This is a genomic window from Bradyrhizobium sp. HKCCYLRH3059 (assembly GCF_051168035.1).
Classification (GTDB): domain Bacteria; phylum Pseudomonadota; class Alphaproteobacteria; order Rhizobiales; family Xanthobacteraceae; genus Bradyrhizobium.
Window position 1 is genome coordinate 398,716 of the sequence record NZ_JBNPUF010000007.1, and the last position, 54,605, is coordinate 453,320.

At 65.3% G+C, this 54,605-nt stretch carries 57 protein-coding genes and 1 pseudogene (2 of these 58 only partly in view); 31 read left to right on the forward strand and 27 right to left on the reverse strand.

Translation table 11 applies throughout. From position 1 onward, the window contains the following. Positions 1-446, forward strand: partial view of a response regulator transcription factor gene (locus tag ACQR13_RS23505; protein ID WP_315713180.1) — the 3' portion only. It extends 175 nt beyond the left edge of the window; only the last 446 of its 621 coding nucleotides appear in the window; the start codon falls outside the window, past its left edge; it ends in the stop codon at positions 444-446. A gap of 85 nt (positions 447-531) precedes the next feature. Continuing rightward, the gene (fghA, locus tag ACQR13_RS23510) at positions 532-1,377 is read left to right on the forward strand and encodes an S-formylglutathione hydrolase (RefSeq protein WP_315752820.1); all 846 of its coding nucleotides are present in this window, start codon (positions 532-534) and stop codon (positions 1,375-1,377) included. A 649-nt stretch (positions 1,378-2,026) separates the two neighbouring features. Here the strand turns inward: fghA and ACQR13_RS23515 are convergent. Further along, positions 2,027-2,506, reverse strand: a complete 480-nt coding sequence (locus ACQR13_RS23515; protein WP_315752900.1) for a DUF3280 domain-containing protein — start codon at positions 2,504-2,506, stop codon at positions 2,027-2,029. Positions 2,507-2,648: 142 nt separating this feature from the next. On the opposite strand from ACQR13_RS23515, the gene ACQR13_RS23520 reads away from it, so the two are divergent. From ACQR13_RS23520 to ACQR13_RS23540, 5 genes are all read left to right on the forward strand, one after another. Next, the gene (locus ACQR13_RS23520; RefSeq protein ID WP_315752819.1) at positions 2,649-3,857 is read left to right on the forward strand and encodes an ABC transporter substrate-binding protein; all 1,209 of its coding nucleotides are present in this window, start codon (positions 2,649-2,651) and stop codon (positions 3,855-3,857) included. A 158-nt stretch (positions 3,858-4,015) separates the two neighbouring features. After that, on the forward strand, positions 4,016-4,948 hold the full coding sequence (locus ACQR13_RS23525) for a YVTN family beta-propeller repeat protein (protein WP_315752818.1): 933 nt from the start codon (positions 4,016-4,018) through the stop codon (positions 4,946-4,948). After that, positions 4,945-5,760, forward strand: a complete 816-nt coding sequence (locus tag ACQR13_RS23530) for an ABC transporter ATP-binding protein (protein WP_315752817.1) — start codon at positions 4,945-4,947, stop codon at positions 5,758-5,760. Before ACQR13_RS23525 ends, ACQR13_RS23530 begins: the two co-directional genes overlap by 4 nt. After that, positions 5,757-6,611 carry an ABC transporter permease gene (locus tag ACQR13_RS23535; RefSeq protein WP_315825186.1) on the forward strand — a complete coding sequence of 285 codons (855 nt, stop codon included), beginning with the start codon at positions 5,757-5,759 and terminating at the stop codon, positions 6,609-6,611. Before ACQR13_RS23530 ends, ACQR13_RS23535 begins: the two co-directional genes overlap by 4 nt. Continuing rightward, complete coding sequence (locus ACQR13_RS23540; RefSeq protein ID WP_315752815.1) at positions 6,608-7,219, forward strand: hypothetical protein; 612 nt, start codon at positions 6,608-6,610, stop codon at positions 7,217-7,219. The genes ACQR13_RS23535 and ACQR13_RS23540 overlap by 4 nt, the downstream gene beginning before the upstream one ends. Before the next feature lie 32 nt (positions 7,220-7,251). Here ACQR13_RS23540 and ACQR13_RS23545 read toward each other — a convergent pair whose 3' ends face one another. Next, positions 7,252-7,812: a PQQ-dependent catabolism-associated CXXCW motif protein gene (locus tag ACQR13_RS23545; protein WP_315752814.1), complete on the reverse strand. Its 561-nt coding sequence runs from the start codon at positions 7,810-7,812 to the stop codon at positions 7,252-7,254. Further along, the gene (locus ACQR13_RS23550) at positions 7,809-8,684 is read right to left on the reverse strand and encodes a substrate-binding domain-containing protein (protein WP_315713192.1); all 876 of its coding nucleotides are present in this window, start codon (positions 8,682-8,684) and stop codon (positions 7,809-7,811) included. The genes ACQR13_RS23545 and ACQR13_RS23550 overlap by 4 nt, the downstream gene beginning before the upstream one ends. A 161-nt stretch (positions 8,685-8,845) precedes the next feature. Here ACQR13_RS23550 and ACQR13_RS23555 point away from each other — a divergent pair, with 161 nt between their 5' ends. Together ACQR13_RS23555 and ACQR13_RS23560 are read left to right on the forward strand one after the other, a co-directional pair. Beyond that, positions 8,846-9,772, forward strand: a complete 927-nt coding sequence (locus tag ACQR13_RS23555; protein ID WP_434863279.1) for a quinoprotein relay system zinc metallohydrolase 2 — start codon at positions 8,846-8,848, stop codon at positions 9,770-9,772. Between the two features lie 56 nt (positions 9,773-9,828). Next, entirely contained in the window at positions 9,829-10,650 is an 822-nt protein-coding gene (locus ACQR13_RS23560; RefSeq protein WP_316166054.1) for a quinoprotein dehydrogenase-associated SoxYZ-like carrier, read from the forward strand. A 20-nt stretch (positions 10,651-10,670) separates the two neighbouring features. Here ACQR13_RS23560 and ACQR13_RS23565 read toward each other — a convergent pair whose 3' ends face one another. Then, on the reverse strand, positions 10,671-11,030 hold the full coding sequence (locus ACQR13_RS23565) for a hypothetical protein (RefSeq protein WP_315713197.1): 360 nt from the start codon (positions 11,028-11,030) through the stop codon (positions 10,671-10,673). Positions 11,031-11,116: 86 nt separating this feature from the next. Here ACQR13_RS23565 and ACQR13_RS23570 point away from each other — a divergent pair, with 86 nt between their 5' ends. From ACQR13_RS23570 to ACQR13_RS23585, 4 genes are read left to right on the forward strand one after another with little or no spacing between them, the layout of a single operon-like run. Then, positions 11,117-12,097, forward strand: a complete 981-nt coding sequence (locus tag ACQR13_RS23570; protein ID WP_316166053.1) for an ABC transporter substrate-binding protein — start codon at positions 11,117-11,119, stop codon at positions 12,095-12,097. Then, positions 12,097-12,834 (forward strand): ABC transporter permease, encoded by a 738-nt coding sequence (locus ACQR13_RS23575; RefSeq protein WP_315810548.1) that lies wholly within the window; start codon positions 12,097-12,099, stop codon positions 12,832-12,834. Before ACQR13_RS23570 ends, ACQR13_RS23575 begins: the two co-directional genes overlap by 1 nt. Continuing rightward, the gene (locus tag ACQR13_RS23580; RefSeq protein WP_316166051.1) at positions 12,824-13,534 is read left to right on the forward strand and encodes an ABC transporter ATP-binding protein; all 711 of its coding nucleotides are present in this window, start codon (positions 12,824-12,826) and stop codon (positions 13,532-13,534) included. The genes ACQR13_RS23575 and ACQR13_RS23580 overlap by 11 nt, the downstream gene beginning before the upstream one ends. Before the next feature lie 36 nt (positions 13,535-13,570). Then, positions 13,571-13,918 carry a hypothetical protein gene (locus ACQR13_RS23585; protein ID WP_434863280.1) on the forward strand — a complete coding sequence of 116 codons (348 nt, stop codon included), beginning with the start codon at positions 13,571-13,573 and terminating at the stop codon, positions 13,916-13,918. A gap of 30 nt (positions 13,919-13,948) precedes the next feature. On the opposite strand, the gene ACQR13_RS23590 is transcribed toward ACQR13_RS23585, so the two are convergent. Continuing rightward, a complete protein-coding gene (locus tag ACQR13_RS23590; protein WP_315713207.1) occupies positions 13,949-14,161 on the reverse strand; it encodes a hypothetical protein in 213 nt (70 codons plus the stop codon). Positions 14,162-14,375: 214 nt separating this feature from the next. On the opposite strand from ACQR13_RS23590, the gene ACQR13_RS23595 reads away from it, so the two are divergent. Further along, a complete protein-coding gene (locus tag ACQR13_RS23595; protein WP_315713209.1) occupies positions 14,376-14,684 on the forward strand; it encodes an EthD family reductase in 309 nt (102 codons plus the stop codon). Between the two features lie 149 nt (positions 14,685-14,833). Here ACQR13_RS23595 and pqqA read toward each other — a convergent pair whose 3' ends face one another. Together pqqA and ACQR13_RS23605 are read right to left on the reverse strand one after the other, a co-directional pair. Further along, positions 14,834-14,914 (reverse strand): pyrroloquinoline quinone precursor peptide PqqA, encoded by an 81-nt coding sequence (pqqA, locus tag ACQR13_RS23600; protein ID WP_009031067.1) that lies wholly within the window; start codon positions 14,912-14,914, stop codon positions 14,834-14,836. Between the two features lie 217 nt (positions 14,915-15,131). Further along, positions 15,132-15,404, reverse strand: coding sequence for a hypothetical protein (locus ACQR13_RS23605; RefSeq protein WP_315752808.1), 273 nt, complete (start codon positions 15,402-15,404; stop codon positions 15,132-15,134). A gap of 384 nt (positions 15,405-15,788) precedes the next feature. Here ACQR13_RS23605 and ACQR13_RS23610 point away from each other — a divergent pair, with 384 nt between their 5' ends. The 3 genes from ACQR13_RS23610 to ACQR13_RS23620 are packed head-to-tail and all read left to right on the forward strand — an operon-like array spanning position 15,789 to position 18,755. Next, positions 15,789-17,453 (forward strand): methanol/ethanol family PQQ-dependent dehydrogenase, encoded by a 1,665-nt coding sequence (locus ACQR13_RS23610; RefSeq protein WP_315752807.1) that lies wholly within the window; start codon positions 15,789-15,791, stop codon positions 17,451-17,453. A gap of 25 nt (positions 17,454-17,478) precedes the next feature. Next, on the forward strand, positions 17,479-17,820 hold the full coding sequence (locus ACQR13_RS23615) for a c-type cytochrome (protein ID WP_434863281.1): 342 nt from the start codon (positions 17,479-17,481) through the stop codon (positions 17,818-17,820). Next, positions 17,820-18,755: a substrate-binding periplasmic protein gene (locus ACQR13_RS23620; RefSeq protein ID WP_315825463.1), complete on the forward strand. Its 936-nt coding sequence runs from the start codon at positions 17,820-17,822 to the stop codon at positions 18,753-18,755. Before ACQR13_RS23615 ends, ACQR13_RS23620 begins: the two co-directional genes overlap by 1 nt. A 20-nt stretch (positions 18,756-18,775) precedes the next feature. Here the strand turns inward: ACQR13_RS23620 and ACQR13_RS23625 are convergent, their stop codons facing one another. Continuing rightward, positions 18,776-19,723: a helix-turn-helix domain-containing protein gene (locus tag ACQR13_RS23625; protein ID WP_315713217.1), complete on the reverse strand. Its 948-nt coding sequence runs from the start codon at positions 19,721-19,723 to the stop codon at positions 18,776-18,778. A gap of 406 nt (positions 19,724-20,129) precedes the next feature. On the opposite strand from ACQR13_RS23625, the gene xoxF5 reads away from it, so the two are divergent. The 7 genes and pseudogenes from xoxF5 to ACQR13_RS23660 all read left to right on the forward strand — a co-directional run. Next, a complete protein-coding gene (gene xoxF5, locus ACQR13_RS23630; protein ID WP_316192880.1) occupies positions 20,130-21,932 on the forward strand; it encodes a lanthanide-dependent methanol dehydrogenase XoxF5 in 1,803 nt (600 codons plus the stop codon). A 132-nt stretch (positions 21,933-22,064) separates the two neighbouring features. Continuing rightward, positions 22,065-22,544: a c-type cytochrome, methanol metabolism-related gene (locus tag ACQR13_RS23635; RefSeq protein WP_315713645.1), complete on the forward strand. Its 480-nt coding sequence runs from the start codon at positions 22,065-22,067 to the stop codon at positions 22,542-22,544. Positions 22,545-22,622: 78 nt separating this feature from the next. After that, entirely contained in the window at positions 22,623-23,732 is a 1,110-nt protein-coding gene (locus ACQR13_RS23640; RefSeq protein ID WP_315752806.1) for an S-(hydroxymethyl)glutathione dehydrogenase/class III alcohol dehydrogenase, read from the forward strand. A 33-nt stretch (positions 23,733-23,765) separates the two neighbouring features. Continuing rightward, positions 23,766-24,329 carry an S-(hydroxymethyl)glutathione synthase gene (gene gfa, locus ACQR13_RS23645; RefSeq protein ID WP_315713222.1) on the forward strand — a complete coding sequence of 188 codons (564 nt, stop codon included), beginning with the start codon at positions 23,766-23,768 and terminating at the stop codon, positions 24,327-24,329. Between the two features lie 360 nt (positions 24,330-24,689). After that, entirely contained in the window at positions 24,690-25,142 is a 453-nt protein-coding gene (locus ACQR13_RS23650) for a (2Fe-2S)-binding protein (RefSeq protein WP_315741262.1), read from the forward strand. Positions 25,143-25,144: 2 nt separating this feature from the next. Further along, positions 25,145-27,478, forward strand: coding sequence for a molybdopterin cofactor-binding domain-containing protein (locus ACQR13_RS23655; RefSeq protein WP_434841399.1), 2,334 nt, complete (start codon positions 25,145-25,147; stop codon positions 27,476-27,478). Between the two features lie 105 nt (positions 27,479-27,583). Then, a pseudogene (locus tag ACQR13_RS23660) lies at positions 27,584-27,907 on the forward strand (acetamidase/formamidase family protein); the annotation flags it as partial. A gap of 8 nt (positions 27,908-27,915) precedes the next feature. Here ACQR13_RS23660 and ccoG read toward each other — a convergent pair. Together ccoG and ACQR13_RS23670 are read right to left on the reverse strand one after the other, a co-directional pair. Next, positions 27,916-29,397, reverse strand: a complete 1,482-nt coding sequence (ccoG, locus tag ACQR13_RS23665; protein ID WP_434863282.1) for a cytochrome c oxidase accessory protein CcoG — start codon at positions 29,395-29,397, stop codon at positions 27,916-27,918. A gap of 355 nt (positions 29,398-29,752) precedes the next feature. After that, a complete protein-coding gene (locus tag ACQR13_RS23670) occupies positions 29,753-30,547 on the reverse strand; it encodes a fumarylacetoacetate hydrolase family protein (protein ID WP_315752802.1) in 795 nt (264 codons plus the stop codon). A 961-nt stretch (positions 30,548-31,508) separates the two neighbouring features. On the opposite strand from ACQR13_RS23670, the gene ACQR13_RS23675 reads away from it, so the two are divergent. Continuing rightward, positions 31,509-32,123 carry an SOUL family heme-binding protein gene (locus tag ACQR13_RS23675; RefSeq protein WP_434841401.1) on the forward strand — a complete coding sequence of 205 codons (615 nt, stop codon included), beginning with the start codon at positions 31,509-31,511 and terminating at the stop codon, positions 32,121-32,123. A gap of 270 nt (positions 32,124-32,393) precedes the next feature. Here ACQR13_RS23675 and ACQR13_RS23680 read toward each other — a convergent pair whose 3' ends face one another. Together ACQR13_RS23680 and ACQR13_RS23685 are read right to left on the reverse strand one after the other, a co-directional pair. Next, the gene (locus ACQR13_RS23680; protein ID WP_315756273.1) at positions 32,394-33,170 is read right to left on the reverse strand and encodes a cyclase family protein; all 777 of its coding nucleotides are present in this window, start codon (positions 33,168-33,170) and stop codon (positions 32,394-32,396) included. Between the two features lie 50 nt (positions 33,171-33,220). Beyond that, positions 33,221-34,210, reverse strand: coding sequence for a fumarylacetoacetate hydrolase family protein (locus ACQR13_RS23685; RefSeq protein ID WP_434841402.1), 990 nt, complete (start codon positions 34,208-34,210; stop codon positions 33,221-33,223). A gap of 100 nt (positions 34,211-34,310) precedes the next feature. On the opposite strand from ACQR13_RS23685, the gene ACQR13_RS23690 reads away from it, so the two are divergent. From ACQR13_RS23690 to ACQR13_RS23710, 5 genes are read left to right on the forward strand one after another with little or no spacing between them, the layout of a single operon-like run. After that, the gene (locus ACQR13_RS23690; RefSeq protein ID WP_434863283.1) at positions 34,311-35,246 is read left to right on the forward strand and encodes an ABC transporter substrate-binding protein; all 936 of its coding nucleotides are present in this window, start codon (positions 34,311-34,313) and stop codon (positions 35,244-35,246) included. Next, the gene (locus tag ACQR13_RS23695) at positions 35,246-35,944 is read left to right on the forward strand and encodes a GntR family transcriptional regulator (RefSeq protein WP_316187018.1); all 699 of its coding nucleotides are present in this window, start codon (positions 35,246-35,248) and stop codon (positions 35,942-35,944) included. The genes ACQR13_RS23690 and ACQR13_RS23695 overlap by 1 nt, the downstream gene beginning before the upstream one ends. A 1-nt stretch (position 35,945) precedes the next feature. After that, positions 35,946-36,749 (forward strand): ABC transporter ATP-binding protein, encoded by an 804-nt coding sequence (locus ACQR13_RS23700; RefSeq protein ID WP_315752797.1) that lies wholly within the window; start codon positions 35,946-35,948, stop codon positions 36,747-36,749. Beyond that, positions 36,746-37,513, forward strand: a complete 768-nt coding sequence (locus ACQR13_RS23705) for an ABC transporter permease (protein WP_315752796.1) — start codon at positions 36,746-36,748, stop codon at positions 37,511-37,513. Before ACQR13_RS23700 ends, ACQR13_RS23705 begins: the two co-directional genes overlap by 4 nt. Then, positions 37,510-38,277 (forward strand): ABC transporter permease, encoded by a 768-nt coding sequence (locus ACQR13_RS23710; RefSeq protein ID WP_315752795.1) that lies wholly within the window; start codon positions 37,510-37,512, stop codon positions 38,275-38,277. Before ACQR13_RS23705 ends, ACQR13_RS23710 begins: the two co-directional genes overlap by 4 nt. Before the next feature lie 495 nt (positions 38,278-38,772). Here the strand turns inward: ACQR13_RS23710 and ACQR13_RS23715 are convergent, their stop codons facing one another. The 11 genes from ACQR13_RS23715 to ACQR13_RS23765 form a co-directional block, all read right to left on the reverse strand. Then, the gene (locus ACQR13_RS23715; RefSeq protein ID WP_316174186.1) at positions 38,773-38,952 is read right to left on the reverse strand and encodes a hypothetical protein; all 180 of its coding nucleotides are present in this window, start codon (positions 38,950-38,952) and stop codon (positions 38,773-38,775) included. A 347-nt stretch (positions 38,953-39,299) separates the two neighbouring features. Beyond that, positions 39,300-40,691 carry a M20/M25/M40 family metallo-hydrolase gene (locus tag ACQR13_RS23720; RefSeq protein ID WP_434863284.1) on the reverse strand — a complete coding sequence of 464 codons (1,392 nt, stop codon included), beginning with the start codon at positions 40,689-40,691 and terminating at the stop codon, positions 39,300-39,302. A gap of 126 nt (positions 40,692-40,817) precedes the next feature. After that, complete coding sequence (locus ACQR13_RS23725; RefSeq protein WP_434863285.1) at positions 40,818-41,165, reverse strand: RidA family protein; 348 nt, start codon at positions 41,163-41,165, stop codon at positions 40,818-40,820. A gap of 7 nt (positions 41,166-41,172) precedes the next feature. After that, positions 41,173-42,306, reverse strand: coding sequence for an NAD(P)/FAD-dependent oxidoreductase (locus ACQR13_RS23730; RefSeq protein WP_434863286.1), 1,134 nt, complete (start codon positions 42,304-42,306; stop codon positions 41,173-41,175). Beyond that, complete coding sequence (locus ACQR13_RS23735) at positions 42,303-43,709, reverse strand: FAD-dependent oxidoreductase (protein ID WP_434863287.1); 1,407 nt, start codon at positions 43,707-43,709, stop codon at positions 42,303-42,305. The genes ACQR13_RS23730 and ACQR13_RS23735 overlap by 4 nt, the downstream gene beginning before the upstream one ends. Beyond that, positions 43,706-44,002 carry a (2Fe-2S)-binding protein gene (locus ACQR13_RS23740; RefSeq protein ID WP_315752789.1) on the reverse strand — a complete coding sequence of 99 codons (297 nt, stop codon included), beginning with the start codon at positions 44,000-44,002 and terminating at the stop codon, positions 43,706-43,708. Before ACQR13_RS23740 ends, ACQR13_RS23735 begins: the two co-directional genes overlap by 4 nt. 33 nt (positions 44,003-44,035) lie before the next feature. After that, complete coding sequence (locus tag ACQR13_RS23745) at positions 44,036-45,172, reverse strand: NAD(P)/FAD-dependent oxidoreductase (protein ID WP_434863288.1); 1,137 nt, start codon at positions 45,170-45,172, stop codon at positions 44,036-44,038. An 11-nt stretch (positions 45,173-45,183) separates the two neighbouring features. Beyond that, the gene (locus ACQR13_RS23750; RefSeq protein WP_434863289.1) at positions 45,184-45,993 is read right to left on the reverse strand and encodes an ABC transporter permease; all 810 of its coding nucleotides are present in this window, start codon (positions 45,991-45,993) and stop codon (positions 45,184-45,186) included. After that, a complete protein-coding gene (locus tag ACQR13_RS23755; protein WP_315752784.1) occupies positions 45,990-46,871 on the reverse strand; it encodes an ABC transporter permease in 882 nt (293 codons plus the stop codon). Before ACQR13_RS23755 ends, ACQR13_RS23750 begins: the two co-directional genes overlap by 4 nt. After that, positions 46,868-47,911 carry an ABC transporter ATP-binding protein gene (locus tag ACQR13_RS23760; protein WP_434863290.1) on the reverse strand — a complete coding sequence of 348 codons (1,044 nt, stop codon included), beginning with the start codon at positions 47,909-47,911 and terminating at the stop codon, positions 46,868-46,870. The genes ACQR13_RS23755 and ACQR13_RS23760 overlap by 4 nt, the downstream gene beginning before the upstream one ends. Before the next feature lie 116 nt (positions 47,912-48,027). Next, a complete protein-coding gene (locus ACQR13_RS23765; protein ID WP_434863291.1) occupies positions 48,028-49,059 on the reverse strand; it encodes an ABC transporter substrate-binding protein in 1,032 nt (343 codons plus the stop codon). Positions 49,060-49,278: 219 nt separating this feature from the next. Here ACQR13_RS23765 and ACQR13_RS23770 point away from each other — a divergent pair, with 219 nt between their 5' ends. Continuing rightward, positions 49,279-50,208 carry a LysR substrate-binding domain-containing protein gene (locus ACQR13_RS23770; RefSeq protein ID WP_315752780.1) on the forward strand — a complete coding sequence of 310 codons (930 nt, stop codon included), beginning with the start codon at positions 49,279-49,281 and terminating at the stop codon, positions 50,206-50,208. Positions 50,209-50,332: 124 nt separating this feature from the next. On the opposite strand, the gene ACQR13_RS23775 is transcribed toward ACQR13_RS23770, so the two are convergent. The 4 genes from ACQR13_RS23775 to ACQR13_RS23790 form a co-directional block, all read right to left on the reverse strand. Further along, positions 50,333-51,319, reverse strand: coding sequence for an FAD:protein FMN transferase (locus ACQR13_RS23775; protein ID WP_316166020.1), 987 nt, complete (start codon positions 51,317-51,319; stop codon positions 50,333-50,335). Continuing rightward, positions 51,300-53,504 carry a PepSY domain-containing protein gene (locus tag ACQR13_RS23780; protein ID WP_434863292.1) on the reverse strand — a complete coding sequence of 735 codons (2,205 nt, stop codon included), beginning with the start codon at positions 53,502-53,504 and terminating at the stop codon, positions 51,300-51,302. The genes ACQR13_RS23775 and ACQR13_RS23780 overlap by 20 nt, the downstream gene beginning before the upstream one ends. A 16-nt stretch (positions 53,505-53,520) precedes the next feature. After that, positions 53,521-53,991, reverse strand: a complete 471-nt coding sequence (locus tag ACQR13_RS23785; protein WP_315752777.1) for a DUF2271 domain-containing protein — start codon at positions 53,989-53,991, stop codon at positions 53,521-53,523. A 238-nt stretch (positions 53,992-54,229) separates the two neighbouring features. Beyond that, positions 54,230-54,605 carry the 3' portion of a PepSY domain-containing protein gene (locus ACQR13_RS23790; RefSeq protein WP_315752776.1) on the reverse strand. The gene runs 62 nt beyond the window's last position, so only the last 376 of its 438 coding nucleotides appear in the window; its start codon lies beyond the right edge, outside the window — the gene reads right to left on this strand; its stop codon occupies positions 54,230-54,232.

The following is a 54,605-nucleotide window of genomic DNA, read 5'->3' on the forward strand; positions in this document are numbered from 1 at the left end:
CCGGCTTCGAGCTCGCGCGGCGCATCCTCGCCCACGATGCCAATGCCCGGCTGATCATGTTCAGCATGAACGACGATCCGGTGTTCGCCGCGCGCGCCATCGACATCGGCGCCAAGGGCTACGTCTCGAAGAGCGGCGATCCGAACGATCTCGCCGAGGCGATCCGCGAGGTCGCCCGCGGCGGCAGCTATCTGCCGCCTGCGATCGCGCGCAGCATCGCCTTCGCGGGCGCCGCGGTCGCGCAGAGCCCGCTGGCGAAACTGACCTCGCGGGAGCTCGAGATCCTTCGCCTGCTCAGCGCCGGCAAGAGCCTGTCGGAGATTGCCTGGCTGATCCACTCGTCCTACAAGACCGTCGCCAACACCTCCTCGATCATCCGCCAGAAGCTCGGCGTGCGAACATCCGGCGAGTTGGTGCGTTTGGCGATCGAGAACGGCGTCGCTTGACTCGTCCCGATTGAACGACGCAGCCTGACACGCGTTGGCGGCACGCGCGCCAGCGGCCCGACATCATTGCCGAACAGGTGATCCCATGACCCTCACGACCGTCTCCCAGAACAAGTCCCATGGCGGCGTCCAGGGCGTCTACCGCCACGCCAGCCAGGAGACCAAGACCGAGATGACGTTCTCGGTGTTCGTGCCGCCGCATGCCGACGGCGCGAAGCTGCCGGTCGTCTGGTATCTCTCCGGCCTGACCTGCACCCACGCCAACGTCACCGAGAAGGGCGAGTTTCGTGCCGCCTGCGCCGAGCTCGGCCTGGTCTTCGTGGCGCCCGACACCTCGCCGCGCGGCGACGGCGTGCCGGGCGATCCCAACAATGCCTATGATTTCGGCCTCGGCGCCGGCTTCTATGTCGACGCGACCGAGGCGCCGTTCGCGAAGAACTACCGGATGTGGAGCTACGTCACCGAGGAGCTGCCGAGCGTGGTCGCGGCGAACTTCCCGGTCGATCCGCGCCGCCAGTCGGTGATGGGCCACTCGATGGGCGGCCATGGCGCGCTCACGGTGGCGCTGCGCAACCCGGACCGCTACCGCGCGGCCAGCGCGTTCTCGCCGATCGTCGCGCCCTCGCAGGTGCCGTGGGGCGAGAAGGCCCTGGGCGGCTATCTCGGCGCCGACAAGGCGGCGTGGCGCAAGCACGATGCGGTGGCGCTGATCGAGGACGGCGCGCGCGTCTCCGACCTGCTGGTCGATGTCGGCACCGCCGATCAGTTCCTGACGCAGCAGTTGCGCCCGGAGCTGCTCAAGGCGGCCTGCGACAAGGCCCACATCCCGCTGCTGCTGCGCAAGCAGGAGGGCTACGACCACAGCTACTACTTCATCTCGACCTATATGGCCGATCATCTGCGCTGGCACGCGGCGCGGCTCGCACGCTGATATCAGCCGCGGACGTGATTTGCCCGACGGGTGCGATGACGCGCCCGTCGAGGCGATCTTGTCGTGCCCGGCGCCCGGATTCCACGTGCGCGACGACGGGGATTTCGCTCGGCGCCACAAGGCGATCCCAGTGTCCAGCCCGGCGGCGACAAAAATTTTACTTTCGTTTTTCCGGAAATCATGATTGTTTAGCCCTATCCCGCCTCGTCGAGAGGGCGTATCGCGGTCGTCACGAACGTGGAGGTGGGATGCGGTGGACGCCGGCGGCGCGCAGCATGCTCAGGGCATCACATGCCCCGTGAGAGCGTGCGGACGAACGCGTCACGGCGTACGGCCAAGTCGCGTGGTCCTGGCATCCCGATGCCGATGCCTCCGCGGCGGCGCGCTCACAGCGCGTCGTCGCGCACGGTGACCAGAACGCCCGGCGCACCGGGGAGAACGCGAAGCAACCGTTAAGACCATCCGCGCAGGGAGGGCCGGGATGTCCCAGCCGAACCTGTGGTACCTGCCGCCTGCATTTCTTGTCGCAGGCGGGCCATGGGGGCGGCAGGCTCCCGGCCTTCCCTGCGCCTCTTGTTTTCCAAGGGGCGACCGGCACGCAAAGCTCGGGCGTCATTCGCCGCGAGAATGCACCGTCATATCTCGTCAGCTACTGCGCCTGCGGCGCGCCGTAGTTCGGCGCCAGCAGGCGGTTGCGGACGAGCCAAGCCATGGTGCGCGTCCAGGATTCGTCGGTGTTGCCGCGCATATCCGCAGTCATCGCCGCGACCGGCTTGCCGGTATGAACGTCGCGCAGATAGATGTTCATGTTGAGGATGAGATTGGAGACCTTCTGCACCGTCCCGGTGATGGCGAGATCGGCGCCGATGTCGCCCGCGAGCTTGACGTCGCAGCCGCCGCAAGCCTGCAGATTGCTGTGGTGCGCCGCATCGTTGACGGGAGCGATGTCGAGCACGCGAAAACGTCCGGAGTCCTGCAGCGCCGCGCGCAGTTGCTCGGCCGCATGCGCCAGCCTGTTCTGCTCGTCCTGGCGCGGGCCCTGCACCTCGCCCTGCAGGCTGGTGTCGATCAGCTCGAAGTCGAACACCGCCACCTTGGTCGGCTCGGCATGCACTGATGTCGCAGACATCAGGATCAGGAACGCGGGGAGAACGGCAGGTTTCAAGGTCGTGATCCGAAATGACCCGACAGCGGCCAAAAGTGGGGTTGAAAGCTAGGCCAATTCGTTCATCTTGCAAGGCGAAACCTCGCCGGACAAGGACGAGGGAACAATGGGAGGACGTGTGGTCCTGGGAGTTCTGGCCCGATCTCTGATGGGCGCGATCGGCCTCATCGCCGCCGCAACCGCCGCCAGCGCGGCGGATCCGGTCGACATCGCGATCGGCTATCTCGGCCGCGCGAGCTTGCCGCAGACCTTGTCGCCGCTCGACCAGCCTGCGGCCGATGATGGCGTGGCCGGCGCGAAGCTCGCGATCGAGGACAACAACACCACCGGCAAGTTCCTCAACCAGCGCTTCACTTTGATCGACCGCCGCGTCAAGGATGACGAGGACGCCGCGCAGGCCGCCAATGAGCTCGCCGGCAAGACGGGATTCGTCCTCGTGGACCTGCCGGCGGATGCGGTGCTGAAGGCCGCAGATGCGTTGCGGGGCCGCGGCGTCACCTTGCTCAATGTCGGCGCCACCGACGACCGCCTGCGTGAGCAGGACTGCCGCGCCAACGTCATCCATGTCGCACCGACGCGCTCGATGCTGGCCGACGGCCTGGCGCAATATCTGGTCTGGAAGCAGTGGAAGCGCTGGCTGCTCGTCACCGGCTCGCACGACAGCGACAGACTGTTCGCCGACGCGCTGCGCCGCGCCGCCACCCGCTTCGGCGCCAAGATCGTCGAGGAGCGGACCTTCGAGGACACCGGCGGCGCGCGCCGCACCGACAGCGGCGTGACCTTGATCCAGCGCCAGATGCCGGTGTTCACGCAGAAGGCGCCGGCCTATGACGTGCTGGTCACCGCCGACGAGAGCGAGGTGTTCGCCAACTATCTGCCCTACCGCACCTGGGATCCGCGCCCCGTCGCGGGCTCCGCCGGCCTGCGGCCGACGAGCTGGGATCCGGCGCAGGACCAGTGGGGGGCGACGCAGTTGCAGAACCGCTTCATGAAGCTCGCCTCGCGCCGCATGGACGCCTTGGACATGCAGGCCTGGATGGCCGTGCGCATGGTCGGCGAGGCCGCCTCGCGCACCAACTCCGGCGACGCCAAGACGATGGCCGACTACCTCAAGGGCCCGAACTTCACCATCGCCGCCTTCAAGGGCACCCGCCTCTCCCTGCGCGACTGGAACCTGCAATTGCGCCAGCCGATCCTTCTGGCCGACGGCCGCATGATCGTCTCGGTCTCGCCGCAGGAGGGCTTTCTGCACCAGGTCTCCGAACTCGACACGCTCGGCGTCGACCGCCCCGAAACCAAGTGCAAGCTGCAATGATGTCGGATCGAACCATGCTGATGAGAATGCCTAGTCCGATATGCCGGGCCGACATGCGTGCTGGTGTGGAGCCTTCCGCACACGCGCGTCCCGAAGGGCGATCGCAGCTTTGCAAGCGCTTCGGCACAGCAGTCAGCCTGCTCATCGCCGCACTCGTCATGGCCCATGCAGCCTCCGCCTCCGCCTACGTCGCCTTCGTCTCCAACGAGAAGGGCAACACCGTCTCCGTCATCGACACCGACACCTGGACGGTCACCAAGACCATCAAGGTCGGCCAGCGGCCGCGCGGGATCGCGTTCACGCGCGACGGCAAGTTCGTGATGGTGGCAGTCGGCGACGACGACACCATCCAGGTGATCGATGCCAAGAAGATGGAGGTGGTGGATACCCTGCCCTCCGGCCCCGATCCCGAATTGTTCGCGCAGGACGCCGCCGGCAAGACGCTCTATGTCGCCAACGAGAACGACAACACGGTCACGGTGCTCGACCTCGAGAAGCGCGTCCGCATCGGCGACGTCCAGGTCGGCGTCGAGCCGGAGGGCATGATGCTCAGTCCGGACGGCAAGATCCTGATCTGCACCTCCGAAACCACCAACATGGCGCATTTCATCGACACGGCGACCCGCAAGATCGTCGCCAACGTGCTGGTCGATGCGCGGCCGCGCTTTGCCGAGTTCAAGAGCGACGGCTCGGAGCTGTGGGTCTCGGCCGAGATTGGCGGCACCGTCTCGATCATCGACCCCGCCAAGCGCGAGGTCACCGGCAAGATCAAGTTCGCCGTGCCCGGCCTGCGCAGCGAGGCGATCCAGCCGGTCGGAATCGCCCTGACCAAGGACGGCAAGACCGGCTTCGTCGCGCTCGGCCCCGCCAATCGCGTCGCCATCGTCGACGGCACCACCCACGAGGTGAAGAAATATCTCCTGGTCGGCCAGCGCGTCTGGCACATGGAGTTCACGCCGGATGAGAAATATCTTCTGGTCACCAACGGCGTCTCCAACGATGTCTCGGTGATCGATGTCGCCGCGCAGAAGGTGATCAAGACCATCCAGGTCGGCGAGCTGCCCTGGGGCATCACGATTGCACAGCCATGACGACGCAGAACGCACCCGCTCTCGACGCCACAGGCGCCACCCCGCAGCCGGCCTCCGACCAGGTGCCGGCGCTGTCGGTCGCCGGCGTCAGCCATTCCTACGGTGCACGCAAGGCGCTCAACGACGTCAGCTTCGCCGTCCAGCCTGCGAGCTTCACCGCCCTGCTCGGTCTCAACGGCGCCGGCAAGAGCACGCTGTTCTCGCTCATCACCCGGCTGTTCGCAGTGCAGACCGGCCAGATCGGCATTTTCGGCCATGACATCGGCCGCACGCCGGGCGAGGCGCTGCGGCTGCTCGGCGTCGTGTTCCAGCCGCGCACGCTCGACCTCGATCTGTCGCTGACGCAGAACCTGCTCTACCACGCCGCGCTGCACGGCATCTCGCGCCGCGAGGCCCGCGCGCGCAGCGAGGAGCTGCTGGCGCGCATCGGCCTCGCCGACCGCGCCGGCAGCAAGGTGCGCGACCTCTCCGGCGGCCAGATGCGCCGGCTGGAGATTGCTCGCGCCCTGCTGCACCGGCCGCGCCTCCTGCTGCTCGACGAGGCCACCGTCGGCCTCGACGTCAAGGCCCGCGCCGACATCGTCGGCCATGTCCGTCAGCTCGTCGCCGAGCAGGGCATCGGCGTGCTCTGGGCGACGCATCTGTTCGACGAGATCGCCGCGACCGATGATCTCGTCGTGCTGCATCAGGGCCGCGTGCTGGCGCGCGGGCCCGTCCCGCAGGTCATCGCCGAGGCCGGTGCGACCGACGTCAACGCGGCGTTCGCGCGGCTGACGACCCAGGCCAGTCCGGCGCGGAGCTCCGAGCCATGACCGTCACCACCGTGCACGCGCCCACACCCACACGCAGCGGCTTTTCGGCCGGCGAATACATCACCTGCCTCACCGGCATCGTCTGGCGCGAGGGCCTGCGCTTCCTGCATCAGCGCGAGCGCTTCGTCTCGGCGCTGGTACGGCCGCTGGTCTGGCTGTTCATCTTCGCCGCCGGCTTCCGCCAGGTGCTGGGCATCTCGATCATCCCGCCCTACGAGACCTATATCCCCTACGAGGTCTATATCGCGCCCGGCCTGATGGCGATGATCCAGTTGTTCAACGGCATGCAGTCGTCGCTGTCGATGGTCTACGACCGCGAGATGGGCAACATGCGCACCTTGCTGGTGAGCCCGCTGCCGCGCGGCTATCTGCTGTTCTGCAAGCTGCTCGCCGGCACCGCCGTCTCGGTGCTGCAGGTCTATGCGTTTCTCGCCATCGCCTGGTTCTGGGACATCACCCCGCCGCCGATGGGCTATCTGACGGTGCTGCCGGCGCTGATCCTGTCCGGCCTGATGCTCGGCGCGCTGGGCATGCTGATCTCCTCCGGCATCAAGCAGCTCGAGAATTTCGCCGGCGTCATGAACTTCGTGATCTTTCCGATGTTCTTCGCCTCATCGGCGCTCTACCCGCTCTGGCGGGTCGAGGAAGGCAGTCCCTGGCTGGCTTATCTCTGCGAAGCCAATCCCTTCACCCACGCGGTCGAGCTCATCCGCTTCGCGCTATATGGCAAGCTGAACTGGGTTTCGCTCGCGGTGGTCGGCGGCTGCACCGCCGTCTTCATGATCGGCGCGATCCTGGCCTACGATCCGTCGCGGGGGTTTGTCAGGCGCGGTCCCGGAGGCGAGGCATGAGGTTCAGAACGACACTGGCGGCCGTCGCCATCGCTGCGTCGGCAGGTGCTGCGCAGGCCGCCGATCCGCGCTATCCGGATTGGCCCTGCCCGCAGGCCAAGGTGCCGGAGATCTCGATCGCCGCCGTGTGGTCCGGCCCGCCGATCGACGATGTCGGCGCGAGCTGGAAGGACGATGCGAAGGTGGCCGAGCTCGTCGCCAAGCTTGCCGCGCGCCGTATCCCGCTGGAGCAGGCCCAGAAGGACGTCGCCGATTTCCTCACCGGTACGGCCGAGGAGAAGATACGCAAGGGCAAGCTGCTGTTCGCCGGGCTGTTCGACACGCTGAACGCGCAGCGGACATCGGTGATGAACGGCCTCGAGCGCGTCATGCGCAAGCAGCGCGAGGCCGTCGACAAGGTGCGCGGCGACACCATCGCGCTGCAGGAGATGCACAGCGGCCCCAACCCGGATCAGGCCAAGGTCGAGGAGATGACCAACCAGTTGAACTGGGAGACGCGCATCTTCGAGGACCGGCGTCGCGTGATGAAGTTCGTCTGCGAGGTCCCGACCGCGATCGACCAGCGCCTGTTCGCCCTAGCGCGCGAGATCCAGCAGGACATGGAGTAGCTGATTTGATGCGCTACCGCCGCCCTCTCCGCTCACTCCTCAGGCCGCGGCTCGGGCTGCGTCTGCTGCAGCGGCAGGTCGGCGCGGCTCCAGGCGTCGGTCCCGTCCGGATACCACGCGACGTTGCGGTAGCCATAGGTCAGCGCGCGCTTGGCGGCATTCCACGACATCCAGCAATCCTCGAGGCAGTAGAACACGAGCAGACGACTCAAATCGCCCTCGGAAGCGCGGGCAAGGCCGCGCTTCAGATAGTCCTCGGTCTGGGGCGCCAGCACCCCGTAGCCGGTGTCGGGCAGCCAGATGCTGCCGGGAATGTCCAGGCGCGGCTGCTCGCGCCACACCGTCCCGGCCGGCAGGTTCTTCGGCTTGGGCGGCCGCGGCAACACATCGACGAAGACGGCGGACTTCGCGCGCCAGATCGCCTCGGTCTCCCGCGTCGACAGCACGCGCGCTCCGCTCAGGGTCGTCGGCACCGGCGCGCGATAGTTCTCGGTGCGATAGCTGTCCGGCTCCGGCACGAGATCATCGGCCCGCACCGCCGCGGCGATCAGCAGCACGCCTGCCAATGCCGCAGCGCTGAGCCGACCGATCATGGCTTCGCCGCAGCCTCGGCGGTGATCAGATGATTGCTCTCGTCCAGCAGCGGCACCCCGAAATCGAGCAGGATCTTGTTGATCTCCCCCTGGTTCTCCTGGATCAGCTTGTTGAGCTGACGGCGCCAGTTCTGGTCCGCGCCACGGACACCCATGGCGATGCGATAGATCAGCTTCGGCCCGCTGGTCTCCTTCACCAGCGGCGTGACATGCAGTTGCGGGCTCGCCTGCTTGGCATAGTAGCCGGCCATCGGCCCCCACAGCACGCCGGCATCGATCTCGCCGGACTTCAGATCGTTGATCATCGCCTCTGCCGAGGAATCGACGCGGGTGTCGATCATCAGCGGATAGGGCTTTGCGGTCGGCATCAGCCCGGCCAGCGCCATATTGGTTGCCGGCGGCGTGCCCGCCACGATGCCGATGTGCTTGCCCTTGAGCTTGGCATCCTCCAGCGTCGTCACATCGGCAAGATCGGAGCCCGGCTTGGTCACGATCGCATAGGCCGTCCGGTAATAGGGACTGGTGCTCTGCACCAGGTCGTCCCCTTGGGGAAAGCCCATGATCACGTCGCAACGGTGCGAGCCGAGCGTCATGCGCACGAATCCGGTGGCCTGCGGGAAGAACGTGTAGTCCACCTTCTTCTGCAGCTTGGCGGCAAAGAGCTCGGCCAGCTTGTTCTCGAAGCCGTCGCCCTTCTCGTTCGAGAACGGCAGGTTGCGCGGATCGGCGCAGACCCTGAGCACCTTGGGATCGACCAGCTCGATCGACAGGTCCAGGCCATCATTGCTCTGCGCGAAAGCGGCGGCCGGCCCGAGCAGAGTGAGCCCCGCGGCAACGGCCAGCGAGCAGGCAAGGTTGTGACGCTTCGTCATCCGTATTTCCATCCCTATCGAACGCATCGTGGTATTTTTGAAAATGCTAGGCCGCCGGCCGCTCCGGTGCAACAGCCGGCGTCATCGCGAAGAGTTGACCCATTGCTGCACCGCAACGTCCATCGCCTGACGCACACCTCTCACGCGAGCAAGGCAAGCCGATGGTGAGACAACTGATCATCGCGATCACCGCCTGGGGGGCGCTGGCGCTCGGCAGCGCCGCTCTTGCCATGCCGCCGGAACTCGAGGTCAGCGAGATCGCGCCCGGCGTGTTCGTTCACATCGGCCAGACCGCGCTGATGAACGCGGCGAACGAGGGCGCCATCGCCAATGTCGGTTTCATCGTCGGCAACGACGCGGTCGCCGTGATCGACACCGGCGGCAGCGTCCGCGAAGGCCGCGCGCTGCTGGCAGCGGTCCGCGCCCGTACCGCCAAGCCCGTGCGCTACGTCATCAACACCCACGCCCATCCGGATCACGCATTCGGCAACGCGGCATTCGAGGGCGACGGCACGCGCTTCGTCGGCGCCAAGAACCTGCCGCGCGCGCTTGCATTGCGCGGACCGCACTACATCGAGGCGTTCCGGCGCCTGATGGGCGCCGAGCTGATCGACGAGGTCCGTCTCGTCGCCCCGTCGATCCTGGTGGACGACGAGATGATGCTCGACCTCGGCGGCCGTACCCTCACGCTCAAGGCCTGGAGCACCGCGCATAGCGACTGCGACCTGTCCGTCTATGATGACCGGAGCCGGACCTTGTTCGCCGGTGATCTCGTATTCCTGCGTCACATCCCGGTGATGGATGGCAGCCTGCGCGGCTGGATCGCCGACATGGCCGCGCTCGCGACCATCCCGGCCGAGCGCGTCGTTCCCGGCCATGGCCCTGTCAGCCCGTGGCCACTGGCGCTCAGTGACGAGCGTCGCTACCTCGACACATTGGCCCACGACGTTCGCGGGCTGATCAAGGCAGGCAGGCCGATCGCGGACGCCGCTGGGGCGGCAGGATCGGAACGCGGCAAATGGGAGCTGTTCGACGACTACAATGCCCGCAACGCAACGGCGGCGTTCTCGGAAATGGAATGGGAATGAGGGCGGCGACGCGCTATGATCGTTAATTCACCCGACTGCCCGAGGAGGATTGCGCCATGATCCGGCTCCACCTGCCGTCCACCCTGCTTCTCGGGGCATGCCTCGCGCTTGCGTTCGCACCTGCGAAGGCCGCTGATGGTTACGATCCCTGGCCGGGACTGGTCCAGGACATCTTCAACAACAAGGCGATGCAGGACGGCACCAATGTGCTGTCGATCGAGATGCCGACGCGCGCCGAGGATGCCTCGGTCGTTCCGGTCACCCTGCGCAGCAAGCTGTCGCCCGCCGACGAGCGCCGTATCAAGACCATCACGCTGGTGATCGACCAGAATCCCGCGCCGATGGCGGCCAAGTTCACGCTCGGCGCGGACGCCAATGTGACCGCGATCTCGACGCGGGTCCGCGTCAACAACTACACGGATGTGCATGCCGTGGCCGAGCTGACGGATGGTCAGCTCTATGTGGTCAAGACCTTCGTCAAGGCGTCCGGAGGCTGCTCGGCGCCGGCGGCGAAGAATCCGGACGAGGCCAAGGCGCGCATCGGCCAGATGCGCTACCGGCAGTTCACGCAAAGCAGCGACGGCGCCACGAGCGGCATCCGCGAAGCGCAGGTCATGGTCGGGCATCCCAACAATTCCGGGCTCCAGATGGATCAGGTGACGCAGCTCTACATTCCGGCCTTCTTCATCGACCGGCTTACGCTGTCGCAGGACGGCAGTCTGGTGCTGTCGGTCGAAGGCGGCATCTCGATCTCGGAGGATCCCAACATCCGCTTCACCTACGTGTCGAACGGCGCCAAGCAATTCCATGCGGAGGCGAAGGATACGCAGGGCCACGTGTTCGAGCACGATTGGCCGGCCGACGGTTCAGGAACTTGATGCGGCAGAGCGGCAGCGCTTCAGAAGCATCTCACTTCGGCTTCGGCCTGCGCCCGGCGGAGATCGTTCAGCGCGTTGGCCGCCTGCTCGGACGTGCGGAACTGGGTGCCGAGATTGCTGTGCACCTGGGACATGCTGAGGACGGTCTCGGCCGTGACGTAGCGCTCATAGGGAATGATCGAAGCGATCACGTCGATCGAGCAGGAGCACTGCGCGATCGCCTCCCTGGTCTCGCCATTCGCCTTCATGCAGCCGAACACATATTCGGCCCGCGCCGAGGTCGGATAGTCGTTGAGCTCCTCGGCACGAGCCGGCCCGCACAGCGCAATCGTGGCAATGAGGGTGGCGACAATCGGTCCTACCGGAACAGCACTACGCATCACAGTCCTCCGCGGCATCGCAGCCGAAGCTATGCTAAGGGAATGAGGCTGAAAAGAACACATCTCGAGGAAATGCAGACGGGCTCATGACGCAGATCGGTCGTTTGTTGATGGCGATTGTCGCCTGCGCCCTGCTGCCGGTCACGGCATGCTGCGCCGCCGAGGCCGTCAAGGTTGCGGTGCAAAAGACCGGCACCTTCGCCTGGGAGCTGGCCGTGATCCGCGCCCGCCAGCTCGACAAGCAGGCGGATATCGCGATCGAGGCGATCGAGCTCGCGAGCCCGGAGGCCGGCAAGATCGCGCTGCGGGCCGGCAACGCCGACATCATGGTGTCGGACTGGCTGTGGGTGTCGCGCGAGCGTGCGCTCGGCGCCAAGCTCACCTTCTATCCCTATTCGAGCGCGCTCGGCGCCGTGATGGTGCCGGCGACCTCACCGATCAAGACGCTTGCCGATCTGAAGGGACGCAAGCTCGCGGTGGCCGGCGGCCCGCTCGACAAGAGCTGGCTGCTGCTGCAGGCCACGCTCAAGCGCGACGGCGTCGATCTGAAATCGCAGGCGACGATCACCTACGGCGCGCCGCCGCTGCTGGCCGCCAAGCTGGCCGACGGCGAGATGGATGCGGGCTTGAACTACTGGAATTTCTGCGCAGCGCTGGAGGCCAAGGGCTTCCGCCGGCTTGCCGGCGTCGAGGACCTGCTGCCGCCGTTCGGCGCCAAGGGCCGCACCGCGATGATCGGCTACGTCTTCGACGAGGACTGGGCCGCCAAGCATCGCGATCTCGTGACACGGTTCCTGTCCGTCACGGCCAAGGCCAAGGAGATCCTGGCGACGTCGGATGCCGACTGGCAGACGATCGCGCCGCTGACCGGCGCGCCTGATGAGGCGACGTTGCGCGCCTATCGCGACCGCTATCGCGAGGGCATTCCGCACCGGCCGATCGCCGAGGAAGAGGCCGACGCCCGCATCCTCTACAGCGTGCTGGCTTCGATCGGCGGCCGCGATCTGGTCGGCCCATCTCCAGAGCTCAGTCCCGGCACCTACTACAGGGCGGATGCGAGGGATTAGTGCTGCGCTTGTTGTCCTTTGCGCTTCTGCTCGCCACCTGGTGGATTGCCGCGGCTGTCGCCGGCAGCGCCAAGCTGCCATTGCCATCGGCCGTGCTTGCGGTTGCGGTGACGGAAGCGCGGTCCGGCGCGCTGTTTCTGCATCTCGGCGCAACGCTCGCCCGCGTCGCCCTCGCTTTCACTCTGTCAATGGCACTCGGCTCGGCAATCGGCTTTTTGATGGGGCGCAGCCAGCTCGCCAACCGCCTTGGCGATCCCTGGCTGATCCTGCTGCTCAATCTGCCCGCGCTGGTGGTGATCGTGCTCGCCTATATCTGGGCCGGTCTCACCGAGGTCGCTGCGATCACGGCGATCGCGATCAACAAGCTGCCGACCGCCGTCGTCACCTTGCGCGAAGGCGCCCGCGCGCTCGATCCATCGCTCGACGAGATGGCCAAGGTGTTTGCCTTTTCGCGCGGACGCATCCTCCGCCATGTCCTGCTGCCGCAGCTTGCACCTTATATTGCGGCGGCCGCGCGCTCCGGCCTTTCATTGGTCTGGAAGATCGTGCTGGTCGCCGAACTGCTCGGACGGCCCAACGGCATCGGCTTCGAGATCGGCGTCGCCTTCCAGCTGTTCGACATTCCGCTGCTGCTCGCCTACTCGCTCAGCTTTGCCGCCGTGGTGCTGGTGATCGAGGCCGTTATCGTCCAGCCGTTCGAGCAGCGTGCATCGAGGTGGCGGCTCCGTGCGGCTTGAGGTCGATATCAGGTCGAAGAGCTACACCAGCGCCAATGGCAAGCGCCAGGAGGTGATCGCGGGCATTGCCTTTGCGCTGCAGCGGGGCGAGGTCGGCGTCGTCGTCGGCCCCTCCGGCTGCGGCAAGAGCACGATGCTGCGGATCCTCGCCGGTCTGGACAGCGACTATCAGGGCCATGTATCGCGGCCCGAGGGAGCCCGGCTGGCGATGGTGTTCCAGGAGCCGCGGCTGCTGCCGTGGCGATCCGTCGAGGCCAACGTCCGGCTGGCAGCGCCCGATGTCGCGGAGGACAGGCTGGCCGCCATCTTCGGCGTGCTCGAGCTCGAGGGACATCGCAGCCATTTTCCAGGCGAGTTGTCGCTCGGCCTCGCCCGCCGTGTCGCGCTGGCGCGCGCCTTTGCGGTCGAGCCGGATTTCCTGATTCTCGACGAGCCGCTGGCTTCGCTCGACGACGCGCTCGCCGCGCGGCTGCGCGAGGAGATCGCGACGCTCGTGGCCTCGCGCCCCATGATCACGCTGCTAGTCACGCACAGCATGGACGACGCGGCACGGCTCGGCGACCGGATCTTCCTGCTGTCCTCACGCCCTGCCCGCCTGCTTCATTCAGTCCCGATCGACCTGCCGCGCGCGCAGCGCAACAACGACGTGGTCGCGACAATCAAGGCCGATGTGGCGCGACTGGATTTTTCCGTGTCATAGTCATGGCAACGGACATCGGACCCCAGGGAAAACGCCATGAGACGCGCATTCGCCGTGACGGCGATCATTCTGTTCGGCACCCCGCTCGCGGCCGCCGCACAAAGCAAGGGCATTCGGCTCTGGAATCTGACCACCGCAACGATGACCGGCTTTCAGCTCTCCCCGGCTGGCCAGAACAATTGGGGACCGAATCAGACGCTGAACGACAAGGACAAGGAGCTCGATCACGACGAACGGCTGAAGCTCACCGGAGTCGAGCCTGGGCGGTACGACGCCAAGGTGAGCTATGCCGGCGAGCGGCAGTGCATTGTTCGCGGCCTCGAGATCAAGGCCGACGCCGTGGTTTCGGTCGCCGACAAGGACCTCGAGGAGTGCACGAAGTAAGCAGCCAGCGTGCCGACGGCCAAGCCGGCCTCAGGCCTTGTCGTTGCTGTGGGGATATTCGCAGCGCCATCGCACTGCAGTCCATTTCGGGTGCTCGCCGATCCACTGGGCGATGTAGGGCGGCGCCTTCATCGCGCATTGCTGCAGCGAGGCGCCGCCATCCGCGAAAACGAGATGCTGCTCCTCGCAGGTGGCCGGAGACAGGACTGCGCAAACGGTGATGACGAGATCGATGGAGCTCATGGCTCGTTGTCCTTCGATAAGCCTGAAACAGCTTATCTGAAACTACGACATCCGGCTGCATCAGTTTCTCCTCGCGCAACAAATTATGCAGCGGAACCAAGGCTGGAACGACTATCCCTGGGCGAAGCCGCCCCTGACGCTTGATCCGAACCGGCAGATCGGCTGCAATGGAAGCGGTCGATCGACCTCAAAAGAGCGAATGCGGAGGAAGCAGATGCCCAAGGTTCTCGTACTCTACAAGACCCCCAAGAGCGCCGAGGCGTTCGACAAACACTATATGAACGTCCATGTGCCGCTGGCGAAGAAGATTCCCGGTCTGAAGAGCTACGATATCAGCCGGGGCCCGGTGAATGGGCCGGCGGGAGCCACCAACATCCACCTCGTTGCCACCCTGATATTCGATTCGATGCAGGCGCTGCAGGCGGGAATGGGCTCTGCCGAAGGCAAGGCGGCGGCGGGCGATCTGCCCAACTTCGCCGATGGCGGCGTCGACCTGTATATCTTCGACACGCAGGACGTTTGATCGTCACCAACGTTCGGCGGTGTGCCCGTCATACCCGATCGGCCGAGAGGCCGGTCGCCGGGACGATCTCGCGGACCGTCCATCGAATGGATCCGCCAAGCCAGTCAGAAGCGAATTGCGCTCCTCGTGGCTTGGCAGATCGCTACGCGTTACTTGCGCGCAGCACAGGCGTACATGTTGATTTCCATGCCAACCGGCACTTCGACGATCTTCGGTGTCTTCCAGGCCATTTCAAGCTCCCAAGTTCGACTATCATTGACTGACGCATTGCTCGCGCCAACATCGAAGCTAGGACCGCATCGGGGGGAACGCAAGGCTCCACAACCGTGGAGCATTTCCCCAGCGGTTGTCGATCGATTGAATGAAACAAAATCCAGCCGCCTGGCTGGACGCCGTTCCGCCTCAATCCTCGTAGGACGTTGCCCCTGAGCGGGACGGCATCTTCCCTCACGCACCGCCCGGCTGCACGTAGCAGAACACATACCGATTGCGGCTCAGGAAGATGATGCCGTGCCCCGTCGGATTTCCCCTGTCCCACTTCAGCTTGTGATCGGGGACCTCGATCTCGGTACCGACATCGATATGCGGGCGGCCACGCGGCTCATCGGGACGGTCATCGGTAATGATGACATAGGTCTTGCCGTCGCGGACATGGATCTCATCGGCAAAGTAGGCGTCGGCCTCACCGCAGCACGATGCCGTCGGCACGTCAGGCTGCATCAGCGCCTCGTACCATTGACGCAATGCAGGATCGACCGCTCCCCACTGACCGAGATCACGCGCACTCGCACTCACCCAAAGGCAACAAAGCATGCCGAGCCAAAGGATGGTTCGTCTCATCCGCCTACTCCTCTGTTATCCCGGCATGATGCGGCGAAGCAATGTTTGTGCCGCAACGCAACATCGGAGCGGTGCGATCATGCCGACCCAGATCCGCGAGCAGAGACAACGGGGATCGGCTGCTCTGTCCCGATCGAACGAGGACGGCTTCCCGATGCGCAGAGGGCGGTTGCCACCTTTTCGTATTGACGGTTCCCGATTTCGAGCGGAGTGTTGTGCCCGCAGCGTCAGGATAGGCGCGCATAAAAATCTCGGAGGAAATGAATGAAGCGGATCGCGCTGGCCGCAGGCCTCGCTATTTTTGCATCACATGGTGCAAGCGCGCAGAGCGCCGATCAGTTGGTCAAGGGTGCAACTGATACGGCGAACGTTCTCAACTACGGCATGGGCTACAATCTGCAGCGGTTCAGCCCGCTCACCCAGATCAACAAGGACAACGCCAAGAACCTGGTGCCGGTCTGGAACTACAGTTTCGCCGATGACCGCAGTGAGGAGTCGCAGCCGCTGGTGTACCAGGGCGTGCTCTACGTCACGACCCACAATGCGACGATGGCCGTCGACGCCAAGACCGGCAAGCAGATCTGGAAAAGCAAGATCGACTATCCCGCCGAGACGCCGCGCGTGGTCTGTTGCGGCATCATCAATCGCGGCGCCGCGCTGTACGACGGCAAGGTGTTCCGGACCACGCTCGATGCCAACGTGATTGCGCTCGATGCCAAGACCGGCAAGGAGCTGTGGCGTCAGAAGGCCGCTGACATCAAGGAAGGCTACTCGATGACCGTCGCGCCGCTGGTCGCCGACGGCGTCGTACTGACTGGCATCTCCGGCGCCGAGTTCGGCACCCGCGGCTTCATCGATGGTTGGGATCCGGCGACGGGCAAGCATTTGTGGCGCACACACACGGTCCCAAGCCCGGATGAACCCGGCGGCGACACCTGGAAGGGCGACACCTGGAAGCTGGGCGGCGGCTCGACCTGGATCACCGGCTCCTACGATCCCGAGCAGAACACCGTGTTCTGGGGCGTCGGTAATCCCGGACCGTTCAACGCGGCGGTGCGCCCGGGCGACAACCTCTACACCTGCTCGGTGCTCGCGCTCGATCCGAAGACCGGCAAGATGAAGTGGCACTTCCAGTTCTCGCCGAACAATCCGTTCGACTACGACGCGGTCGCGGAGATGGTGCTCGCCGACATGAACGTCGAGGGTAAGCAGACCAAGGTGCTGATGAACGCCAACCGCAATGGCTTCTTCTATGTGCTCGATCGCACCAATGGGAAGCTGCTCGCGGCCAACCCCTATGTGAAGGTGAACTGGGCCTCCAGCATCGACCTGAAGACGGGCAAGCCGGTCGAGACCGATGTGACGCGCGATGCCCGCGAGGGCAAGAAGGTCACGGTCTATCCGTCGATTCTCGGCGGCAAGAACTGGGAGCCGATGTCGTTCAATCCGCAAACCGGGTTGGCCTACGCCAACACGCTCGTGTTCGGCGGCCACTACAAGACCGAGCCTGCGACCTACAAGGCCGGCGAGTGGTACCTGGGCATGGACCTGACGGATCTGTGGGATTGGCCGGAAGGGCCGCGCGGTCAGCTCAAGGCCATCGATCCGATGACCGGCAAGACCAAGTGGGAGCAGCCGAGCGACATCCCGCGCTTCTCCGGCGTGCTGTCCACGGCAGGCGGCGTGGTGTTCTCGGGCAAGCTGACCGGCGAGTTCGAGGCTTTCGACGCCGACAGCGGCAAGAAGCTGTGGCAGTTCCAGACCGGCTCCGGCATCGAAGGCCAGCCCGTCACCTGGCAGCAGGATGGCGTGCAGTATGTCGCCGTCACCTCAGGCTACGGCGGCGTCTACTCACTGTTCTCCGGTGACGAGCGCCTCGCCAACGTTCCGGCAGGCGGCTCGCTGTGGGTCTTCGCGGTCAAGAACTGAGTGCGGATTGCCCGTGAGACAGAACATGTTCATGAAAGCGGCGGCGGCCTTCGCCGCCGTCGTGGCGATGTCGGCCGTCCTGTCGACGACTGCCCTCGCCCAACAACAAGATGGCAGCGCCGCACATAGCCAGCTGGACATCGGCAAGACGACGTTCGCTCAGAAGTGCTCGCACTGCCACGGCCCCAACATGGTGAACTCCGGCACGGTGACGCCCGACCTGCGTCGGTTTCCCGATGACCAGCCTCGTTTCGTCACCACGGTGAAGCAGGGCAAGAACGGTCGCATGCCGCCCTGGGGCGACATTCTCAGCGATGACGAGATCACCGCGCTGTGGGCCTATGTCTCGAGCCGGAGAGCGCAGTGATGCGCCATCTCTGCCGTTGGCTGACTGCCTTGATGATCTCGACAGTGTCGTCAGCCGCCTTAGCCGCTGACGACGTGCTGCGCATCTGCCTTGACGAAAATCTTCCGCCGCTCTCGGTCCATCATCGTGGCAAGCCCGGCAACGGTTTCGACGTCCTGCTCGGTCAGGCAATCGCCGACCGCCTTGGCAGAAAGCTCGAGATCCAGTGGTACGAAAGCAAATTGGACGAAGATTCCAGTCCAGCGCTGGAGGCGAACGCACTGCTCTCGGACGGACGCTGCTCGCTGCTCGGCAGCTATGCGTTCACCCAGGACGGATTGGTCGCGCCCGGCGTCAAGACAGCCAAGCTGCCGGACTTCGATGGCGCCACCCGCGACGACCGCCGCCGCCGCGTTCCGCTCGGCACGCTGATGCCGAGCAAGCCATACATGTTCTCAACACTGACCGTCGTTCTCGGACCTTCCGCGAAACAGCGCCCGATTACCGACATCGGCGACCTGGCAGGGCTGCGGCTGGCAATCGAGAGCGGCACGTTGGCGGATGCAATCCTGATGACGTTCGACAAGGGACGGCTGATCGACGACATCACGCATTTGATTCCCACGCGGGATGATCTGCTCGGGGCGCTCGAACAGGGCAAGTTCGATGCGACCCTGCTCGATGGCAGACGTTTCGATGCGTATCGGGCGGCTCATCCCGACACCAGGCTCGGCGGGTCGGGCTACAGCTATCCGATCGGCGTGAACCGCGGTTATGTCGGGCTGACCAGTTCGGCCGAACTCATCGCATCGGTCGACAAGGCCTTGACGGAACTCGACGCTTCCGGGGCCCTGGCGAATCTCGGTCGGTCCGCCGGACTGACCTACCTTCCACCGCGCGAGCCGGTGATTCTCGGTGATGCATTCCAGAGGATCATCCGGAGCGGCGCACGCTAGCGCGGCTACCTCACGACCGCTCAGCGGGCCGCAGTCTTATGAACCGACGACGGCACGACGCCGAAATATTTGCGGAAGACACGGCTGAAGTGCGACGAACTCGAAAAACCCCACGAGAACGCGACATCAGTGATGGTCTTGCCGCTCTGCGTCTCCAGTTCCTGCCGGCAATGCTGAAGCCGGGCCCGCCAGATGTAGTCGCTGACCGTCATGCCACGGTCGCTGAACACCATGTGAAGGTAGCGCTTGGTGCACCCCAGAGCCGCCGAAATCTGATCGATGCACAGATCGGGATCGCGCAGATGCTCGCGGATGAAGGCTTGAGCGCGGATATAGACCGCCTCGGGTCCCGCCCGATCCAGCATTCGATCGGCTTCACGCAGCGGCAACAGCAACAGATCGATGAGCGATTCGGCGACGCTGACAGCCGAGTTGGGCGAAAGCCGGGTCGCCTCATCGAACGCGGCATGGGTGACGTCATGCGCAATCCGACCGGTCCCGCTCCGCGCAGACAGCTTGTATGCAGGCATCTTTTCCGACCGGAAGCCGCGTTCCTGCAATAGCTCCTTCGGCACGATCACGACGTCATGGCGGGTCAGCGCGGGGCTGATGATGGTGTGCGGTAACGAGACGTCATAGGCGAGACAATCGCCCGGGCCGATCTCGATCTGGCGGCCATCCTGCTCGAAATAGGACGTTCCATAGGTCTGGAACAAGATCTTGATGTAGGGATGTGCGGCCTTTTGCGCACGCGCATAGGTATGCGCAATACGGTGCTGGCTGGCCTCGATCTGGCAGAGCTTCAGGCGCGACACCGTCGTGAAATTGATGCGCCCCTCGAATGAGGCGCCCTCCAGCGGATCGACATCGAAACGTCCGCACAGGTCGGTCAGTGCATCTGACCAACGCTGGATCTGGCTCTTCGGTGAGAATCCCGAAGTATTAAGCGAGCGGATCGTGTCGGACATGTTTCATCCACCGATTCATGATCGAAACGCAACGGGTCCGCCGCCGGACGGCGAACGAGACTGTAGCAAGATTGCTCCCATTTTAAGGCCGCGGCTTTCGCGGCGCACTTCGTTCCATAACTTCCCCCGGATGATCCTCCGCCTTCGTCTCTGTAAGGTCAAGGGAAACGTCAACCTTCGGTGGAACCGCGGTGCTGCAAATTGATGCTCCGCAGCAAGAATGGCGCTCATGTTGCGGACCAGCAAAGCAAAATCTCCTTCAAAAACTTCTATTCGCTTCACTCTTGAGCAAGCTCTTTTCTCTTTTGGGCAAGTTTCCCGGTCGAGAAGTGGATATTCAATGATGCCGAAAACGAATACTGGGCCGCGTGCTGCGGAACCTCAGTTGAACCCGGGAGGAAAGACGATGCGAAGAGTGCTACTCGCAACATGTCTGACGTCAGTCGCGGCGCTTGCCGCGGGTGGCGCGTGGGCCAGTGAAGAGCTGGTCAAGATGTCGGCCAACCCGAAGGACTGGGTGATGCCGGCGGGAGACTACGCCAATACGCGTTACTCCAAGCTCAATCAGATCAACGCTCAGAACGTCGGCAAGCTGCAGGTCGCGTGGACCTTCTCCACCGGCGTGCTGCGCGGCCACGAAGGCGGACCGCTCATCATCGGCAACTTGATGTATGTGCATACGCCGTTCCCGAACAAGGTGTATGCGCTCGATCTCGCGCAGGACAACAAGATCGTCTGGAAGTACGAGCCCAAGCAGGATCCGAACGTCATTCCGGTGATGTGCTGCGACACCGTCAACCGCGGCGTCGCCTATGGGGACGGCAAGATCTTCCTGCATCAGGCCGACGACAAGCTGGTGGCGATCGACGCCAAGACCGGCCAGCACGTCTGGACCGCCGTCAATGGCGATCCGAGCAAGGGACAGACCGGAACCTCGGCTCCGCTCGTGGTGAAGGACAAGGTGTTGGTCGGCACGTCCGGCGGCGAGTTCGGCGTCCAGTGCAGCATGACCGCTTACGATATCAAGAGCGGCAAGCAGGTCTGGAAGGCGTACTCCGAAGGTCCGGATGACCAGATCCTGTTCGACGCCAACACCACGGCGCTCGGCAAGCCGGTCGGCAAGGACTCGAGCCTGAAGACCTGGCAAGGCGATCAGTGGAAGACCGGCGGCGGCTGCACCTGGGGCTGGATCTCCTACGATCCGCAGCTCGACATGGTCTATTACGGGTCGGGCAATCCCTCGACCTGGAATCCGAAGCAGCGTCCCGGCGACAACAAGTGGTCGATGACAATCTTCGCCCGCCATGCCGACACCGGCGTCGCGAAGTGGGTCTATCAGATGACGCCCCACGACGAGTGGGACTATGACGGCGTCAACGAGATGATCCTGTCCGACCAGTCCATCAACGGCCAACCGCGCAAGCTGCTCACGCACTTCGATCGTAACGGCCTCGGCTATACGCTCGACCGTGCCACGGGCGAGTTGCTCGTTGCCGAGAAGTTCGACCCGAAGGTGAACTGGACCACCGGCGTCGACATGGACAAGAACTCTGCGACCTACGGCCGTCCCAAGGTCGTCGATCAGTACTCGACCGACAAGCAGGGTGAGGACGTCAACACCAAGGGCATCTGCCCGGCGGCGCTGGGCACCAAGGACGAGCAGCCGGCGGCCTACTCGCCGGACACGCAACTGTTCTACGTGCCCACCAACCATGTCTGCATGGACTACGAGCCCTTCAAGGTGAGCTACACCGCAGGTCAGCCCTATGTCGGCGCAACCCTGTCGATGTATCCGCCGGCGGGTGAGACCCATATGGGCAACTTCATCGCCTGGGACGGCAAGACCGGCAAGATCGCCTGGTCGAACAAGGAGCCGTTCTCGGTGTGGTCGGGTGCGCTCGCGACGGCCGGCGGCGTGGTATTCTACGGAACGCTCGAAGGCTACCTCAAGGCGGTCGATGCCAAGACGGGCAAGGAGCTCTACAAGTTCAAGACCCCGTCCGGCATCATCGGCAACGTCACGACCTACGAGGCGAACGGCAAGCAGTACGTCGCCGTCCTCTCGGGTGTCGGTGGCTGGGCCGGCATTGGTCTCGCGGCGGGTCTGACCGATCCGACTGCCGGTCTCGGTGCCGTCGGCGGCTATGCCGCGCTGAGCAACTACACCGCTCTCGGCGGCGCGCTCACCGTGTTCTCGCTGCCGCAGTAAGCCAGGTACCTGCCTCCGGCGCATGGATCTCGTCCATGCGCCGGTTCGCCTGTTCCAAAAAATTATGGGAAAACGCCCTTGCGTAGAATCTGGTTTGCGGTCGCCACGGCTCTGTTCCTGGCAACCGGCGGGATGACTGTCGCCGAAAATGCCTGGGCGGAAAGTCCGGGAGATCCTGCGGCCGTCAAGTCCGAGGACGGGAAGTACTTCGATAAGGATGGCAATCCGACCTACAAGGTGGGCGCCGACGGATCGGTCGACTGGTACACCTACTCCGGATACCGCCGCTATCATTCCGAATGCCACGTCTGCCACGGGCCCGACGGCATGGGATCGACTTATGCGCCTGCGCTGAAGGACTCGGTCAAGACCATGAGCTACGGCGATTTCATCGGTGTCATCGCCAGCGGCCGCAAGAATGTCAGCACGTCCCAGGAGAACGTCATGCCGGCTTTCGGCGACAATCCGAACGTGGCCTGCTACATGGACGACCTCTACATCTACCTGCGTGCCCGCGGCAATGACGCGGTAGGACGCGTTCGCCCGGCCAAGCACGAGGACAAACCGCCAGCCTATACGGAAGCGGAGAACTCCTGCATGGGCAAGAAATGACTGACGACGGGGACCGCGGCTGAACAGTTTCCCTGGGCAGCGTCGCGGGCTCAAGAGAATGAAAGAGGAGTTTGAGACATGAAGACGCGCGCCGCGGTCGCTTTCGAAGCCAAGAAGCCGCTGGAGATCGTCGAGGTCGACCTCGAAGGGCCGAAGGCCGGCGAGGTACTGGTCGAGATCAAGGCCACCGGCATCTGCCACACCGATGCCTACACGCTCGACGGTTTCGACAGCGAGGGCATCTTCCCCTCGATCCTCGGCCATGAGGGCGCCGGCATCGTGCGCGAGGTCGGCCCGGGCGTGACCTCGGTCAAGCCCGGCGACCACGTCATTCCGCTCTACACACCGGAATGCCGCCAGTGCAAGAGCTGCCTCAGCCGCAAGACCAATCTCTGCACCGCGATCCGCGCCACGCAGGGCAAGGGCCTGATGCCCGACGGCACGTCGCGCTTCAGCTACAAGGGCCAGGCCATCTACCACTACATGGGCTGCTCGACCTTCTCCAACTTCACCGTGTTGCCGGAGATCGCGGTCGCCAAGATCCGCGAGGACGCGCCCTTCGACAAGAGCTGCTATATCGGCTGCGGTGTCACCACCGGCGTCGGCGCGGTCGTCAACACGGCCAAGGTCACGCCCGGCTCGAACGTCGTGGTGTTCGGCCTCGGCGGCATCGGGCTCAATGTCATTCAGGGCGCCAGGATGGCGGGGGCCGACAAGATCATCGGCGTTGACCTCAATGACAGCAAGGAGGAATGGGGCCGCCGCTTCGGCATGACCCATTTCGTCAACCCGAAGAAGGTGACCGGCGACATCGTCCAGCACCTGGTCGCGCTGACCGACGGCGGTGCCGACTACACCTTCGACTGCACCGGCAATACCACGGTGATGCGCCAGGCGCTGGAAGCCTGCCATCGCGGCTGGGGCGAATCGATCATCATCGGTGTCGCCGAGGCCGGCAAGGAGATCGCGACCCGCCCATTCCAGCTCGTCACCGGACGCGTCTGGAAGGGCACGGCGTTCGGCGGCGCGCGCGGGCGCACCGACGTTCCCAAGATCGTCGACTGGTACATGAACGGGAAGATCGAAATCGACCCGATGATCACCCACACGCTCAAGCTCGAAGACATCAACAAGGGCTTCGACCTGATGCATGAGGGCAAATCGATCCGTTCCGTCGTCGTGTTCTGACCCCAAGCACGCAAAACTGAGGAGGATTGCGCCATGACTGTCCACATCCATCCGTCCGTCGATAACGGCGTCAAACAGGGAAGCGGCCATTTCGCCGGCGGCACGCTGGTCTGCAAATGCCACGACCGGCCGGTCAAGGTCGGCATCAAGGGCGATGTCGCGCATAACCACGCGTGCGGCTGCACCAAATGCTGGAAGCCCTCCGGCGCGACCTTCTCGGTCGTTGCCGTGGTGCCGCGGCAGAACGTCACGGTGCTGGAGAACGGCGACAAGCTCAAGATCGTCGATCCCTCCGCCGTCATCCAGCGCTATGCCTGCACCGGCTGCGGCACGCATATGTATGGCCGCATCGAGAACACGGGCCACCCGTTCTACGGCCTCGACTTCATTCACCCCGAGCTGTTCCAGGAGCAGGGTTCGGCCGCGCCGGGCTTTGCGGCCTTCGTCTCCTCGGTGATCGAGTCGGGCGTGAAGCCGGAACAGATGGGCGAGATTCGGGCGCGATTGAAGGAGCTGGGGCTCGAGCCCTATGACTGCCTGTCGCCGGCCCTGATGGATGCGATTGCCACCCACGTGGCGAAAGCAAAGGCGGCCTGACGGCCGCCACGGACCAAGCGTACAACTGAAGCGTTCCTTCCTGAAGACTTGGTGCCTCGCCTGCCCCACGCCGGCGAGGCATTCTTTTTTTGTCGCCGCTTTGGTCAGGCGGCCGCCATTGTCGTCGGCGCATCGCCCATTGTTCCGTATTTGCATTGCAGCGGGCTGCACGCGCAGCGCTCGTCTGCTCTGACACCACACGCGCCTGTGTAGACCGATGCCTGTCCCGGTCTGCTATCATCAGTAGTCTTCCGACAACTCTCAATTGATCCGGCGCGTGCACGTAAGGACATGTGGTCCCGCGCGCGTCCACCAACGATCAGAACCAGCGACCATTGGTCCGACAGAGCGAGGGCGAACATGATCAAGGTGAAAATCAACGGACAGGAGCAGAGCTGGGATGGCGATCCGAGCCTGCCGCTGCTGTGGTATCTGCGCGACGAGCTGGGTTTGACCGGAACGAAATACGGGTGCGGCGCAGCGCTGTGCGGCGCCTGCACCGTGATAGTCGACAAGGAAGCGGCGCGCGCCTGCATCACCGCAGTGTCGGATGTCGCGGGACGAGAGGTCACCACCATCGAAGGTCTGCATCCGACCGGAGATCATCCGGTGCAGAAGGCATGGCGGCAGGTCAACGTGCCGCAATGCGGCTTCTGCCAGGCCGGGCAGATCATGCAAGCGGCCGCACTCTTGAACGAGAATCCCAAACCGTCGCATGACCAGATCAGGGATGCGATGGCCGGCAACATCTGCCGCTGCGGCTGCTATCAGCGCATCGAGAATGCGGTCCATCTGGCCTCGACGGGGGTGTGATCATGAACATCATCGCAAATCCCGACATCGCAAAGTCCGCGTCTCGCCGCGGCTTCGAGCGCCATCTCAAGGTCGAGAACGTCTCGCGCCGTACCATCCTGCAGACGCTGGGCCTCGCGGGCGGGTTCGTGCTCGCGGCTCCCTTGCTGTCGCGCCCGGCGTTTGCCGCCTATGAAACCGGCGCCGGCAAGATGCCGCACGGCACCGTGGTCGATCCCAAGGTTTTCGTTTCGATCGCCCGCGACGGCATCGTGTCGATCCTCGCCCACCGCTCCGAGATGGGCACAGGCGTGCGTACCAGCCTGCCGCTGATCGTGGCGGAGGAGATGGAAGCCGACTGGTCGCGCGTGCGCGTCGTGCAGGCCCCCGGCGACGAGGTGAAGTTCGGCAACCAGGATACCGACGGTTCGCGCAGCACGCGGCATTATCTGCTGCCGATGCGACAGATCGGCGCCATGGCGCGGGCGATGCTCGAAGCCGCGGCGGCCCAGCGCCTCGGCGTGCCGCCGAGCGAAGTGAAAGCCGTCAATCATGAGGTCGTGCACAGCGCCAGCGGCCGCCGCCTCGGCTTCGGCGAGCTCGCGGCCGATGCCGCCAGTCTGCCGGTGCCTGCGGTTGACACTGTGCAGCTGAAATCGCCGAAGGACTTCCGCTATCTCGGCAAGGGTCAGGTCAGCATCGTCGATCTGCACGACATCACCGTCGGCAAGGCGCGCTACGGCGCCGATGTCCGCCTGCCCGGCATGAAATACGCGGTCATCGCCCGGCCACCGGTGACCGGCGGCAAGGTCAAGTCGTTCGATCCGGCCGAGGCGCTGAAGGTGCCCGGCGTCGAGCAGGTGATCGAGGTCAAGGGCTGGCCCTGGCCGTCGAAGTTCCAGCCGCTTGGCGGCGTCGCGGTGATCGCGCGCAACACCGGCGCCGCGATCAAGGGCCGCGACGTGCTCAAGATCGAGTGGGACGACGGCGCCAATGCGAGCTACGACTCTGTCGCCTATCGGGCCGAGCTCGAGGCCGCCGCGCGCCAGCCGGGCCTCGTCGTACGCGAGGAAGGCGACGTCGAGGCCGCGCTGAAGTCGGCCGACAAGGTGATCACCGGCGAGTACTATCTGCCGCATTTCGCCCATGCCAGCATGGAGCCGCCGGTCGCGGTCGCCGACGTCAAGGGCGACAAGGCCGAGATCTGGGCGCCTGTGCAGAGCCCCGGCGGCACGCACGAGGATGTCGCCAAGACGCTGCAGATCCCGCCGGAGAACGTGACCGTCAACGTCACCCTGCTCGGCGGCGGGTTCGGGCGGAAGTCCAAATGCGACTTCGCGCTCGAGGCTGCCCTGCTGTCGAAGACGCTGGGCGCACCGGTCAAGGTGCAGTGGACGCGCGATGACGACCTCCATCACGATTTCCTGCACACCGTGTCGGTGGAGCGCATCGAAGCCGGGCTCGACAAGAGCGGCAAGGTGGTGGCCTGGCGCCACCGCAGCGCCGCGCCAACCATCCTGTCGACCTTCGCGGCGGGCGCCGATCATGCCGCGCCGTTCGAGCTCGGCATGGGCCTCGTCGACATGCCGTTCGAGATCGCCAACATCCAATGTGAGAATCCCGCCGCCAAGGCGATGACCCGCATCGGCTGGTTCCGCTCGGTCTCCAACATCCCGCGCGCCTTCGCCGTGCAGTCGATGGTCGGCGAGATCGCGCACGCGACCGGCCGCGACCAGAAGGACACGCTGCTCGATCTGATCGGCACTCCGCGCGTCCTGAAGCTCGCCTCGGTGAAGGATCTCTGGAACTACGGCGAGCCCTACGAGAGCTATCCGATCGACACCGGCCGGCTGCGCCGCGTCGTCGAGTTCGTGGCCGAGAAGGGCAATTGGGGCCGCTCGGTGCCCAAGGGCCACGGCCTCGGCATCGCCGCGCATCGCAGCTTCGTCAGCTACATCGCCACCATCGTGGAGGTGTCGGTCGACGACAAGGGCAAGCTCGTGGTGCATCAGGTCGACACCGCGATCGACTGCGGCACCTTCGTCAACCCCGAGCGCATCGCCTCGCAGCTCGAAGGCGCCGCGATCATGGGGCTGAGCCTCGCCAAATATGGCGAGATCAGCTTCAAGAATGGCCGGGTGCAGCAGCGCAACTTCGACGACCATCCGGTGGTCCGAATCGACGAGGCGCCGCTGGTCACCAACGTGCACATCGTGCCCGTTGATCCCGACACGCCGCCGAGCGGCGTCGGCGAGCCGGGCGTGCCGCCATTCGCGCCGGCGCTCGCCAACGCGATCTTTGCCGCCACCGGCAAGCGCCTGCGCGCATTGCCGATCGGCAATCAGCTCGCGACGTGAGCTTGCAGCAATCAGCAGATCATCGGCCGGAGCGATCCGACCGATGATCACGCCAGAAGAAGCAGGATCAGTCAGCGCCCGTAGCGCACCGAGGCATAGCGGCCGATCACGGCGGACGGCGAGGTTTGCATCACCGCGCTCGAGACCGGCGTCACCGGCACCTTCCGCCTCACCGTGCGCAAGGACATGGACATCACCTGGCCGTTCGCCGAGAACGCCACCCACCTGATGTCGATCGGCCTCGACGAGGATCTCGATGACGCCGCCAAGCAGGCGGTGCGCGAGATGGTCAAGCACGTCTGCGCCCGCACCAACCTGTCGCGCAACCAGGCCTACATGCTGTGCTCGCTGGCCGGCAATCTGCGCGTCACCCAGCTGGTCGACGGCAACAAGGGCATCCACATGCTGCTGCCGAAATCCTATCTGTAGGCCCTCCTCTACCGGTTCACGAAGCGGTCGCGCGCGGTCAGCACGACCTGGCCGTTGGCATCGACCGCCTGGAAGGTAACATCGGCATCCACAGACTCGGGCATGGTCAGCGTCACCCGCAGCGCCTCCGAGCCGTCCGGCTCGACCTCGATCGCATCCGCCGCCGCATGGCCGACGATGGCGAGCGCCGCATCGATGCCGCTGATGCCGAGCCTGAAGCTCTGCACGGCGGACGACTTGTTGAGCAGCTTCACCGTGTAGCCGTTGCGCACCGAGCCATCCGACAGCCGCACCGACATCGGATCGCGATCATGCTGCACCGACAGCACGGCGGTGGTCTTCGTGACGAACGAAACAGCGATCACGCCGGCCACAGCGACGCAGGCGAGCGCGAGCCCGATCGTCTTCGGCCGCACCAGCCGTGAGACACGCGGCTCGCCGACACGGCCACGCTCGATGTTGCGCCAGCTCTCGTAGTCGATCAGGCCGCGCGGACGGTCGAGCTTGGCCATCACGCCGTCGCAGGCATCGACGCAGAGGCCGCAATTGATGCAGGCGAAGCTCGGCCCCTGGCGGATGTCGATGCCGATCGGGCAGACGGCGACGCAGGCGCCGCAATCGACGCAATCGCCGGCCGGCAGCCCCTGCGACCGCGCCTCGGCGGCCTTCTTCGCCGACATCCGGGTCTCGCCGCGATAGTCGCGATAGTTCACCGTGAAGGCTTCCGGATCCCAGATCGCGCCTTGAAGACGCGGCCACGGGCACATGAAGGTGCAGACCTGCTCGCGCGCGAAACCGGCGAGGCCATAGGTCGTGCCGGCGAACACCAAGGTCCAGGTCAGCGCGGTCGCCGACATCTCGCCATGCAGGACATCGCGCACCAGCTCCGGCGCATCGGTGAAGTAGAAGATCAAGGTGCCGCCGGTGCCGAGCGCGATCGCCATCCACAGCGCGTGCTTGGTGGCGATCTGTGCGATCCGCCGCGCCGTCAGCGGCGCGCCGACGTTCTTCAGCCGCTGCCGGCGGTCGCCCTCGACCAGGCGCTCGACCAGCAGGAACAGGTCGGTCCACACCGTCTGCGGACAGGCGAAGCCGCACCACAGGCGGCCGGCCAGCGCGTTGACCAGGACGAGGATGAACGTCGCCAGCAGCATCGCCGCGGTGATGAGATAGAGATCCTGCGGCCAGATCTCGGCGGGGCCAAGATAGAGCTTTCCGTGGGCGAAATCGAGCAGCACGGCTTGGCCTGGCGCATTCGGCCCGCGGTTCCAGCGGACGAACGGCGTGATGTAGTAGACGGCGAGCGTCAGAACGAGAATCAGCCATTTCAGCCGCCGGATTGGCCCCTTGACGCCTTGCGGAACCACCGGGCCGCCAGCGCTGCGCAACGACCGTGCCGGGCCGCGGGCCTGACCCTGGCCCTTGCTTGGGCTCTGGCCCTGCGCCATGCGCCGCGTCTTGGCGTGATCGATCTCGATGGTGATGGCCACGGCTGCCCTCGTTTCGCTCGGCTGATGCAGGGCAACGATAGGCGGCGGTGCTCGGCGGCTCTTTGTCGGGCCACAAACTTGCGAACGGCTGGCAGCGCCTGTTTGCGCGGGAACAACGATAGTTCCCGTCCGGCAGGCGATGAGAGGCGCGGCGCCGCGAGCGCCACGGCGGCAGTCGCAGCATCCGGAGGGATGGCTGGGGCTGCCGCGCTTGTTGGATAGCGCGCGTAGCGACGCTCGCTGCTCGCCTCTCCCCGCGCGCGGGGAGAAGGCGCGTATCGGTATTGCGGCGGCGACTTCCGTTCCGATCGGCAGCGTCAACGTGCTGCACACGACGTGTGGTCCAGCCCCTCTCTCAGACGATCTTGATCGACATGTCCGGCAGGCCCTCGAGCTTGCACAAGAGCACGTCGCCCTTGACGACCGGGCCGACATTCTCCGGCGTGCCGGAATAGATGATGTCGCCGGCCTTCAGCTCGAACGCCTCGGACAGTTTCGCGATCTGCTCGGCGACGCTCCAGATCATCTTGGTGAGGTCGGAGTTCTGCCGGACCGTGCCGTTGACCGCGAGCGAGATCGCGCCCTTGGTGAAGTGGCCGACCTTCGCCACCGGATGGATCGGGCCGAGCACGGCGGCATGATCAAAACTCTTGCCGATCTCCCATGGCTTCTTCTCGGCGGCCATGCCGTTCTGCAGGTCACGGCGGGTCATGTCGAGGCCGAGCGCGTAGCCATAGACATGATCGAGCGCGGACTCGGCGGGAATGTTGGTGCCGCCGGATTTCAGCGCCGCGACCAGTTCGACCTCGTGATGATAGTTCTTGGTCAGCGACGGATAAGGATGATCGGCGACCTCGCCGATCGCGACGTTCTGGATCGCGTCGGTCGGCTTCTGGAAGAAGAACGGCGGCTCGCGGTTCGGATCGGAGCCGCGCTCGATGGCGTGCGCCGCGTAGTTGCGGCCGATGCAGTAGATGCGGCGGACGGGGAACACACCCTGCTCGCCGGCGATCGGAATGGTGGTCGCCGGCACGGCGAAGATCGGCTTCGGCCCGGCCTGTGCCGCGGCAGGGTAGGTGTCCGTCATGATCGCAGCCGCTGCGGCGGCGCTGCCGGCGACGAGGAGATCGCGGCGTGAGGTGTCTGCCATGGGTTTCCTCCTGGGATCAGCCGTTGCGGCCGGCTGATTTGTTGGTGGTGGCGCGCCAGCATCGGCGCCCCGCTCAACTGATAAGCATATCCAATATGCCAGCGCCACCATGCGCGTACGCGCCGTCGCCCTCGCAGCGCAACACGCGCCCGAAGCGATGCTCGAGACCCTCGCCGGAAACGCGAGGGCGCAGGGAAGGCCGGACCTCGACTGAGGCCCGTGGCCCGCCTGCGGAAAAAATGCAGGCGGCAGGAACCACAGGTTCAGCCGGACAGACCCGGCCTTCCCTGCGCGATGGGTGAACGTCTGCTCCGAGCTCTCCCCGGGGACCGGCTTGTTTGCCCCCGTCACCTGCGCAACCCGTCAGGTCGGCATCAGGCTTGGCGCCAGCATCGGGGCGCCAGGACCACACGGCTTGAACGTCCGCGAGCTGACAGTCGTCTTGCGCAAAAGCGCCTGACAGACCCGCGGCCACCGCTCCCCGCCTCAACGTATCGTGACGACGCGTACGCCCCTCTGCATGAGGCGGGATGGAGGGAGGAGAGCATATCTTCCGATAAAACGAAAGTTGGAAATTTTTACGCCGAGATCTGGACAGAGGCGATCGCGCTGAGCGCGCTGCGGAATTTTCGTTTTCGGCGCAGGCACGATCTGGATCATGAGAGGGGTTGCGGGGCGGTGGATCTTGTCGCGCCCGAGCCCGAGTCGCCCGACGGGCATGCACCGCCATCGGCACGCGCGTAGCCCGGATGAGCGCAGCGACATCCGCGGGTCCCCTACGCCTCGTGCGATCCCGGATATCGCTGCGCTCATCCGGGCGACGCTACAGTCGGGCGTCGAAGGACGACCGCAGGCGGGCAGCCGGCACGTGATCTGCCGGACCTTCGCTCGCGTTTCCTCGTTATTCAAACCTGACGGCGCAACCGCCATGACCGAGCCGACACCACCGAGGAGACGCCGCATGCTGATCTGGCTCGCAGGCGCCACCGTGCTTGTCCTCGCCGGCGCCGCCATTGCCGCAGGGCCGCTCATGAGCCGGGTCGAACATCCCAGATACGACGTCGTTTCGCGCGATGGCGACTTCGAAATCCGCGCCTATGCACCGATGATCATCGCGCAGGCCGAGGTGCAGGGCGCGCGCAAGCCGGCGATCGAGGAAGGCTTTCGCATCATCGCCGGCTACATTTTCGGCGCCAACCGTGCGAAAGCCAAGATCGCGATGACGGCACCGGTGCAGCAGCAGGCCAGCGCCACCATCGCGCCCGCCGATGGCGTCGCCAGCGACCGCTGGAGCATCAGCTTCGTGATGCCCTCGAACTGGTCGCTCGACACTCTGCCGCCGCCGGCCGATGCCCGGATCAAGCTGACGGCCCAGTCTGCGCAGCGCATGGTCGCGATCACCTTTTCGGGCTCCACCTCCGACGGCATCATCGCCGACAAGACTCGCCAACTGCGCGACTACACGCAGCGCAAGGGGCTGACCGTCACCGGATCGCCGCTGCTCGCGTTCTACAATCCGCCCTGGATCCTGCCGATGCTGCGGCGGAACGAGGTCATGCTGGCGTGTAGTTGCTAAAGCGAGATGAGAGAGAGCGGCCTGATTTTGTAGTCAAGGTCGGCTCGCAACTGTCACCACGACGCGCAACGAGCTCCCTCTCTGGCTTTGCCGAGCCCTCTCCTCGGTCATTCCGGGGCGCGCGCAGCGCGAACCCGGAATCCATCCTTCAGCACGTCGCGCGGCTCGATGGATTCCGGGCTCGTCGCGCTGGCGCGCGCCGCCCCGGAATGACGCGAAGATCAAACGCGCCAGAACCCATGTCGTGACTTCAATCGGAGATTAGGCGCCTCACCCCTCGATGATCGCCACCGCCCGCGTCCATCCGGCCGAGGCGCGCTCGATCTTGACCGGGAAACACGACACCATGAACCCCGTCGACGGCAGTTGCTCCAGATTGTGCAGCTTCTCAAGATGGCAATAGCCGATGTGGCGTCCGGCCTTGTGGCCTTCCCAGATCAGCGCGGCATCGTGGGTCTCGGCGTATTTCTGCGCGGTGAACACGAACGGCGCGTCCCAGCTCCAGCCGTCGGTGCCGGTCAGGCGCACGCCGCGCTCGAGCAGATACATCGTCGCCTCATAGCCCATGCCGCAGCCGGAATTGACGTAGTTGGCCTGGCCGAAGCGCGCGCCGGCCGAGGTATTGACGACGACGATCTCGAGCGGCGACAGCGTGTGGCCGATGCGCTTGAGCTCATCCTCGACATCCCTCGCGGTCACCACATAGCCGTCCGGGAAACGACGGAAGTCGAGCTTCACGCCCGGCTGCAGACACCACTCTAGCGGCACCTCGTCGATGGTCCAGGCGCGCTCGCCACGATTCATCGTCGGATGAAAATGCCAGGGCGCATCGAGATGCGTGCCGTTGTGGGTCGAAAGATTCACCTGCTCGACCGCCCAGCCCTGCCCGTCCGGCAGATCCTCGGCTTTCAGCCCGTCGAAGAACTGCAGCATGCGCGGCAGGCCCTGCTGATGGTCGATATAGGTGATGGTCGGATGATTGCCGGGCGGATCGGCGGGCACGTCGTTCTGCAAGGGCACGGAGATGTCGATCAGTCTGCGGGCCATGGGCGGTCCTCTCGCTTTGTCGTTATTGGTTGTTGTCGTCGGCAGCAGGATCAGACGTCCTGCCGCTCGACCTTGTTCTTCAGGATGCCGATCTTCTCGACCTCGAGCTCGATCACGTCGCCATGCTCGAGATACCAGCCGAGCTCGAGACCGCAGCCGTTGCCGACGGTGCCCGAGCCGATGAACTCGCCGGGCATCAGGGTCTCGTCCTTGCTGATATAGGCGATCAGCTCCTCGAACGAAAACAGCATGCCCTCGCTGACGCCACGCGAGCGGACCTCGCCGTTGACCCGCGCCTCCATCTTCAGGCGATAGGGGTCGCCGATCTCGTCCGGGGTCACGATCCACGGCCCCATCACGTTGCCGCCGTCAAAGCTCTTGCCTTTGGAGGGGCCGAGCCGGCCGTCCATCTCGATGCGCTGCGTGTCGCGCGCGGAGAAGTCGTTGAAGATCGTGAAGCCGAAGATGTGATCGCGCGCCTTCGCGGCCGGAATATCCTTGCCTTTGCCCCTGGTGATGATGCCGAACTCCAGCTCATAGTCCATCACCTTGCTGTAGCGCGGCCATTTCACCGTCGTGTTCGGGCCACGCACGCTGAAGCGGTTGGTGATGTAGAAGATCGGGACCTTGCGATAGACCTCGGGCAATTCGCCGAGCGGCTCGGCATCGATGCGCGCGAGCTCCTGCGCGTCGCCGCGCTGCCGCGCCGCGAGCTTTCGCTGGCCGCGCGGCGCCTGCAGGATGTGCAGCGGAAACGACATGCCGTCGCGCATCTGCCGCGGCTCCGGCACCGGGGCCAGCAGCTCGGTGCCGCCGACGTCGTGCGAGAGGCTTTCGTCGCTGCCATGGCGCTCGACCAGCGCGCGTGCTGCGTCGAGCGCGGCTTCGCCGGCATCGATCAACGACAGCATCGAGCCGAACGCCGGATTGCTCTTGCCAGCGCGGTCGGCGGCCGCGGCGATGTCGAAAAGCTTGGAATCGCCGCCATGGACGACGCCGATCCGCTCCCCGCCTTCCGCCCGAAATGTCGCAAGTTTCACGCTGGCCTCCCCTTGTGTTCTGTCTGAAAATATACAAACATAGAAAATATCGATAAACAAGAGGCGTCCGAGAGACGGGCGCCCGGGGGAGGAGTCAAGGATGCGTCATCGGATCATCAGCGCTGCGCTCGGATCGGTGCTGGCCACGCTTGTGCTCACATCTGCGACACGCGCCGAGAAGATCCAGATCGGCTGCACCGCCACCTCGGACTGCGCCTCGGCGATGGTCGCGGTCGATGAGGGTCTCTTCAAGAAGCACGGGCTCGACGCAGAGATGGTGCTGATCGGGATCAACTCGAACATCCCCGCAGCCATCCTCTCCAACTCGATCCAGATCGGCGGGCCGACATCGACCGTGTTCCTCCAGGCCGCCGACGGTGGGCTCGACCTCGTCGCGGTCTCCGGCGCCTCGATCATGAACAAGACCTCGAACGATGCGGTCGCCGCCTTCGTGCGCAACGGCATCACCATCACTGGGCCGCAGGACTTCAAGGGCAAGAAGGTCGGCGCCCCCGGCATCGGCGCCTTCCTGCACGTGCTGTTCGTGAAATGGCTGGTCGAGAAGGGCGTCGATCCACGAAGCGTCAACTTCGTCGAGGTGACGTTTCCGACCATGGCCGACACCATCAAGTCGGGCGGCGTCGATGCGGTGCTGACGGCCGAGCCGTTCGTGACGCGCATGACCAATGCCAGCCTCGGCACGGTCGGCGCGCGCTACGCCGCCGAACTCGCCCGCACCGAGCCGATCATCTTCTATGCGGCCTCGCGCGAATGGGCCGAGAAGAACCCGGAGACGGTGAAGAAATTCCGCGCCGCCATCGCGGAGACCGCCCCAATCGTGAACAATGATCGTGAGAAGGCCTCGGCCGCCATCGCCAAGTTCACCAAGCAACCGCTGGAGCTGGTCAAGCTGACGGCGCCGAACTACGCCGAGCCGGTGCTGAAGCCCGAGCAGCTGGCGTGGTGGATCGACGTGATGTCGGCGCAGAAGATGCTGCAGACCAAGCTCGACCTCAAGACATTGATCCTCAACTGATGACGGCAACGAACCCGATCCTGCAGACTGAGCCGACGAGCGGCGACACGCTCAGCGAGCGCGCCGCCGCGCTGATCGAGCGCGACATCGTCGCCGGCATTCTGGCCCCCGGCTCGCGTCTGGGGATCGTCGAGCTCGCCAGGCGCTACGAGATCGGGCCGACGCCGCTGCGCGAGGGGCTGTCGCGGCTGGTATCGCGCGGCCTGATCGTCGGCATCGGCCAGCGCGGTTTTCGCGTCGCCGAGGTCAGCCGGGACGATCTCGTCGACATCACGCGCATGCGCACTGTCGTGGAGAAAGAGGCGCTGCGGCTGGCGATGCAGAGCGGCGACGACCAATGGGAGGCCGGCATCATCGCCGCGCTCCATCAGATGCGCCGCTACATCCAGCGCATGCAGACCGAGTTCCGCGAAGGCGCGCCGGAGTTCGATCGCTTGCACAAGGCGTTTCACACCGCGCTGCTGGCGGCCTGCGGATCACGGCGCCTGCTTGCCGCTCATTCGGATCTCTACGACCAGGCCTATCGCTACCGCCGCGTGATGATGCGCAGCTTCGAGGATGGCAGCGGATTCATCAAGGAGCACGAGACGCTCGCCGACCTCGTGCTCGCGCGCAATGCCGCCGCGGCCCAAGCGCGGCTTGAGGCACATCTGTGCTCGACCGTCGATATCGTCTATCCGCATCCGAAGGGAGCCTGAGATGGCAGAGCCTGCCCTCGCATTGGTGCAATCATCTCCCTCGCCTGCGCGCGCGCAGATCGCCTTCGACGATGTCGCGCTGGTGCTCGGCGGCAAGACGATCATCGACACGATCAGCCTGGAGGTCGCATCTGGCGAGATCCTGTGCGTGGTCGGCGCCTCCGGCTGCGGCAAGACCACGGCGCTGCGGCTGGCGGCCGGGCTGTACCAGCCGACCGGCGGCAGCGTGCGCTTCGAGGGCGAGGCGATGCGCGCGCCGCGGCGCGAGATCGCCGTCGTGTTCCAGGACTATGGCAAGGCGCTGCTGCCGTGGCGCACCGCCGCCGGCAACATCTCGCTGGCCTTGGAGACGATCGGAATGCCCTCCGCACAGCGCGAGGCGCGCATCGCCGAGTTGCTCGCCAAGGTCGGGCTCGCCGGCCATGCGGCCAAATATCCGACCGAGATGTCGGGCGGCATGCAGCAGCGGCTGCAGATCGCGCGCTGCCTCGCGCAGGATCCGAAGGTGCTGCTGATGGATGAGCCGTTCGGCGCGCTGGACGCGATGACGCGCCAGGGACTGCAGGACGAGATGCTGGCGCTGGTGGCGGCGACCGGCGCCACCGTCGTGTTCGTCACGCATGATCTCGAGGAGGCGATCTATCTCGGCGACCGCGTGGTCGGCCTGCTGCCGCATCCCGGCCGCGTCGGCCTGGAATTGAAGATCGGCCTGCCGCGGCCGCGCGACCAGTTGGCGACGCGCGAGCATCCGGAGTTCCTGCGGCTGCGGCGCGAGTTGTTCGACTTCATCAAGGCGAGCGAATGACGATGCCGGATCGCATCAAGCCCGCGCTGCTGCCGTTCGCGGCACTGCTCGTGTTCGAAGCCTGGATGCGGCTCGCCGGCGTGCAGAGCGACTCGCTGGCGCCGCCGAGCGCGATCGCGCTCGCCTTGCTGGGCGCGCTGACCGACGGCTCGCTGCTGGCGGCGACGCGCGACACGCTCGCCTCGGTGTTCGCCGGCCTCGCGCTCGGCGGCACCATCGGCCTCGTGCTGGGCATCGCGCTCGGCCTGTCGCCTATCTTCAACCGGCTGATGGAGGTCACGATCGAGGCGATCAGGCCCATTCCTTCAGTGGCGCTGCTGCCGATCGCGCTGATCGCGCTCGGCTTCGGCTATCGCATGGAGATCGCGATCGTCGCCTTTGCCTGCGTCTGGCCGGTGCTGATCGTGACGCGTGCCGCGGTGGGCGGCATCGAGCCGCGGCTGATCGAGGTGGCGCGCGTGCTGCGGCTGACGCAGCGCGATCGCATCAGGAAGATCGTCATCCCCGCCGCCCTGCCCCGCATCTTTCTGGCGTTCCGGCTCGCCGCCGGCATCGCGCTGATCGTCGCGGTCACGGTGGAGATCGCGATCAACCCGCTCGGCCTCGGCGCCGCCATCATGACCGCGCAGCAGGCGTTGCGGCCCGATCTGATGCTGGCCTATCTGGTATGGATCGGCGTGACCGGGTTTGCGCTCAATACCGCGCTGATGGCTGCACAACAAAGCTTGTTCGAGCGCGCGGCCGCGATGGGAGACCCCGCATGAAGTGGTCGGTCGCCGCCTGGCGCCTCGCCAGCTTCGCCGTCGCCGCCGGCATCATCGTGCTGTGGCAGTGCGCCGCCGATCAGCGGCTGATATCACCGGTGTTTCTTCCCAGCCCCGACCGCGCCTGGGCGGCGCTGCTGCGCGGCTTCACGAGCGGCGATCTCCTGACCAAGCTCACGGGCACCCTCACGCATATGGCCTATGGCTGGCTGCTCGCCTCCGCCGCCGGCATCGCGCTCGGCGCCATGATCGGCTCCTCGAAGGCGATGCGCATCTACGTCGCACCGACCCTGGAGCTGCTGCGGCCGCTGCCGGTCTCAGCGATCATTCCTGTCGCCATCGCCGTTCTTGGACTGAGCCAGGGCATGGCGCTGTTCGTGATCGCGTTCGGCTCGCTGTGGCCGCTGCTGCTCGGGACGATCCACGGCTTCGCCGCGGTCGAACCACGACTCTACGAAGTCGCGCGGGTGCTGCACATGTCGCGGCTCGCCGTGATCTTCAAGATCGCGCTGCCATCGGCGGCACCCGACATCCTCGCCGGCATGCGGCTGAGCCTCACGGTCGCGCTGATCCTCGCCGTCGTCTGCGAGATGCTCGCCGGTCTCGACGGCCTCGGCCAATGGGTGCTGCTGTCGGCGCGCTCGTTCCGCTCGGCGGATCTGTTTGCCGGCGTGATGCTGCTCGGAATCATCGGCTACACGACCGCGCTCGCGATGGGCGCGGCCGAGAGCCGGCTGCTGCGCTGGCAGCACGCGCGGCGCTGAGGCTCCGGTCGCACGCGCCCGGTCGGCGACGCGGCGTGGGGCGATCTCGATCTCACACTGTCGCGGAGATATCACCGGCTTGGAGGAGCGCGACTGGACCGAACGCCCATGGGGCCGATTGCGGGGGCCAGAGCACCACCCCACCCCCCTGAAAGAAAGAGGCCGCCGACACACGAAGTGCAGGCGGCCCAAGTCCAGGGAGGAAACGCCCCAAGAAGGGCTAGTTTTTACTTACTAGATCAGGAGAGTCGTGGGTATCCGGATGATACCGGAGGTTGTCATCGCGCTGACGGGTTCCATATCCCGACCGAGATACCGCCAGGTTACGCCGCCTGACGCTCCTCATACCCAACAAATTCCGTGACCTTCTCGGCATTGGAGTCGACCCACCCTGCCATCGGTCCTCCTCCTGCAACGACTGCTCGCGGGGCGCGCGAACCCTCCTCGACACCGGCGGCACGGCACAATGCGAGCCGCGACTTGTAGGTGGCGATCTCAAAAGTCTCGAATGTTGTTGGCGAAGGTGTTCTTCAGGAACTCGTCGCCGAACATCGCATGTTCGATCGCCGCCAAGAGCGGGACCTTCTCAGCGCCACATGGTTGGTGTGACAAGATGCGCGTCATCGGTTCGTTTCCGACCGAGAGCGCCAGGGCTTTGTGCAGCCTCATCGACATTGGGCGCAGGCTCGATTGCTGGCGCGTGGTCGAGCTGGATCACAGGAACCGCGGCGGGGTGTTCCGGAGCGCTGCGCTGATCGCGCGCGCAAGGGAAAGCGGAACTTGCCGAATCACTCGGCTGGTCAACGGGGTCGTGCATGTGGCAGCTCCGAGCCCTGAAGCGGCGATTACTAATCCCTTCCGAGACTAGGCGATATCAACTGCGTTAATCCATGCGCGATCTCGCCGCGTGCGGCCGATTCACCCGCAAGGCGGCGGACGACCGTGTGCTTGCCATCCGTTCGTGGCTGCTCGATGACGCCTCCCGCACTGCACGCGGAATCGTGATGGCCGTTCCGCCGGCATCAGCGCACGCGCGCGCCGACGCGGTCGAGCAGTGCCGCACCGGTGCGGATGCCATTGTAGAAGCAGTCGATCGTCATGTTCTCGTTGGGCGCGTGATTGGCCTCGTCGGCATTCGCATAGGGAACGACGAAGGCGGGAATGCCGAGGATCTTGGTGAAGACGTAGTCCGGCAGACTGCCGCCGGTGCACGGGAATTCGAGCGGCGTCACGCCCTGCGCAAGCGCAATCGCGTCGCGGATGATCGCGGCGAACGGCGAATCAAGTGGCACGCGCGACGGCAGCATGCCGCCGCGCCGGATGAACTCCACCTCCGGCGCATGGCGCTTCACATGCGCCTCCACCTTCGCCAACACGTCGTCCGGCGTCATCGCCTCGACCAGGCGGATGTCGCATTTGGCGAAGGCCTCGCAGGGCAGCACGGTCTTGCTGCCCGGTCCGCCATAACCGCCGTGCAAGCCGTTGATGGTCAGCGTCGGATGGAACATCAGACGTTCGTAGTAGCCGCGGTCGGGCGGCGCATCGAGATGGCTGAGACCGAGGCTCGCCTTGGCGGCATCGAGGTCCAGCGGCAGGCGCTTCACGGCAGCAATGTCCAGCTCGCTCGGCGGCACGATCGCATCATGCAGCCCCTCGATGGTGATCTCGCCCGCGGCATTCTTCATCGTCCCGAGCAGGTGGACCAACGTCCAGATCGGATTCGGCACGATGCCGCCGAGGTTGCCAGAATGCACGTCGCGGCTGGCGTGCTTCGCGCGCAGCTCGAACGAGCACATGCCGCGCACGCCATAGGTCATGGTCGGCCGCCCCGAGGGGTGCATCGGCCCGTCCGCGGTGACGACGAAATCGGCTTTCAGCTCGTCGCGATGCTCAGCGACGAAATCGGCGATGCGCGGGCTGCCGATCTCCTCCTCGCCTTCGAGCAGAAAGATCACGTTGCAGGGCAGCTCGCCATGCACTCGGAGATGGGATTCGATCGCCATGAGCTGCGCGAAATGTTGCCCCTTGTTGTCGCCGATGCCGCGGGCATAGATGCGGCCATCGCGGATGGTCGGCTCGAACGGCGGACTCAGCCACAGCTCCAACGGATCCGGCGGCTGCACGTCGTAGTGCCCGTAGAGCAGCACGGTAGGTGCGCCCGGCTTCTTCTGCCAGCGTCCGAGCACCATCGGATGCCCGGCGGTCGCGATCGTCTCGGCGTCGAGGCCCATCTCCTGCAGCATGGCGACCAGCAGCGCGGCGACCTCGGTGATGCCGATGTTATGAGCGCTGATCGAGGGATGCCGGACATAGTCCATCACGCGGGCCAGGAAATCCTGCTTTTGATTCTCGATGTGAGCGAACACTGCCTTCAGGCCAGCAGATGGACGCGGCAGGCTACGCTCTTCATTCATGATGTCGGCTTTCGGCGCGTGCGGTGGACGGACAGGCTCATGTTCGATCGAATTGGACCGAAAAGCAAATCACGCGCGGAGCGAGCCCCGCGCGTGATCGATTGACCGCTCGATGCGGCGCGATGCTCAACCCTTGACGGCCGCGACCACGATCTCGATCAGCGCGCCGCCGCCGAGATCGGAGACGCCGACCGTGGCGCGAACCGGCAGGTCGTCGCCGAAGAACGCAGTCCAGGCCGCATCCATCTCCTTCTTCTTCGACAGGTCGGTGACGAAGATCTGGCCGGAGACGACGCGCGACCTGTCGGTGCCAGCTTCCTTCAGGAAGCCGTCGATCTTGCCGAGGATGTTGCGGGTCTGCTCGCCCATCGAGGCCGAGGTATCGTCGGCGATGGTGCCGCCGATGAAGACGAAGCCGTTGGCCTCGACGATGCGGTGGTGGATGGCGGAGCGGATCTTGCGGGTGATGGTCATCATGTCCTCATGTGGATGGTGAAGGGATGGAGTTCTGAAAGCGCGCGATGCTGAGATCGCCGATGCGCGTCTGGGTGCCGCCGTGCGCGATGAGCTCGGCCATCACCGCGCCGGCGCCGGGGCCGAGCTGGAAGCCGTGCGCCGAGAAGCCGAACTGGTGATACAGCCCGTCGTGAACGGCGCTCGGCCCGAACACCGGAATGTCGTCGCGCATGCGCGCCTCGATGCCGGCCCAGGCGCGCACGATGGTCGCGCGGCGCATCACCGCGAACAGCTCCGCGACGGTGCGCGCGCTCTCCGACAGCTTGCGCCAGTCGAGCACGGTCTCGTTGCGGTCCTGGTCGGGCGTTGCAAGATGGCCCCCGCCGATCAGCACCGTGCCGTTGGGGAACTGCTTGAACGACAGCTTGCGGCCGCGCAGGATGACGACGGGATCGATGAAGTGCGCGACGGGCGACGTGATCATCAGCATCGGCGCGATGGTCTCGACCGGCACCGGCTCGCCGCACTGTTCCGCAATGCGGCCGGCCCAGGCGCCGGCGGCATTGACCAGCACCGGAGCGGCAAAGCTCTCGGAGCCGACGTCGACATGCCAAAGCTTGCCGTCCTTGCGGATGTTCGTCGCGGCCACGCCCTCGCGAATGAGCGCGCCGAGCTGCTCCGCCTTGCGGCGGAACGCCGTCGTGGTGCGCGCGGGCTGCGCCGCGCCGTCGCGCCGCGACACCACGCCGCCCGGACAGCTCTCCGCCACCGCCGGCACGAGGCGACGCAGTTCCGTGCCGTCGATCAGCTCCTCGTGGCCGAAGCCGCGCGCGTTGAGATCGGCGACGCGGGCGCGACAGGCGTCGAGCTCCGCGTCGTTCTCGGCGACCAGCACCTGGCCGAAGCTTTCGAAGCCGCAATCATCATCGACCAGGTCGCTGATGTTCTCCCAGATGCCCATCGAGCGGATCGACAGCGGAATCTCCGCGACGTCGCGCGCGAGCTGGCGCACGCCGCCGGCGTTGACACCGGAGGCGTGGCGGCCGGCATAGTCCTTCTCGATCAGCACGGGCTTGAGCCCTGCCAAGCACAGATGCAGCGCGGTGGAGCAGCCGTGAATGCCACCACCCACGATGATGGCATCCGTCTTCACCGTCATCCGCGCACCACGGCCTTGGTGGCCTCTTCGGTCTTCGGCAGGCCTGCGAGCTCCGACAGCATGATCGGCTTCACCGGCGCGCGCAGCCGGTAGTAGCCAATCTCCTGCGGGGTCTTGCCGCGCGCCTCGGCCATCAGCTCGGTGACGGTGAGGCCACACAGCCGCCCCTGGCACGGCCCCATGCCGGTGCGGCGATAGGCCTTGAGCTGGTTCGGCCCGGTGGCGCCGATCGCGACGGAGTCGAGCACGTCCTTGGCGGTGATCTCCTCGCAGCGGCATACGATGGTGTCGCCCTGCGGGATACGGAACTGCTTTGCCGGCTGGAACAGAACGTCGAGGAAGGTCCTGCCGCGCTCGGCGCGGGCCAGCTCCGCAGACCTATCGGTGACCTTTGCGCGCGGGCGAAGCGCCTTGATCGCATCCCCGGCCGCCCGCCGGCCGCGCACCACGGCCGCCTGCGCACCGCCAATGCCGGCGCCATCGCCGGCAATGGCGATGCCGGGAATGGAGCTGTTACCAAGGGCATCCAGCACCGGAGTCCAGCACAGCTGCAGCTCGTTCCAGCGATGCTCGACACCGGCGGCCATCGCGAGATTCACATTGGGGACCACGCCCTGATGCAGCAGCAGCAACTCGGCCGCCAGTGTCTCGCGCTTGCCGCCCGCTGTGGCGTAGCTGACCGCCGAGAGCTTGCCCTCGCCCTCTGCCACGAGTTCGGTCACGCCGCTGGTGACGCGCACCTTCGCGCGCACCTCGCGCATCATCGCGAGCCCCTTGCCGAAATAGGGCGAGGTCAGGAACGCGAGGGCATGAGGCAGCGCCGCGATGTAGTTGGCGCGCTGGGTGGTGTCGAGAATGCGATCGATGCGGCCGCCGAGGCGCAGGATCTGCGCCGCGAGCAGCCACAGCAGCGGCCCCTGCCCGGCCAAAATCGTCGGGCCGTCAGGCACGAGGCCGGAGGATTTCAACATCGTCTGCGCCGCGCCCGCGGTCATCACGCCGGGCAGGGTCCAGCCGGGAATCGGGAACGGACGCTCCTGCGCTCCGGTCGCGATGATGACCCGCTTGGCCTTGATGAAGGCCGAGCCGCCGGCCACCGAGACGCCGATCTCGAGATTGCGGTCGAGGCTCCACACCGTGGCGCGATGAATGATCTCCGCACCGCTGTCGCGCGCGGCTTTCACGAGCTGCTTGCCGGACCAATAGTCCGCGCCGAGCAGCGCTTCGCTCTTCAGAGGCGTCGCATCGATCGCACGCCAGACCTGGCCGCCGGGGCCGGCGTTCTCGTCGAGCAGCAGCGTCGACAGAGCGGCGCCAGCCGTCATCTCTGCAGCAGCGAGGCCCGCAGGACCGGCGCCGATCACCACGGCGTCATATTCATCATGCTTCGGCGCGGCGCTCATTTGCCGATCTCCCGCTTGCCCTTCTGGACTTCGATCTGCATGCCCTCGGCGACAGGCACGAGACAGCCTTGCCGGTTACCGACTCCATCGATGGTGACGAGGCAGTCGAAGCACACGCCCATCATGCAATAAGGCAGGCGCCTTGCGCCGCTGACCGCGGTGGCGCGCCGGACGTCGAGGCCGGAGGCGAGCAGCGCCGCCGACACGGAGTCACCCTCGCGCGCGGCAATCGGCTGGCCCCCGACATGGATCGTCACCGATCCCCTCGCATCACCCTCAGTTCGTTTGAACATCATCGTCTCCATGGCGCCTTGCGCCGTCATCCCTCAGTAGTAGCCACTGCCGCCCGCTCCCGCTTTGCTGTCGAAGCGGCTGGCTGTGAATGCACCGACCAGCTCCGGCTCGAGCGCGCCGTCCTTGACCATGCGCGCGATGTCGAAAGCGTGGTTCGCCGCGAGCGTCACGCCGGAATGGCAGCAGGCGACGAAGGCGCCCGGGTGGCTCTCCGACTGCTCGTAGATCGGAAAGCCGTCCTTCGGCATCACGCGGATGCCGGTCCAGCTCCTGACGACGTTGAGCCGCGCCAGATGCGGGAAGGTGCGCTGGGCGCGATCGGCCATGACCGCGTTGACGGAAAAGTTCTGCACGCGGTCGTCGAGCTCGTCCTCCTTGCTGTCGCCGATCATCACCGTGCCCTCGTCTGTCTGGCGGATCGTGGTCAACGGATGCGGCAAGAACGGCATCGTGCGCTCGGTCACGACGATCTGGCCGCGCGTCGGCCCCATCGGCGCCGACAGCCCGACCATCGGCGCCAGGGTCTGGTTGGCATTTCCTGCCGCGAGCACGACCTTCGCCGCGCGGATCTCGCCTTGCGCCGTCGTCAGCCTGAACTCACTGCCGTCCAGCGCGATCGCACCGACCGCACGCTCCGGCAGATAGTCGACGCCGAACTGCTTCATGCCGGCGTGCAGGGCGCGGAAGGTGCGCAGCGAATTCACGTGACCGTCATAAGGGCAGAAGCTGCCGCCCGAGACCTCCGGGCCGATCAGCGGCAGCATCTTCTTCACCTCGGACGCCGGCAGCATCTCCATCTGATAGTCGGCGGCGCCGACCTGGTTGTGCATGCGCGCGACGAGCTGGGTGCGCTGCTCGTACTCGGCCTCGCCGAGGGTGAGATGAAAGCCGCCGTTCTGCTGCAGCACCACGTCGAGACCGGTCTGCGCCTTCAGCTCCTCGGCGAGCTTCGGCCACGCCTTGGAGCCGCGCACCGTCCAGCCGGTGTAGGCCGGCATGCCCAGGCCCTTGCTCTGCACCCACACCAGCGCGAAGTTGGCGCGCGAGGCACGCTTGGCGATGTCGCCCTCGTCGAGCACGGCGACGCGCTGACCGAGCCGGCCGAGCCCCCAGGCAATCGCAGAGCCGAGCAGGCCGCCGCCGACGACGGCGACGTCATAGTCTCTCATCGTAGTATCTCCTATCGTCCTGCGTCGCCGCCTTTGGCAGTGAGCACGCGGTCGAGGCCATAGACGCGATCGAGCACGATCAGGACGGTCATGGTGATGGCGATGACGCTGGCCGACACCGACGTCACCAGCGGATCGATGTTGTCCTGGATGTAGAGGAACATGCGCACCGGCAAGGTCTCGGTGCCGGGCGTCGCCAGGAACACGGTCATGGTCAGATCGTCGAACGACTGGATGAAGGCGAGCATCCAGCCGCTCACGATGCCAGGCAGGATCGCGGGCAAGGTGACGCGGCGAAACATGGTCCAGCCGTCGGCACCGAGCGAGACCGCGGCCATCTCGATCGACCGGTCCATGCCGGTCGCGGCCGCAAGCGTCAGCCGCAGCGCGAACGGAAACACCACGACGACATGGGCGATCACCAGCGCCACGAAGGTGCCGCCGATGCCGACCGACGTGAAGAAGCGCAGGAAGGCGATGCCGAGCACGACGTGCGGGATCATCAAGGGCGACAGGAACAGCGCCGACAGCGCGCCACGGCCGCGGAAGCGATAGCGGCTGATCGCCAGCGCCGCCGGCACCGCGAACAAGAGCGCCACGCACGAGGACAGCGCGCCGAGCCACAGGCTCACGCCGAAGGCGTGGACGAATTCCGGATAGTCGGCGAGCGCCCTGAACCAGCGCAGCGAGAAGCTGGTGATCGGGATCGACAGAAAACCTTCGGGCGTGAACGCAACCCAGCACACGACGACGATCGGCGCCACCATGAAGACGACGAACACGGCATGGAAGATCAGCGCCAGAGGGCCGTTCCGGCTCATCGGAACACCTCCTGATAGCGGCGCTCGATCAGCGCGTTGGAGCCGACGACGATCAGGACGAGCGCGATCAGCAGCAGCACGGCGACCGCGGCGCCGAGCGGCCAGTTCAACGTATTGAGGAATTCGTCATAGGCGAGCGTCGCCGCGACCTTGAGCCTGCGGCCGCCGATGATCGCCGGCGTCGCGAACGCGCTGGCGGACAGCGAGAATACGATGATGGCGCCCGACAGCACGCCCGGCATGATCTGCGGCAGCACGATGCGGCGGACCACCGTCAGCGAGCTTGCCCCCAGCGACAGCGCCGCATTCTCGACCTGCGGATCGAGCCGCTGCAGCGCGGTCCACACCGCGAGCACCATGAACGGCATCATCGCATGCGCCAGCGCGATCACCATGCCGGTCTCGGTGAACATGAACCTGATTGGTGACTCGATCAGGCCTGATGTCATCAGGAGCTTGTTGGCGAGCCCGTTGTTACCGCCGAACAGGAGCGCCCAGCCGAGGGTGCGCGCAACGACCGAGATCAGCAGCGGGCCGATGATCACCAGCAGGAAGAGACCCTTCCACGGCCCCTGCATGCGGTTGAGGATATAGGCCTCCGGTACGCCGAACACCGCCGTGATCAAGGTCGCCAGCACCGCGACGCGGAAGGTGCGCCAGAACATCTCCGCGTAGTAGGGATCGTCCACGATCTCGCGCCAGTTCTTCAGGATGAAGACCGGCTCGATGCCCTTGTACTGGCCCCAATCGTGGAACGACAGCATCACGGTCATCGCCAACGGGATCACGACGACGCCCAGGAACAGCATCAAGGCCGGCAGCGCCAGCGAAAGGCCGGCGCGCGTCTCCGACGAGTTGGACGCGACGGTCGCGCTCATGCTGCAGCCTTCGCAGCGCGCAGGCTCATGTCCGAGACCTGCCAGACGAGATGCACCGCTGCGCCCTGCTCCGGCTGCGGCTGGCCGTCATTCTGCCGGATCACGATGGCGGGCCCGCATTCGGTGTCGCATTGGAACAGCCAGTGATTGCCCTGGAAGATGCGGCTCGTGATGCGCCCTGCAAGCCCGGCGTCGCCGAAGTTGATGCGCTCGGGCCGGACGCTGACGGCTACGGCGCCGGCCACGCCGGCCGGCGCCGGCGCACTCCACGATCCCGCGACCAGTCTGGCCTGCCCCCCGGTGTGGTCCACGGTCGCAGCAAACTCGTTGGTCTTGCCGAGAAACTGCGCGACGAAGGCGGAAGCCGGCTGCTCGTAGACCTGCTGCGGCGTGCCGATCTGCTCGATCCTGCCCTTGCTCATCACGACGATGCGGTCGGACAGCGACATCGCCTCGATCTGGTCATGGGTGACGAGGATGGTCGTGGTGCCGAGATCGCGCTGGATCTGGCGCAGCTCGATCTGCATGTCCTCGCGCAGGCGCGCATCGAGGTTGGACAGGGGCTCATCGAGCAGCAGCAGGCTCGGCCGGATCACCAGCGCGCGCGCGAGCGCAACGCGCTGCTGCTGGCCGCCGGACATGCGGCGGGGATGACGGTCCTCATAGCCGGCGAGGCCGACCAGCGCGAGCGCCGATCGCACGCGCTCCTCGCGTTCCTTGCGCGCGACTTTGCGCATCTCCAGGCCGAACGCGACGTTCTCGGCCGCGGTCATGTGAGGAAACAGCGCGTAGCTCTGGAACACGATGCCGAGGCCGCGCTTCGCCGGTGGCACTGCGACGAGGTCCCTGCCCTCGAGGCGGATCGCGCCGTGTGAGGGATCGAGGAAGCCCGCGATCATCTGCAACGTGGTGGTCTTGCCGCAGCCCGAGGGGCCGAGGAACGAGATGAACTCGCCCTTGGCGACGCCGAGGCTGAACTCTTCGACGGCCGCGTTGGGGCCGAAAGATTTGCCGACGCGATCGATCTCGAGGAAGGACATGCTTTGGATCCAGATGGGCGAGGAATACTGGCGCCCCGCGCACGGTGCACTTCCCTTCCCCCCTGCGGGGAAGGGAGAACACCGTCGTCAACGAGAGGCTCGCAACAAACGACCAGTCAGCGTTCGACCTCGCGATTCCAGCGCTTGGTCCATTCCTCGCGCTTTTCGTTGACCACGGTCCAATCGGGCGCATAGACCTTGGCGGCGCGTTCGCCGATCGGCGCCATCGCGCCCACGCCCTCGGGGACCACGACGGACTTCACGACCGGGCCATAGCCATATTCCTTCAGCATCGTGAGCTGGATCTTCGGATCGAGCAGCAGCTTGATGAAGCTCGAGGCCAGCGGCGAGACCGACAGCTTGGCGATCGGACACGCCGTCGTCAGCAGGCTCACGGCCCCTTCTTTCGGATAGACGAAATCGACCGGGAAGCCGGTGTTGGCAAAGCTCTGCACGCGACCGCTGCCCCACACCGCGATGACCGCCTGCCCCGATTGGAACAGCTCGGTCATCTTGCCGGGCGACGGCTCGTAGGCCAGCACGTTGGGATTGATGTCATTCTTGAAGATCTTGAAACCGGCATCGACATTGCTCTCGCTGCCGCCGTTCATCTTCGCCAGCATCAGGAGCACGTTGAGGCCGTAGGTGTTGTTGATCGGCGGAATGACGAGCAGCTGCTTGTATTTCGGATCCTTGAGATCGTTCCACGAGGTCGGCGCGGCCCAGCCTTTCTCGGCAAACACCTTCTTGTTGTACATCAGGCCGGTGGCGACGAGGCCAATGGCGACCGCCTTGTCGTCCTTGAAGCGCGCGACCTCCAGCAGATCGCCGGGCAGTCCGGTGACCTTGTCGCAGAAGCCGAGCTGGATCGCCTGGTACATCGGGCCGTCATCGACGATCGCGACGTCGATCTGCTGGTTGCCCTTCTGCGCCTGCAGCTTGGCGAGGGTGTCGGTGGAGTTGCCAGCGACGTATTCGACCTTGACGCCGTTGGCCTGCTCGAACGGCGGGATCACCTCCTCGCGGATCGTCTTCTCGAACGAGCCGCCATAGCCGGCGACATAGAGCGTCTTCTGCTGAGCCCAGACCTGCGAGGCAGAGGCCAGGACGGCGACGCCGACCGCCATCAGGAGTTTAGGGTGCTTCATCGGACCGATCTCCATCATCTTGGATACGAGACGGTATTAAAAAACCGCCCCAGGGAGATCGGCTTGCCCGATGGCATCCGCACCCCAGAAACCCGGAGCTGAAGAGCCTAAAAAACGAGCCTTCCCTCACCCTGCCAAAAAAGATCGCAGCAGAGTCTTTGATCGTCCAATGAATAATGGCACCCTATTCATACGAGAATGTTATGGATGTGAGGACGTATGGCGCGGATCAACTCGCGGCAGGTCGAAGCCTTCCGGGCGATGATGCTGAGCGGCAGTGTGACGGAAGCCGCCAAGCTGATGGCGGTGACCCAGCCGGCGGTCAGCCGGCTGCTGCGCGACCTGCAGGCGCTGCTCAAGATGGAGTTGTTCGAGCGCCGCGGCACCGGCCTGGTGCCGACCGCGGCAGCGACGGCGCTCTACATGGAGGTCGAGCGCTCCTTCGTCGGGCTCGATCGCATCACCGCGGCCGCTGAGGAGATCCGTGGCCGGCGCACCGGGACGCTGCGCATTGCCGCGCTCCCCGCGCTCGCCAATGGCTATCTGCCGCGGCTCGCAGGCCACTTCCTGCAGGAACGGCCGAACCTCAACCTCGCGTTCTTCGGCGTGATCTCGCCGATCGTGATCGACTGGGTGCTGAACGCGCAATGCGACGTCGGCTTTGCCGAGGTGCCGATCGCCCATGCCGGGCTGCCGAGCATCAAGCTGCCGGCGCTGCCGCGCGTCGCCGTTCTCCCCGCAGGCCATCCGCATTGCGCGAAGACGATCTTGGTGCCGCGCGACTTCGAGGGGGAGACCTTCATCTCGCTCTCGTCAGGCTCCACCAGCCGGCATCTGATCGATCAGATCTTCCATCGCGAGGATGTCAGGCGCGTGCTGCGGGTCGAGACGACGCTGTCGGAAATCATGTGCGGGATGGTGTCGTCGGGATTGGGCGTCTCGATTTGCGATCCGTTCACCGCGCGCGAATTCGACGGCCGTGGCGTGGTGATGCGGCCATTCATGCCGCGCATCGATTTCGAATTCGCCGCGGTGTTCCCACCGCAGCGCAGCCCCTCGCCGGTGGCGCTGGACCTCGTCGAGTCGGTGCGACAGGCCCTGGAAGAGCTCGGCCGAGCATCGATCCCTGGAGAAACCGATGAAGGTTAGCTGGGCGAACCTAGAACCCGCTGATTGAGCGGCGTGTGATCTGCTCCTTGCTGAGAGCCACCAAGGCCGACGCCCTCGCCACGGACCAGAACGCGGGAATGCTTGTGATTGAGAGTCTGCCGGTTTACGGGCTCATTTCCTGCCGCGCGCCCCGAGGCTCATAGAACAAGGGACCGACAGGAATCTCCAAGAACGTCTCGTTTTGCCGCTGGATGAGCAGTGCATCCAGTCCTTGCTTCTGCGCCAGCGCCTTGCCTTGCTCCGGACCGAGAACCATGAGCGCAGTGGCCCAGGCATCGGCGTCCATGCAGCTAGCGGCAACGACTGAAACTGACGCAATTCCATTTTCTACCGGACCGCCGCGCGATCGGTCCATCGTATGAGAGAGGCGCTTTCGCCCGATATCGACCCAGCGCCGATAGTCGCCCGACGTCGCGACCGCCGCATCACGCAATTCGATCACGCCGAGCGGACCGCGCCGTTCATAGTCAGGCGCTTCCACCGCTACGCGCCACGAGGCTCCGTCTGCCTTGGCGCCCCGCGCTTTCAACTCTCCATCAAGCCCGACCAGCGCATTGGAGACGCCGAAGATCTCAACCACACGCATCATCTCGTCCACGGCAAAACCCTTGGCGATGCCCGAAAGATCGAGGGCGAAGTGGCTATGTTTGCGCGCCCTTCGTCCCGGCACATCCAGTTCAAGAACAGTGTGGGTTGGTGGCATCCGCTCGCGAAGAGCCGCGCGAAGCGCTTGCGCGTCTGGCGCCGAACTGGGAGGTCCGAAACCCCAGGCATTGACGAGACTTCCGAGGCCGACGTCAAAGGCGCCGCCCGAGGCGCGTCCGATTGCAACTCCCCGCTCCAAAACCCGCATGAGTTCAATCGGCAAGGATTCCCAGGTGCCCGGCGACGCTGCATTGAGACGCATCAGGTCGCTGTCCGGCTTCCATGTGGACATCTGATGGTCGACGCAATCGACGGCGTGAGCCAATGCGGCTTCCAGCGCGGCAAGATCGGTCGACGGCGGTGCATAGAGCAGCGCCGACCAGCGCGTTCCCATGGTGGCGCCGCTCAATACATGACGGAGCAGGTCAGTAGACATCTTCAACATACCTCCCTTGGGCTTTGAGTGCGACAGGATCCAGACCGAGGGGCGCCAATACGTCCGCCACCGCCTGCATGACGTCCGCTGCCATGTCGCGCCCGCCACAGACCATGACCTGCGCTCCGTTGGCGACGAGTGCGCGCAGGCGATCGGCGTCATCGCGCAGGCGATCCTGCACATAGCCGCCGCCTTTCACGCGCGAGAAGGCAGTGGTGAGGCTCGTCAGTCGTTTCTCACCCAGCCAGCCATCGATTTCGTGCTCATAAAGAAAGTCCGAGGCTGGATCGCGCCCGCCGAAATAGAGATGCATCGGCCGGCGCCCGCCGTTGGCACGAACAAATCCTGCCAGCGGACCTATGCCGGTGCCGGCGCCGATCAGGATCACCGGTTTTCGTCCATGTGAAGGACGGAAAACGGGGTTTGCCTTCAAGAAGGCCTCGACCCTGTCGCCCGGCTGAAGGCCGTGAAGCAGACCGGAGCAAAGTCCGCCCGGACGCTTGCGGACGCAGATTTCGACGAAGCCATCACGGGTCGAACTTGCCAACGAATAGTAGCGCGGCAAGTTGCAGTCCGGCGGCAGAACCGCGATCAAGTCGCCTGCGGCGAAGCGCGGCCAGGCATGCCCTGTGAGGCGCGCGAACATGCCGCTTCTTGGCAGCGCGAAGCGCAGCACGCAGGTTGGCGCCTGCACCTCCGCGCCGTAATCGACGCGTTCGATGAGCGTCAGCGTATGAGTACGCGGCCGCTCCGGCAAATGTATCAGCGCAATGTCTTCACCCATGACGTCCGACAGGGCCTCGCCCCACCGCGCAAACTCTTGCCCGGACTGGCGGTCGATCGTGACCAGCGGCATCAACGATCTCGAACCTTTACGCGCCAGGGCCGCTTCGACGTCGCGGGCGAATTGACAGAATTGCGGGAATTGCCGATCACCGAAGCCGAGGACCGCGACCGGAAAAGGCAGTGGCGCGGTGATCGCGTCGAGACGTTTGAGGAACGCGCCGGCTGTCGCCGGCGCTGCGCCGTCGCCATAGGTTGCCGTCAGCAGGAACATGCGCTGCGTCGACGGATAGGATCGTAACAAGCTGTCCATCGGAGCGACGTGAACCCTGTGCCCGTTGGCCGTCAGCGCGGCATACAGCGTGCGGGCGAAGCCCCATGTGCTGCCGCCCTCGCTGCCGACCAGGATCACGGTGTCGGCATCTTTGGCGGGAACGTTGTCGGTGATGGGAGCGTGAGCGTGCTTCCTGCTCGACCACACCACGGCTCCGCTTAACCCGAGCAGCGGCACGCCGAGGGCGCTGACGCCGAGCAGCAATCCAAGCCACCAGAGCCCTTGCCCGGTGTGCAGCATGTAGATGAATTCGTAGATCTGCCGGGCGACCGAATTGTCCTGCCAACCCAGCAGCTCTCCACTGACCGAGTCGACGTAGCCCTCGCCTGCAGCCGTGGCTAGCTGGAAGAGATCGTTCGGATTCGCGGGGTTGGGAAACGTCAATTCACGCAGTTGGGAAAGATCGATGCCGCGCAAAGCCTGAATTTGCTCGACCGGAAGAGCTTGGCCGCGGCTTGTCACGCTCGGAAATGCGGACACCTGTGCCGTGCCGTCCGGGATCAGTCCGAACGTCGTGAGCGACAGATACAGCGCCGTCATCGCCGACAGCACGAGCCCGAAGGCCACCAGCCGACCGAGATCGGTATGCAGGCGTTGCATGCCGCCGCCGCGGGAGCAGCCGAGAATGTGCCGCCACCCTCCCATGCGCCGGGCCGTCATCTGCAGACCTGACAGCGTCAGGACAAGCATCGCGAATGCGCTCGCGCCTGCGGCCATGCGTCCGCCATCGCTCAGAAAGAACGAGCGGTGCAGGTTTGTCATCCAGCGCTCGAACGGGGAGCGCACGTAGTCCGAAACCGGCTTGCCGCTGGAAGGGTCCACCACGCTCGCGGCCGGGCCCGCTGCTCCGGAGTAGAAGGCGATGACCTTGCCGGAGGTCAGTCGCTTGATCTGCTCGACGCCAGGATATCTGTGGGCGATCCGGCCGGCGAGGTCGGCGACGCTAATGCTGTCTGGCGATATCGCACCAGCTCTTTCCCAAGCCGGGATCACCGACAGCACCGCTCCGCTCAGGACAAGCACCATCAGCGGCAGGATGACGGCAAAGGCCAGGCCCCTATGAATCCAGCGCAGCATCACACCCATCCTAAGGCTACATGTCGTAAGCGAACGAGCGGATGTAGGTGCGCCCTGCCAGCGGCCGGCCCGCGCCCGCGGATGTCAGCGGAACGACCACCTCGGACGGGCTGTCGCGCATGTCCTCGGCGGCGGCGTCGATATGCAGCTTGTAGCCCGCATCGAAGAGCGCATCCGCAAGATCGAGCGTGATTTTCAGCGTACGGCCGGCTCCGACGCTTGCGCCGGTGATGCCGTTGATATCGGCAAGGTTTCCACGAGAACTGCGCTCCCAGCCGCTGAGATGGCTGTAATATTTGGACTTGGAGCCCGCCATCCACAGCGTGCCTTTGTAAGCTCCGGTCGCGTCGGTCACGTAGAGCGCCAAATACGCGCCGTTCCCGCCGTAGTTGTTGAGCGTCGTGGTCAACGTGACGGGTCGCGCCATGGCCAGCCCGGGGGCGGTCAGCGCGGTGGTCAGGGCAAGGGCGGCAATCATCGATCTCATTTCTGTCTCCGACAGTGGCGTTTCTATCGCGCCATAACTGAATGGCGCGGCTGACGTGCTCCTGAAGGCCGATCCGATTCTGCTTCAGGTCGCCGTCAGGTTGGCGCTCTCTGCAAAAGCAAACGCCCCGCACGACGCGGGGCGCGCTAGAACGCGATGTCGCGTTCGCTCGATTCAGGCGATGTCCGTCGGTCGGGCCAGCCTTTTGCGTCCCACGATGCTCGTCGCTTCCGGACCGCTATTGAACTTGGACCTTGGGGGCCGTGCCGCCCTGAATAAGTCCGTTGGGGGGCGGCGCCGAAGGCGCGGCTGCTCGTCCTGGTCCCGACTGATCGCCTCGCCGGTCTCGGTCACCTTCATCATGATCCTTGTCGTGCTCTCCGCGTTTTTGCTTCACGCGGATCACAGCCAGAGATGCAGGATCAACCTTTGCCTCGATGGCGCGACCGCCTTCGTCCTGTCCCCTGATCTCATAGCATCCATCGTCGATCTTGATTCTGCGCACCGTCCAGCCGCGCGCTTTCGCCATTTGTTCGACCGCTTCGCGCGGCTGCCATTGCGCCATGGGCGCGCTGCAATCGTCATCATCGGCCAGCGCCATGCCGGGGGTCAGC

Bases quoted from the DNA above. Each gene is read 5' to 3' on its own strand.
- ACQR13_RS23565 (WP_315713197.1), bottom strand. From the start codon at position 11,030: ATGCGTAGTGCTGTTCCGGTAGGACCGATTGTCGCCACCCTCATTGCC.
- xoxF5 (WP_316192880.1), top strand. From the start codon at position 20,130: ATGCGAAGAGTGCTACTCGCAACATGTCTGACGTCAGTCGCGGCGCTT.
- ACQR13_RS23615 (WP_434863281.1), top strand. From the start codon at position 17,479: ATGTTCATGAAAGCGGCGGCGGCCTTCGCCGCCGTCGTGGCGATGTCG.
- ACQR13_RS23750 (WP_434863289.1), bottom strand. From the start codon at position 45,993: ATGAGCCGGAACGGCCCTCTGGCGCTGATCTTCCATGCCGTGTTCGTC.
- ACQR13_RS23740 (WP_315752789.1), bottom strand. From the start codon at position 44,002: ATGTTCAAACGAACTGAGGGTGATGCGAGGGGATCGGTGACGATCCAT.
- ACQR13_RS23695 (WP_316187018.1), top strand. From the start codon at position 35,246: ATGACGGCAACGAACCCGATCCTGCAGACTGAGCCGACGAGCGGCGAC.
- ACQR13_RS23705 (WP_315752796.1), top strand. From the start codon at position 36,746: ATGACGATGCCGGATCGCATCAAGCCCGCGCTGCTGCCGTTCGCGGCA.
- ACQR13_RS23710 (WP_315752795.1), top strand. From the start codon at position 37,510: ATGAAGTGGTCGGTCGCCGCCTGGCGCCTCGCCAGCTTCGCCGTCGCC.
- ACQR13_RS23700 (WP_315752797.1), top strand. From the start codon at position 35,946: ATGGCAGAGCCTGCCCTCGCATTGGTGCAATCATCTCCCTCGCCTGCG.
- ACQR13_RS23590 (WP_315713207.1), bottom strand. From the start codon at position 14,161: ATGAGCTCCATCGATCTCGTCATCACCGTTTGCGCAGTCCTGTCTCCG.
- ACQR13_RS23610 (WP_315752807.1), top strand. From the start codon at position 15,789: ATGAAGCGGATCGCGCTGGCCGCAGGCCTCGCTATTTTTGCATCACAT.
- ACQR13_RS23785 (WP_315752777.1), bottom strand. From the start codon at position 53,991: ATGAGATCGATGATTGCCGCCCTTGCCCTGACCACCGCGCTGACCGCC.
- ACQR13_RS23735 (WP_434863287.1), bottom strand. From the start codon at position 43,709: ATGAGCGCCGCGCCGAAGCATGATGAATATGACGCCGTGGTGATCGGC.
- ACQR13_RS23780 (WP_434863292.1), bottom strand. From the start codon at position 53,504: ATGCTGCGCTGGATTCATAGGGGCCTGGCCTTTGCCGTCATCCTGCCG.
- ACQR13_RS23715 (WP_316174186.1), bottom strand. From the start codon at position 38,952: ATGTCGATGAGGCTGCACAAAGCCCTGGCGCTCTCGGTCGGAAACGAA.
- ACQR13_RS23555 (WP_434863279.1), top strand. From the start codon at position 8,846: ATGGTGAGACAACTGATCATCGCGATCACCGCCTGGGGGGCGCTGGCG.
- ACQR13_RS23515 (WP_315752900.1), bottom strand. From the start codon at position 2,506: ATGTCTGCGACATCAGTGCATGCCGAGCCGACCAAGGTGGCGGTGTTC.
- ACQR13_RS23525 (WP_315752818.1), top strand. From the start codon at position 4,016: ATGGCCCATGCAGCCTCCGCCTCCGCCTACGTCGCCTTCGTCTCCAAC.
- ACQR13_RS23625 (WP_315713217.1), bottom strand. From the start codon at position 19,723: ATGTCCGACACGATCCGCTCGCTTAATACTTCGGGATTCTCACCGAAG.
- ACQR13_RS23730 (WP_434863286.1), bottom strand. From the start codon at position 42,306: ATGACGGTGAAGACGGATGCCATCATCGTGGGTGGTGGCATTCACGGC.
- ACQR13_RS23775 (WP_316166020.1), bottom strand. From the start codon at position 51,319: ATGTTGAAGATGTCTACTGACCTGCTCCGTCATGTATTGAGCGGCGCC.
- ACQR13_RS23680 (WP_315756273.1), bottom strand. From the start codon at position 33,170: ATGGCCCGCAGACTGATCGACATCTCCGTGCCCTTGCAGAACGACGTG.
- ACQR13_RS23550 (WP_315713192.1), bottom strand. From the start codon at position 8,684: ATGACGAAGCGTCACAACCTTGCCTGCTCGCTGGCCGTTGCCGCGGGG.
- ACQR13_RS23620 (WP_315825463.1), top strand. From the start codon at position 17,820: ATGCGCCATCTCTGCCGTTGGCTGACTGCCTTGATGATCTCGACAGTG.
- ACQR13_RS23755 (WP_315752784.1), bottom strand. From the start codon at position 46,871: ATGAGCGCGACCGTCGCGTCCAACTCGTCGGAGACGCGCGCCGGCCTT.
- ACQR13_RS23520 (WP_315752819.1), top strand. From the start codon at position 2,649: ATGGGAGGACGTGTGGTCCTGGGAGTTCTGGCCCGATCTCTGATGGGC.
- ACQR13_RS23720 (WP_434863284.1), bottom strand. From the start codon at position 40,691: ATGAATGAAGAGCGTAGCCTGCCGCGTCCATCTGCTGGCCTGAAGGCA.
- ACQR13_RS23650 (WP_315741262.1), top strand. From the start codon at position 24,690: ATGATCAAGGTGAAAATCAACGGACAGGAGCAGAGCTGGGATGGCGAT.
- gfa (WP_315713222.1), top strand. From the start codon at position 23,766: ATGACTGTCCACATCCATCCGTCCGTCGATAACGGCGTCAAACAGGGA.
- ACQR13_RS23530 (WP_315752817.1), top strand. From the start codon at position 4,945: ATGACGACGCAGAACGCACCCGCTCTCGACGCCACAGGCGCCACCCCG.
- ACQR13_RS23540 (WP_315752815.1), top strand. From the start codon at position 6,608: ATGAGGTTCAGAACGACACTGGCGGCCGTCGCCATCGCTGCGTCGGCA.
- ACQR13_RS23585 (WP_434863280.1), top strand. From the start codon at position 13,571: ATGAGACGCGCATTCGCCGTGACGGCGATCATTCTGTTCGGCACCCCG.
- ACQR13_RS23765 (WP_434863291.1), bottom strand. From the start codon at position 49,059: ATGAAGCACCCTAAACTCCTGATGGCGGTCGGCGTCGCCGTCCTGGCC.
- ACQR13_RS23770 (WP_315752780.1), top strand. From the start codon at position 49,279: ATGGCGCGGATCAACTCGCGGCAGGTCGAAGCCTTCCGGGCGATGATG.
- ACQR13_RS23760 (WP_434863290.1), bottom strand. From the start codon at position 47,911: ATGTCCTTCCTCGAGATCGATCGCGTCGGCAAATCTTTCGGCCCCAAC.
- fghA (WP_315752820.1), top strand. From the start codon at position 532: ATGACCCTCACGACCGTCTCCCAGAACAAGTCCCATGGCGGCGTCCAG.
- ACQR13_RS23655 (WP_434841399.1), top strand. From the start codon at position 25,145: ATGAACATCATCGCAAATCCCGACATCGCAAAGTCCGCGTCTCGCCGC.
- ACQR13_RS23595 (WP_315713209.1), top strand. From the start codon at position 14,376: ATGCCCAAGGTTCTCGTACTCTACAAGACCCCCAAGAGCGCCGAGGCG.
- ACQR13_RS23635 (WP_315713645.1), top strand. From the start codon at position 22,065: ATGACTGTCGCCGAAAATGCCTGGGCGGAAAGTCCGGGAGATCCTGCG.
- ACQR13_RS23605 (WP_315752808.1), bottom strand. From the start codon at position 15,404: ATGCAGCCTGACGTGCCGACGGCATCGTGCTGCGGTGAGGCCGACGCC.
- ACQR13_RS23545 (WP_315752814.1), bottom strand. From the start codon at position 7,812: ATGATCGGTCGGCTCAGCGCTGCGGCATTGGCAGGCGTGCTGCTGATC.
- ACQR13_RS23725 (WP_434863285.1), bottom strand. From the start codon at position 41,165: ATGACCATCACCCGCAAGATCCGCTCCGCCATCCACCACCGCATCGTC.
- ACQR13_RS23535 (WP_315825186.1), top strand. From the start codon at position 5,757: ATGACCGTCACCACCGTGCACGCGCCCACACCCACACGCAGCGGCTTT.
- ACQR13_RS23560 (WP_316166054.1), top strand. From the start codon at position 9,829: ATGATCCGGCTCCACCTGCCGTCCACCCTGCTTCTCGGGGCATGCCTC.
- ACQR13_RS23670 (WP_315752802.1), bottom strand. From the start codon at position 30,547: ATGGCAGACACCTCACGCCGCGATCTCCTCGTCGCCGGCAGCGCCGCC.
- ACQR13_RS23570 (WP_316166053.1), top strand. From the start codon at position 11,117: ATGACGCAGATCGGTCGTTTGTTGATGGCGATTGTCGCCTGCGCCCTG.
- ACQR13_RS23675 (WP_434841401.1), top strand. From the start codon at position 31,509: ATGCTGATCTGGCTCGCAGGCGCCACCGTGCTTGTCCTCGCCGGCGCC.
- ACQR13_RS23640 (WP_315752806.1), top strand. From the start codon at position 22,623: ATGAAGACGCGCGCCGCGGTCGCTTTCGAAGCCAAGAAGCCGCTGGAG.
- ACQR13_RS23690 (WP_434863283.1), top strand. From the start codon at position 34,311: ATGCGTCATCGGATCATCAGCGCTGCGCTCGGATCGGTGCTGGCCACG.
- ACQR13_RS23745 (WP_434863288.1), bottom strand. From the start codon at position 45,172: ATGAGAGACTATGACGTCGCCGTCGTCGGCGGCGGCCTGCTCGGCTCT.
- pqqA (WP_009031067.1), bottom strand. From the start codon at position 14,914: ATGGCCTGGAAGACACCGAAGATCGTCGAAGTGCCGGTTGGCATGGAA.